Annotated in this window: 57 protein-coding genes and 1 other RNA gene (2 of these 58 only partly in view); 29 read left to right on the top strand and 29 right to left on the bottom strand. The window is 62.0% G+C overall.

Annotated elements, in window-relative coordinates:
* A protein-coding gene (truB, locus tag E7T06_RS00775) for a tRNA pseudouridine(55) synthase TruB (RefSeq protein WP_136363935.1) crosses the window boundary here: on the bottom strand, positions 1-918 show its 5' portion. Its footprint begins 15 nt before the window's first position; the window shows 918 of its 933 coding nt (coding positions 1-918); its start codon is at positions 916-918; its stop codon lies off the left edge, out of view.
* A gap of 136 nt (positions 919-1,054) precedes the next feature.
* Here truB and E7T06_RS00780 point away from each other — a divergent pair, with 136 nt between their 5' ends.
* From E7T06_RS00780 to rnpB, 3 genes are all read left to right on the top strand, one after another.
* Entirely contained in the window at positions 1,055-1,435 is a 381-nt protein-coding gene (locus E7T06_RS00780; RefSeq protein WP_168733309.1) for a hypothetical protein, read from the top strand.
* On the top strand, positions 1,432-2,250 hold the full coding sequence (locus tag E7T06_RS00785; RefSeq protein ID WP_136363937.1) for a pseudouridine synthase: 819 nt from the start codon (positions 1,432-1,434) through the stop codon (positions 2,248-2,250). The genes E7T06_RS00780 and E7T06_RS00785 overlap by 4 nt, the downstream gene beginning before the upstream one ends.
* A gap of 185 nt (positions 2,251-2,435) precedes the next feature.
* Positions 2,436-2,890: RNase P RNA component class A (rnpB, locus tag E7T06_RS00790), an RNA gene on the top strand.
* 278 nt (positions 2,891-3,168) lie between these two features.
* Here the strand turns inward: rnpB and E7T06_RS00795 are convergent.
* Positions 3,169-3,555 carry a DUF423 domain-containing protein gene (locus tag E7T06_RS00795; RefSeq protein ID WP_136363938.1) on the bottom strand — a complete coding sequence of 129 codons (387 nt, stop codon included), beginning with the start codon at positions 3,553-3,555 and terminating at the stop codon, positions 3,169-3,171.
* 336 nt (positions 3,556-3,891) lie between these two features.
* On the opposite strand from E7T06_RS00795, the gene mraZ reads away from it, so the two are divergent.
* The 4 genes from mraZ to E7T06_RS00815 are packed head-to-tail and all read left to right on the top strand — an operon-like array spanning position 3,892 to position 7,136.
* Positions 3,892-4,320, top strand: coding sequence for a division/cell wall cluster transcriptional repressor MraZ (gene mraZ, locus E7T06_RS00800; protein WP_136363939.1), 429 nt, complete (start codon positions 3,892-3,894; stop codon positions 4,318-4,320).
* Positions 4,321-4,354: 34 nt separating this feature from the next.
* Positions 4,355-5,380 carry a 16S rRNA (cytosine(1402)-N(4))-methyltransferase RsmH gene (gene rsmH / locus E7T06_RS00805; protein ID WP_240740776.1) on the top strand — a complete coding sequence of 342 codons (1,026 nt, stop codon included), beginning with the start codon at positions 4,355-4,357 and terminating at the stop codon, positions 5,378-5,380.
* Entirely contained in the window at positions 5,377-5,799 is a 423-nt protein-coding gene (locus E7T06_RS00810; RefSeq protein WP_136363940.1) for a hypothetical protein, read from the top strand. The genes rsmH and E7T06_RS00810 overlap by 4 nt, the downstream gene beginning before the upstream one ends.
* Entirely contained in the window at positions 5,790-7,136 is a 1,347-nt protein-coding gene (locus E7T06_RS00815) for a penicillin-binding protein 2 (RefSeq protein ID WP_136363941.1), read from the top strand. The genes E7T06_RS00810 and E7T06_RS00815 overlap by 10 nt, the downstream gene beginning before the upstream one ends.
* Before the next feature lie 362 nt (positions 7,137-7,498).
* Here E7T06_RS00815 and E7T06_RS00820 read toward each other — a convergent pair whose 3' ends face one another.
* Positions 7,499-7,792 (bottom strand): hypothetical protein, encoded by a 294-nt coding sequence (locus E7T06_RS00820; protein ID WP_136363942.1) that lies wholly within the window; start codon positions 7,790-7,792, stop codon positions 7,499-7,501.
* Between E7T06_RS00820 and E7T06_RS00825 the strand changes: the two genes are divergently transcribed.
* Positions 7,791-8,486 (top strand): 3D domain-containing protein, encoded by a 696-nt coding sequence (locus tag E7T06_RS00825; protein ID WP_136363943.1) that lies wholly within the window; start codon positions 7,791-7,793, stop codon positions 8,484-8,486. The two genes, E7T06_RS00820 and E7T06_RS00825, sit on opposite strands and share 2 nt — an antisense overlap.
* 116 nt (positions 8,487-8,602) lie before the next feature.
* The gene (locus E7T06_RS00830) at positions 8,603-10,102 is read left to right on the top strand and encodes an alpha-amylase family glycosyl hydrolase (protein WP_240740777.1); all 1,500 of its coding nucleotides are present in this window, start codon (positions 8,603-8,605) and stop codon (positions 10,100-10,102) included.
* A 390-nt stretch (positions 10,103-10,492) separates the two neighbouring features.
* Here E7T06_RS00830 and E7T06_RS00835 read toward each other — a convergent pair whose 3' ends face one another.
* The 8 genes from E7T06_RS00835 to E7T06_RS00870 form a co-directional block, all read right to left on the bottom strand.
* Positions 10,493-10,876, bottom strand: coding sequence for a hypothetical protein (locus E7T06_RS00835; protein ID WP_136363944.1), 384 nt, complete (start codon positions 10,874-10,876; stop codon positions 10,493-10,495).
* Between the two features lie 201 nt (positions 10,877-11,077).
* Positions 11,078-14,410: a chromosome segregation SMC family protein gene (locus E7T06_RS00840; RefSeq protein ID WP_240740778.1), complete on the bottom strand. Its 3,333-nt coding sequence runs from the start codon at positions 14,408-14,410 to the stop codon at positions 11,078-11,080.
* Positions 14,411-14,569: 159 nt separating this feature from the next.
* Complete coding sequence (locus E7T06_RS00845; RefSeq protein WP_168733314.1) at positions 14,570-15,112, bottom strand: GerMN domain-containing protein; 543 nt, start codon at positions 15,110-15,112, stop codon at positions 14,570-14,572.
* A 5-nt stretch (positions 15,113-15,117) separates the two neighbouring features.
* Positions 15,118-16,512 (bottom strand): N-acetylmuramoyl-L-alanine amidase, encoded by a 1,395-nt coding sequence (locus tag E7T06_RS00850; protein WP_136363946.1) that lies wholly within the window; start codon positions 16,510-16,512, stop codon positions 15,118-15,120.
* Positions 16,509-16,940 (bottom strand): SsrA-binding protein SmpB, encoded by a 432-nt coding sequence (gene smpB, locus E7T06_RS00855; RefSeq protein ID WP_136363947.1) that lies wholly within the window; start codon positions 16,938-16,940, stop codon positions 16,509-16,511. The genes E7T06_RS00850 and smpB overlap by 4 nt, the downstream gene beginning before the upstream one ends.
* A gap of 399 nt (positions 16,941-17,339) precedes the next feature.
* Positions 17,340-18,068: an SDR family oxidoreductase gene (locus tag E7T06_RS00860; RefSeq protein ID WP_136363948.1), complete on the bottom strand. Its 729-nt coding sequence runs from the start codon at positions 18,066-18,068 to the stop codon at positions 17,340-17,342.
* Positions 18,069-18,113: 45 nt separating this feature from the next.
* Positions 18,114-18,389, bottom strand: coding sequence for a hypothetical protein (locus E7T06_RS00865; RefSeq protein ID WP_136363949.1), 276 nt, complete (start codon positions 18,387-18,389; stop codon positions 18,114-18,116).
* Between the two features lie 170 nt (positions 18,390-18,559).
* A complete protein-coding gene (locus E7T06_RS00870) occupies positions 18,560-19,030 on the bottom strand; it encodes a hypothetical protein (RefSeq protein WP_136363950.1) in 471 nt (156 codons plus the stop codon).
* A 352-nt stretch (positions 19,031-19,382) separates the two neighbouring features.
* Between E7T06_RS00870 and E7T06_RS00875 the strand changes: the two genes are divergently transcribed.
* Both E7T06_RS00875 and E7T06_RS00880 read left to right on the top strand, forming a co-directional pair.
* A complete protein-coding gene (locus E7T06_RS00875) occupies positions 19,383-20,033 on the top strand; it encodes a MazG family protein (RefSeq protein ID WP_136363951.1) in 651 nt (216 codons plus the stop codon).
* Entirely contained in the window at positions 20,030-20,605 is a 576-nt protein-coding gene (locus E7T06_RS00880) for a CoA pyrophosphatase (RefSeq protein ID WP_136363952.1), read from the top strand. Before E7T06_RS00875 ends, E7T06_RS00880 begins: the two co-directional genes overlap by 4 nt.
* Before the next feature lie 306 nt (positions 20,606-20,911).
* Here the strand turns inward: E7T06_RS00880 and E7T06_RS00885 are convergent, their stop codons facing one another.
* Both E7T06_RS00885 and E7T06_RS00890 read right to left on the bottom strand, forming a co-directional pair.
* Positions 20,912-21,937 carry a PEGA domain-containing protein gene (locus E7T06_RS00885; RefSeq protein WP_136363953.1) on the bottom strand — a complete coding sequence of 342 codons (1,026 nt, stop codon included), beginning with the start codon at positions 21,935-21,937 and terminating at the stop codon, positions 20,912-20,914.
* A gap of 139 nt (positions 21,938-22,076) precedes the next feature.
* On the bottom strand, positions 22,077-23,288 hold the full coding sequence (locus E7T06_RS00890) for an ABC transporter permease (RefSeq protein WP_168733310.1): 1,212 nt from the start codon (positions 23,286-23,288) through the stop codon (positions 22,077-22,079).
* An 85-nt stretch (positions 23,289-23,373) separates the two neighbouring features.
* On the opposite strand from E7T06_RS00890, the gene E7T06_RS00895 reads away from it, so the two are divergent.
* Both E7T06_RS00895 and E7T06_RS00900 read left to right on the top strand, forming a co-directional pair.
* Positions 23,374-23,922 carry a hypothetical protein gene (locus E7T06_RS00895; RefSeq protein ID WP_136363954.1) on the top strand — a complete coding sequence of 183 codons (549 nt, stop codon included), beginning with the start codon at positions 23,374-23,376 and terminating at the stop codon, positions 23,920-23,922.
* A gap of 44 nt (positions 23,923-23,966) precedes the next feature.
* Positions 23,967-24,437, top strand: a complete 471-nt coding sequence (locus tag E7T06_RS00900) for an NUDIX domain-containing protein (protein ID WP_240740779.1) — start codon at positions 23,967-23,969, stop codon at positions 24,435-24,437.
* A 23-nt stretch (positions 24,438-24,460) separates the two neighbouring features.
* Here E7T06_RS00900 and E7T06_RS00905 read toward each other — a convergent pair whose 3' ends face one another.
* Both E7T06_RS00905 and E7T06_RS00910 read right to left on the bottom strand, forming a co-directional pair.
* Positions 24,461-26,986, bottom strand: a complete 2,526-nt coding sequence (locus tag E7T06_RS00905; RefSeq protein ID WP_136363955.1) for a phosphoenolpyruvate carboxylase — start codon at positions 26,984-26,986, stop codon at positions 24,461-24,463.
* Positions 26,970-27,818 (bottom strand): TIGR00282 family metallophosphoesterase, encoded by an 849-nt coding sequence (locus tag E7T06_RS00910; RefSeq protein ID WP_136363956.1) that lies wholly within the window; start codon positions 27,816-27,818, stop codon positions 26,970-26,972. Before E7T06_RS00910 ends, E7T06_RS00905 begins: the two co-directional genes overlap by 17 nt.
* A 280-nt stretch (positions 27,819-28,098) precedes the next feature.
* Here E7T06_RS00910 and E7T06_RS00915 point away from each other — a divergent pair, with 280 nt between their 5' ends.
* Positions 28,099-29,253, top strand: coding sequence for an HD domain-containing phosphohydrolase (locus E7T06_RS00915; RefSeq protein WP_240740780.1), 1,155 nt, complete (start codon positions 28,099-28,101; stop codon positions 29,251-29,253).
* A gap of 274 nt (positions 29,254-29,527) precedes the next feature.
* Here E7T06_RS00915 and E7T06_RS00920 read toward each other — a convergent pair whose 3' ends face one another.
* The 11 genes from E7T06_RS00920 to E7T06_RS00970 all read right to left on the bottom strand — a co-directional run bounded on the left by E7T06_RS00920 (position 29,528) and on the right by E7T06_RS00970 (position 38,399).
* A complete protein-coding gene (locus tag E7T06_RS00920) occupies positions 29,528-30,430 on the bottom strand; it encodes an ROK family protein (protein ID WP_136363957.1) in 903 nt (300 codons plus the stop codon).
* An 11-nt stretch (positions 30,431-30,441) separates the two neighbouring features.
* Positions 30,442-30,792, bottom strand: a complete 351-nt coding sequence (locus E7T06_RS00925) for a hypothetical protein (RefSeq protein WP_136363958.1) — start codon at positions 30,790-30,792, stop codon at positions 30,442-30,444.
* Complete coding sequence (locus E7T06_RS00930; RefSeq protein ID WP_136363959.1) at positions 30,789-32,348, bottom strand: DUF4127 family protein; 1,560 nt, start codon at positions 32,346-32,348, stop codon at positions 30,789-30,791. Before E7T06_RS00930 ends, E7T06_RS00925 begins: the two co-directional genes overlap by 4 nt.
* Positions 32,345-33,154: an alpha/beta fold hydrolase gene (locus E7T06_RS00935; RefSeq protein ID WP_136363960.1), complete on the bottom strand. Its 810-nt coding sequence runs from the start codon at positions 33,152-33,154 to the stop codon at positions 32,345-32,347. Before E7T06_RS00935 ends, E7T06_RS00930 begins: the two co-directional genes overlap by 4 nt.
* Positions 33,151-33,666 carry a histidine phosphatase family protein gene (locus tag E7T06_RS00940; protein ID WP_136363961.1) on the bottom strand — a complete coding sequence of 172 codons (516 nt, stop codon included), beginning with the start codon at positions 33,664-33,666 and terminating at the stop codon, positions 33,151-33,153. Before E7T06_RS00940 ends, E7T06_RS00935 begins: the two co-directional genes overlap by 4 nt.
* Positions 33,663-34,244 carry a DinB family protein gene (locus E7T06_RS00945; protein ID WP_136363962.1) on the bottom strand — a complete coding sequence of 194 codons (582 nt, stop codon included), beginning with the start codon at positions 34,242-34,244 and terminating at the stop codon, positions 33,663-33,665. The genes E7T06_RS00940 and E7T06_RS00945 overlap by 4 nt, the downstream gene beginning before the upstream one ends.
* Positions 34,245-34,365: 121 nt before the next feature.
* Complete coding sequence (locus E7T06_RS00950; protein ID WP_136363963.1) at positions 34,366-35,751, bottom strand: FAD-dependent oxidoreductase; 1,386 nt, start codon at positions 35,749-35,751, stop codon at positions 34,366-34,368.
* Positions 35,748-36,044, bottom strand: coding sequence for a hypothetical protein (locus tag E7T06_RS00955; protein ID WP_136363964.1), 297 nt, complete (start codon positions 36,042-36,044; stop codon positions 35,748-35,750). The genes E7T06_RS00950 and E7T06_RS00955 overlap by 4 nt, the downstream gene beginning before the upstream one ends.
* Positions 36,045-36,130: 86 nt before the next feature.
* The gene (locus E7T06_RS00960; protein WP_136363965.1) at positions 36,131-37,066 is read right to left on the bottom strand and encodes a carbohydrate ABC transporter permease; all 936 of its coding nucleotides are present in this window, start codon (positions 37,064-37,066) and stop codon (positions 36,131-36,133) included.
* A complete protein-coding gene (locus tag E7T06_RS00965; RefSeq protein WP_136363966.1) occupies positions 37,059-37,994 on the bottom strand; it encodes a sugar ABC transporter permease in 936 nt (311 codons plus the stop codon). The genes E7T06_RS00960 and E7T06_RS00965 overlap by 8 nt, the downstream gene beginning before the upstream one ends.
* A 156-nt stretch (positions 37,995-38,150) precedes the next feature.
* On the bottom strand, positions 38,151-38,399 hold the full coding sequence (locus E7T06_RS00970) for a hypothetical protein (protein WP_136363967.1): 249 nt from the start codon (positions 38,397-38,399) through the stop codon (positions 38,151-38,153).
* 431 nt (positions 38,400-38,830) lie between these two features.
* Here E7T06_RS00970 and icd point away from each other — a divergent pair, with 431 nt between their 5' ends.
* The 15 genes from icd (at position 38,831) to gnd (ending at position 53,831) form a co-directional block, all read left to right on the top strand.
* Complete coding sequence (icd, locus tag E7T06_RS00975) at positions 38,831-40,087, top strand: NADP-dependent isocitrate dehydrogenase (RefSeq protein ID WP_136363968.1); 1,257 nt, start codon at positions 38,831-38,833, stop codon at positions 40,085-40,087.
* 323 nt (positions 40,088-40,410) lie between these two features.
* Complete coding sequence (locus E7T06_RS21580) at positions 40,411-40,788, top strand: hypothetical protein (protein WP_240740781.1); 378 nt, start codon at positions 40,411-40,413, stop codon at positions 40,786-40,788.
* Between the two features lie 272 nt (positions 40,789-41,060).
* Entirely contained in the window at positions 41,061-42,539 is a 1,479-nt protein-coding gene (locus E7T06_RS00985; protein ID WP_064015952.1) for a radical SAM protein, read from the top strand.
* A 158-nt stretch (positions 42,540-42,697) separates the two neighbouring features.
* Positions 42,698-43,336, top strand: a complete 639-nt coding sequence (locus E7T06_RS00990) for an SDR family NAD(P)-dependent oxidoreductase (protein ID WP_240740782.1) — start codon at positions 42,698-42,700, stop codon at positions 43,334-43,336.
* The gene (locus tag E7T06_RS21585) at positions 43,333-43,557 is read left to right on the top strand and encodes a hypothetical protein (RefSeq protein ID WP_240740783.1); all 225 of its coding nucleotides are present in this window, start codon (positions 43,333-43,335) and stop codon (positions 43,555-43,557) included. The genes E7T06_RS00990 and E7T06_RS21585 overlap by 4 nt, the downstream gene beginning before the upstream one ends.
* Positions 43,554-45,128 carry an AMP-binding protein gene (locus tag E7T06_RS00995; RefSeq protein WP_136363969.1) on the top strand — a complete coding sequence of 525 codons (1,575 nt, stop codon included), beginning with the start codon at positions 43,554-43,556 and terminating at the stop codon, positions 45,126-45,128. Before E7T06_RS21585 ends, E7T06_RS00995 begins: the two co-directional genes overlap by 4 nt.
* A gap of 96 nt (positions 45,129-45,224) precedes the next feature.
* On the top strand, positions 45,225-46,508 hold the full coding sequence (locus E7T06_RS01000; protein ID WP_136363970.1) for a 3-isopropylmalate dehydratase large subunit: 1,284 nt from the start codon (positions 45,225-45,227) through the stop codon (positions 46,506-46,508).
* A 16-nt stretch (positions 46,509-46,524) separates the two neighbouring features.
* Complete coding sequence (locus E7T06_RS01005) at positions 46,525-47,094, top strand: Uma2 family endonuclease (protein WP_136363971.1); 570 nt, start codon at positions 46,525-46,527, stop codon at positions 47,092-47,094.
* A 30-nt stretch (positions 47,095-47,124) separates the two neighbouring features.
* Positions 47,125-47,655, top strand: a complete 531-nt coding sequence (locus tag E7T06_RS01010; RefSeq protein WP_136363972.1) for a homoaconitate hydratase — start codon at positions 47,125-47,127, stop codon at positions 47,653-47,655.
* A gap of 5 nt (positions 47,656-47,660) precedes the next feature.
* Positions 47,661-48,014 (top strand): hypothetical protein, encoded by a 354-nt coding sequence (locus E7T06_RS01015; protein WP_168733311.1) that lies wholly within the window; start codon positions 47,661-47,663, stop codon positions 48,012-48,014.
* Positions 48,015-48,080: 66 nt separating this feature from the next.
* A complete protein-coding gene (gene lysW / locus E7T06_RS01020; protein WP_064014909.1) occupies positions 48,081-48,254 on the top strand; it encodes a lysine biosynthesis protein LysW in 174 nt (57 codons plus the stop codon).
* Positions 48,255-48,461: 207 nt separating this feature from the next.
* A complete protein-coding gene (gene lysX / locus E7T06_RS01025) occupies positions 48,462-49,313 on the top strand; it encodes a lysine biosynthesis protein LysX (protein ID WP_136363973.1) in 852 nt (283 codons plus the stop codon).
* 309 nt (positions 49,314-49,622) lie between these two features.
* On the top strand, positions 49,623-50,240 hold the full coding sequence (locus E7T06_RS01030; RefSeq protein ID WP_136363974.1) for a MarR family transcriptional regulator: 618 nt from the start codon (positions 49,623-49,625) through the stop codon (positions 50,238-50,240).
* A complete protein-coding gene (locus E7T06_RS01035; protein ID WP_136363975.1) occupies positions 50,237-52,162 on the top strand; it encodes an MDR family MFS transporter in 1,926 nt (641 codons plus the stop codon). The genes E7T06_RS01030 and E7T06_RS01035 overlap by 4 nt, the downstream gene beginning before the upstream one ends.
* A 172-nt stretch (positions 52,163-52,334) precedes the next feature.
* Positions 52,335-53,831 carry a decarboxylating NADP(+)-dependent phosphogluconate dehydrogenase gene (gene gnd / locus E7T06_RS01040; RefSeq protein WP_136363976.1) on the top strand — a complete coding sequence of 499 codons (1,497 nt, stop codon included), beginning with the start codon at positions 52,335-52,337 and terminating at the stop codon, positions 53,829-53,831.
* A gap of 383 nt (positions 53,832-54,214) precedes the next feature.
* Here gnd and E7T06_RS01045 read toward each other — a convergent pair whose 3' ends face one another.
* The 3 genes in view from E7T06_RS01045 to E7T06_RS01055 are tightly spaced (each overlapping or abutting the next) and all read right to left on the bottom strand, a layout consistent with a single transcriptional unit that may run on beyond the window.
* Entirely contained in the window at positions 54,215-55,138 is a 924-nt protein-coding gene (locus E7T06_RS01045) for a helix-turn-helix domain-containing protein (RefSeq protein WP_136363977.1), read from the bottom strand.
* Positions 55,125-55,565 carry a hypothetical protein gene (locus E7T06_RS01050; RefSeq protein ID WP_205750764.1) on the bottom strand — a complete coding sequence of 147 codons (441 nt, stop codon included), beginning with the start codon at positions 55,563-55,565 and terminating at the stop codon, positions 55,125-55,127. The genes E7T06_RS01045 and E7T06_RS01050 overlap by 14 nt, the downstream gene beginning before the upstream one ends.
* Positions 55,523-55,867, bottom strand: the 3' portion of a protein-coding gene (locus tag E7T06_RS01055; protein ID WP_136363978.1) for a lipoprotein. It continues 162 nt past the right edge of the window; 345 of the gene's 507 nt are visible here — the last part of the coding sequence; its start codon lies beyond the right edge, outside the window — the gene reads right to left on this strand; it ends in the stop codon at positions 55,523-55,525. Before E7T06_RS01055 ends, E7T06_RS01050 begins: the two co-directional genes overlap by 43 nt.

The raw sequence follows: 55,867 nt of genomic DNA on the forward strand, positions 1-55,867 counted from the left end.
CACCACCCGCAATTCCGCCCCATCCCCGTCCACCACCGCCACCAATTCCCCATTCAGCGTGACCACTTGCCGCCCCTGTGTCGTGTGCTGGGGGCGTTTGCCTTGGCGCAGTTCGCGGGCAAGGCGTTCGTCGGCCTCTAGGCGCGGAAAATCGAGGGCGTCCAAATCGGGAATGCTTTTTGCTTCGGCCAAGTGTTCCAAATCGGCGGCGGCAGACAGGTCATAGCGGCCCACACGGGTTCTCACCAGCTCCGACAGGTGGGCAGGCACGCCCAGCGCCGCGCCCACATCCCGCGCCAACGAGCGCAAATAAGTGCCGCTGCCCACGCGGGCACGCACCAGCAAGGTGGGGAACTGGCCCAACGGGGCGGGAAACGGAAAGGTTTTGCCCTCCGCGTCGGGTATCCAGCCGTGCGGGGTAGGGGAGAAGGCGTGGGGCGCGGCCTCCACACTCTCGTAGATGCCCAACAGTTCCAGCGAATGAATGACCACGTTGCGGGCGGGCAAGTCCAGTGTTCCCCCGGCCCGCGCCACCGCATAAGCCCGCACGCCGCCCACCTGAATCGCGCTGTACTGCGGCGGCACCTGCGCCAGCGACCCCACGAAGTCGGCCAACACGGCCCGCACGCCGTCTTCGGTCAGGGGCGGCACATCGGCGGTGTCGTCTATCGGCCCTTCCGCGTCCAGCGTGCGTGTGCCTGCGCCGAGGCTGATCCACGCCAGATAGTCCTTGCTGTCGGCGTCCATGAACTGCACGACTTTGGTGCTGTCGTTCACGCACAGCACCAGCACTCCGGTTGCCAGCGGGTCAAGCGTTCCTGTATGGCCCACCCGTTTGGTACCCAGCGCCCGCCTCGCCCGGCCCACCACGTCATGAGAAGTCAGGTTCAGCGGCTTGTCTACGGCGATCACGGGCATATGGGGCAGAGGCTATCAGGCTGGGGCTATCAGGGCGGGGGCTATCAGGCCGGGGAGCCGTTGTTAGGCTGAGGGAAGGCTGGTTCTGTGCCCTACTGCGCCCCTTTGCCCCGCCGCCTCCCTTACACTGCCGGGTGTGTTACGTGCTTCTTTCTGGTTGACGGCTGTGGTGTTCTTGCCCCTTGGCCTCCTGTTGTACTTTCTTCCGGCTACCTTGGCGGGCGCGGTGGGCGTATCGCCGTTGTGGTTGGCCCGCGTGTGCGGGGGCATTTTGGCTGTGTGGGGCGTGTTCCTCATAGCGTCGGGGTCTACTTCCAGCCAGCCTCAGGGCACGGCGGTAGGCGGCCTCGTGGCTGGAAACCTGCTGAGCGCCGCCACCCTCGTTCCAGCGGTGATCCGGCAGGGAGAAGGCATGCCCCCCGCCCTCCGCGCCATTTTGCTAGGCAGCGCGGGCGTGCTGACCCTGCTGGCCGTCGCCGCCCTGATCGCCTTTCCTTCCCGCAGGAGCCGCTTATGAATTCAAATGACAATACTACCGAGAAGACCAATGCTGGTGGGAGCAATTCCGGCACCAACGCCGAACGCCTGCAAAAGCGCTTGGCCCGTGCTGGAGTGGCTTCTCGCCGCGCCGCCGAAGAACTGATTACCGCTGGCCGCGTCACAGTAAACGGTGAGGTTGCCACGCTGGGCCGCACCGTGACCCCCGTTGATGAAGTGCGCGTAGACGGCAGTTTGGTAGAAACGGCCACCTCCGAGCGCGTCACCTTCATTCTGCACAAGCCGACTGGCTACGTGACCACCGCCCACGACGAATTGGGGCGGCATACCGTGATGGAAGCCATGCCCAACGTTCCCGGCCTGCATCCGGTGGGGCGGCTGGATATGGACAGCGAAGGCCTGCTGCTCCTCACCACCGATGGCGACCTCACCCTCACGCTGACCCACCCACGCTACGGCCACGAAAAGGCCTACCGCGCTTGGACAGACGGCGAATATCCGCCTACCCAAGAAGAACTCGACGCCCTGATTGAAGGAATCGTGTTGGAAGACGGCGAAGCCAAAGCCATAGACGCCAGCCCTGCCCGTGTGGGCGCGTTCGTGACCATCGGTGAAGGCCGCAAACGGCAGGTGCGCCGCATGCTGGACGCCATCGGCCACCCGGTCATTCGCCTGATGCGCTACCGAATCGGCGGCCTGTGGCTGGGCGACCTCGAACCCGGCGAATACCGCGAACTCAGTGACCGCGAACTGTACAACCTTCAGAACCCAGACCGAGTGCCGCCGCATGTGCGCGAGCGGGATGAGCGGGAAACAATGGGGCGTTGGGGGTAAGGGCGCTTCGCGCTGGGAAGTGGATCGTGGATCGTGGCGATGTGAAATTAAGCTTTAAGGTTGTTGCCAAAGTTTAGACCTAGAAACCCTGATCTTCTTGCCCACCTGCGCTGTTCCCACGTTCTACGATCCACCCACCACGTTCCCGGCGCAAAGCGCCTGCCCTTCCTGCTACACTCGGCCACGCGGGGGAATGCGCGGTCGCGCTCCTCCCTTTCGGGGGCAACTCCTTGAGGGAAAGAGTGAGGAAAGTCCGGGCACCGCAGGGCAGGATGCCAGCTAACGGCTGGTCGGCGAGCAGAGCGCCTGCGCGAGCGCCCACAGCGTGCAGGAAGCGGCGAAGCTGAAGGACAGTGCCACAGAAACCAGACCGCCAGTGTTCTGCCGAAAAGGCAAGGTCAGGGCGAAGACCGAGCGTTGGTCAGGGTGAAACGGTGCGGTAAGAGCGCACCAGACTCTGCGGAGACGCAGGGTGCTGGTAAACCCCATCCGGTGCAAGACCCGACAGTACGCGAGGAGCGGCTCGCTCCATTGACCGTCAGGATGGTCGCACGAGGCGTCTGGCAACAGCCGTCCCAGAGAGATGACCGCTAAGCCCGCAAGGGCGACACAGAACCCGGCTTATAGTTCCCCCGTTCCACTTTGCATTTCCGCCGCCTCAGATCGTTTGGGGTGGCGGAAGTGTTTTTTCTGGGGTCTACAGCATTTGTCATAATAATGACCGAGCGAAGCGAGTGAATTTTACCGAGCAGGACGGAGAATGGAGCCACCGAAAGTCTCTTTTTTCGGTGGCGTAATTCGGAGAACTGCTCCAAGGGTGGCTTGTGAAACTTTGTTTTCGCTCCCTCTCCCTTGAGAGGGGAGGGCTGGGGAGGGGGTGAGTGAGCGAAGCGATTGCCATTCTTAGACCCTAAACCCTTAGACGCCCTTCCCCCTCGCCTCCACCGCAGCCACCACAAACCCGGCAATCAGGAGCGCCCCGCCAATTGGTGTGATGGCCCCCAGCCAACGCTGTCCAGTCAGGGCCAAGACGTACAACGTGCCGCTAAAGATGACGGCTCCGGCCAAAAGAAAGACTGGGGCACGCCGGATGTTGGTCTGCGAACTCAGCGCGATCAGGGCCAGTGCCGCGTACATCTGATAGCGCACGCCGGTTTCAAAGTTGGCGAGCATGGCGGGGTCTAGGCGGGCTTTTAGGGCGTGTGCGCCGAACGCGCCGAGGGCAATACCGAGCGCGGCCAGTAGCAGGCCAGACAAAAGAGCATCTACACGGGCAGAACGTGGGCCAGAAATAGGGGCAGACATGGCTCAAAACTAGCGGGAAAAAGTCCGGCAGAGTGTCCCGTTTCTGGCCCGAAGTGGGAATTGTGGGGGGATTGGGTGGGAAAACAGGGGAAAAGGTGGGAATCTGTGGAAATTCATGGAGATGCCTGTTACACTCCCGGCATCAGCTTGAAATTGCACTCCATGCACGTTTCTGGCTGCTTTATAGCCCAGACCGCCTGAAAGCCAAAATGCCCTCAGGTGGGAAAAGGCTCTGACGCACTCATTCTGACCGTATCTGCCCCCCAAAAAGTCACTCACCCGCCGTTTCAGTTGTGTTGCCCTGAACTGCGGGAAGCCGCGTAGGAAGGAGTTTTGGTGCCGTTTGGAGAATATCCATACACCATCGATGATAAAGGCCGTGTGGTGCTCCCGCCCACGTTCCGCGATTTCGTCGAAGACGGCATGATCCTGACGCGCGGCATGGAAGGCTGTTTGTACGTGTTTCCGCTGGCGAGTTGGCGGCGTGTAGAAGAACAACTGGAGAACCTGCCCCTCACCGACGCCGGATCACGCTCCTTCGTGCGCTTCTTTTATTCCGGCGCGAACAAAGCCCGTCTGGACAACCAATTCCGGGTTTCCGTGCCTCAAACGCTGCGGTCTTTTGCGGCCTTAGAAGACGACGTGATCGTGGCAGGCGCTCCCGGCAGGCTGGAACTTTGGAATCCGGCCCGCTGGGAAGCCGCCATTATCGCCGTGCAGGACAATCCCCCCAACCCCGAACTGCTCGCCAACTTTGTGGCGTAAGAACTGTGTCGCTTAAGAACTGTGTGGCGTAAGAATGCTTGACCCTCACCCTGTGTTTCACCTCAATCCTGCCCCCGTGACGTACTCCATGACTGAAGCTGACCTGACTCCCGACCTCCCCGAATCTGCCCCCTCTGATGCTGTTGACGTTGTTTCTACCGACGACCTACAAGACGATTTAGACCTTACTTTCTCCCATGTGCCTGTGTTGGCTGCCGAAGTGGTGGCGGCCCTTGCTCCCGCCCCCGGCAAAGTGTACATAGACGGCACGCTGGGCGGCGCGGGCCATACCCGGCTGCTGCTGGAGGCGGGCGCTTCGGTGTACGGCATAGACCAGGACCCCTTTGCGCTAGACCGGGCGCGTGAGGCTGGCTTGGCGGGCCTGACCGTGCTGGAAGGCAATTACCGCGATATGGCGGCGCTGCTGGCGGCTGCGGGCGTGTCGCAAGTCGACGGCGTGCTGCTGGATATCGGCGTCAGTTCGTTTCAGCTCGATGACGGCGGGCGCGGCTTTTCCTACCATACCGACGCGCCGCTCGATATGCGGATGAGCCAAGCCGGAGAAAGCGCCTACGATGTGGTCAACGGCTACGAAGAAGCGGAACTGGCCTCCATCATCTACGAATACGGCGAAGACCGCCTGTCGCGCCGGATTGCACGCGGCATCGTGTACGCCCGCGAGCAGTCTCCGATCAACAGCACCGTGCGCCTCGCTGAAATTATCAAGCGGGCCTATCCGGGCTTCAGCAAAGGCATTCACCCGGCGCGGCGCACGTTTCAGGCGCTCCGGATTCATGTCAACGATGAACTCGGTGCCCTCCGCGACGGCCTCAGCGCGGCTTCTTCGCTGCTGGCTCCCGGTGGGCGCTTGGCCGTCATCAGCTTTCATTCTCTAGAAGACCGGATCGTGAAGCGCTTTCTGTTGGGCGACGAGAGCCTGACTCCCCTCACCAAGCGCCCCGTGATTGCCGACGAAGCGGAGCAGGCCAGCAATCCCCGCGCCCGCAGCGCCAAACTCCGGGGCGCCGAGAAAAAGGCTGATTCCCAAGGAGCCGCGTGATTGCCCGCCTGACGATGGATACCAGCGCACCCACTTGGCGGGGCCGCGCTATGCGCTACGTCCTGATTTATATGGTACTGGCGTTGGTGTTGGTGGGCGTGCGCTACGCCACCCACGATGTCCGCGTGAATTTGCGGGCCGCCGCAGACCGCGAAAAAGTACTGATCGCCCAGCGCGACACCTTAGAGGTGCAGGTGCAGACGCTCACCACCCCACAGCGCATCCGCGAATGGGCTTTCACTCAGGGCATGCGCCGCTTTGCCGAAGCGGAACCCAAAATGAACGCCGACATTCCCACCATTCCTCTGCCCGCCAACCTGCCTGCATCGCCGCCTGAACCCAGCAGTGACGCTGGCGTTGGGCTGAAGTTGCCCCCCGTTTCCCAGTCCCGCTTGGAGGTGAGAACACAGTGGAAGTAAAGATTCACAACCGCTCCCGTGTGATGCAGGTGTTGGCGCTCGCCATGTTCACGCTGTTGGTATGGGCCTATGCCCAACTGGAATGGGGCTTGCCGCAGGGCATCCGGCGCACGGTGGTGCAGTCTCGCGGCTCCATCGTGGCTTCCGACGGGTCGGTGCTGGCCCGCAGCGTCAGCGGCAAACGGGTGTATCCGCAGGGCACGCTGGCGGGGCAAGTCGTGGGCATGATGGGCAGCACCGAGGGGCTGGAAGGGCTGGAAGTGGCCTACAACAACTCTTTGGCTGCCGGGGAAGACCTGAAGCTGACCCTCGATCCGCGCACGCAGGCCAATGCGGAGGCGGCTCTCGCCGAAGGGGTCAAGAAGCATCAAGGTGAATACGGCTCTGTGGTGGTCATCGAAACCCGCACAGGCCGGGTGCTGGCCGCCGCCAGTTATCCGCCCTTCAATCCCAACGAGTGGCGCACCTACAGCCCTGATGCCCGCCGCAACCGTCCCTTTTTGGATGTGTTCGAGCCGGGTTCCACTATTAAAGGACTGGTGGTAGGAGCCGCCCTGAACGAAGGCCACACCACGCCTACCACCGTATATGACACGCCTATGCGCCGCTATGTGGGTGGGCGCTGGGGCAGCACCATCGGCGACGCTGTAGATCACCCCAGCCAACTGACCACCAAACAGGTCTTGCGCTACAGCAGCAACGTGGGCATGAGCCACATCGTCGAGCATTTTCCGGCAGCCGACATGCGAAATTATCTGAGCCAGTACGGCTTCGGACAAGATGTGGCGCTTCCGGTGGTCTCCACGTCTACAGGCCGCTTGCAGGCCCTCCGCAAGTGGGACGATCTGGTGCGGGCCACCAACGCCTTTGGGCAAGGCATGAGCAGCACGACATTGCAACTGGCCGCCGCCTTCAATGTGCTGGCTAACGACGGTCTGTACGTGTCGCCCCGGCTCGTGGAAGGCTCTGGCGCAGGCGAGCGGCGTGAGGTCGTGCGCCCCGAAACGGCCAAAACCATGCGCGTTCTTCTTCAGGCCGTTATTGACGACGGAATTTTCCATGCCGCAGGCATCAAAGGGTATGCACTGGGAGGCAAAACGGGTACGGCTCAGGTCGTTGTAGATGGCAAATACTCCAACAGCCTCTACGACAGCGTCTTTGCCGGATTCTTCCCCGCCGACGCGCCCCGTGTGACGGTAGCCGTCATGGTTCACGGCGCAAAACTCGACTATCACGGTTCACAGTTGGCCGCCCCCATCTACCGCGAAGTGGCTTCTGGAATGTTATCTGAGTGGGGAGCGGCTCCCACAGTGGCCGACAAGAAACCAGAACAGTAAGGCGAGCATACGTCTAGCCCAGCCAGTCGCCTCGGCTTTTCTGATCCAAAAACATGCTGTCATCCTTAAACACAGTGTCACTCTCAAATAAAATGTGAGTCTTATGAGAACGCGGAGTGGCCCGAGCCTTGGGTCACTCCGTACCTCATGCCGGAACACTTCTGCTGCACCCGAATAGGGGGGACGAAGGCCGATTTCGGTCTATTGTCGAGCTTCAAACCCCCAAATAGGGGTCTGATGTCATCCTCATCTTATTTTATTATAAGAAAATGAATGAGTAAATTAGAATATATCTCATAAACATGTTCTCGTACCAGTCGCGCTCTATGACTGCCTATGAACAAAATGTCACAAAAATATTTTTATAAATATGAGTTTAGAAAACCCATAATCTCATAAGCCTGCCATTCTGTCCCATTAGGCTCATACAGGAAGAAAGCGGGTTGGCCCTGTGCTGTCTGTTCTGCACTGATCAGTGGGTTGACCCGTTCAAAAGTTGCCTGATCAACATGTATTTCCGGCAGAGTTGCCCCAAGCCCTCGCCAGATCAACTGTTTCGCCAGATCAAGACGCTCAACGACGCACTCACTCTGACTGACCCAGAAAGCCGAGAACCACCACGGACGCGCCCCGTGCCCGTCCGCAGGAGAATCCATGCTTAAAACGCTCAACCGCTTCATTCGGACTGTTGTTATCTTGACCCTCGGCGCTGCTAGCGCGGCCCCCGCTCTGCCCGCCGCGACGTTGGCCGCAGACGCCGTGAAGGACGTACTGACGAGCATGGCCCCTGCTCCAGTCGTCCCGGCCCCCGTGCAGGCCGCTGCCGCCCAACCGACTGCGGCCCAAACGACAGCCGCACAAACCACAGCCGCACAGAACCGGGCAGCCGCTATTGCTCAGGCAAGCCGCGCTGCACCTGCTCCGGCCCGCGCCGCTGTGCCTACGCCCGTTCGCGCCGCGACTCCTGCGCCTACCCGCAGCGTGCCCACCACCGCGCCGCTTGCACAGGCCCCTGTGCGTACAGGCCGCACCGCCATCGTGCGGGCCACCGCCTACAACAGCCTTGCCGGTCAGACCGACAGCTCGCCCTTTATTACGGCTACCGGAACCCGTACCCGGCCCGGCGTGGTGGCCCTCAGCCGCGACCTACTGCGTTCCTTCCCTTACGGCAGCAAAATCATGCTGGAAGACATGAGCGGACGCTACAACAACATGCTGAAAGGCCGCATTTTTGTTGTGGAAGACACGATGGCTGCCCGCAAAACCAACAGTCTCGACATTTGGATGGGCACCCGCAGCGAAGCCATCCGATTTGGCGCACGCACCCTGCGAATCACCGCCATCCGTTAACCCCTCCAACGTTTGAGTTGACCTGTCCTATTTGGGGCAGGTCATTTTTGTTGGCTATTCGTTGATCACTGTAAGGCTAAAGTTCTGGCTTTCCGGCGCAGGCGGTACCATGACCTATGCCCAAGCAGTTTCTATACTCGCGGCCTCTTGCGGGCCTCAGTTTTTCTGTGGCGCGGCGGACGCTGCTGGTATCAGCCCTCTTAAGTGCGCTGGCAACGGCCCAAACTGCTGCCCCCCAGCCCAGTTTCGAGGGCCAGATCATCTATCAGGTCATGCCTGACCGCTTTGCCGATGGCAACACCGCCAACAATGCTGGCGTAGACCGGGCCAATCCGCGTGCGTGGCACGGCGGCGACCTGCGCGGACTGACCGCCAAGCTGCCCTACATTCAGCAGTTGGGCGCGACGGCCCTCTGGATGACGCCCATTTACCGTCAGCAGTCCGGCAATTCCTTTGAAACGGCGGCCTATCACGGCTACTGGCCTGCCGACTTTCAGGACGTAGACCCGCATTTTGGGACGCTGAACGACTTCGATACCCTGATCGGGGCCACCCAGAAGGCCGGAATGCGCGTGGTACTCGATCAGGTCATCAACCATTACGGGTACGCTGCCGACGTGGTGAAACAACAGCCCGCATGGTTTAACGGAGAAGCCGAGTGCGCCGCGACGACCAACAAGGACGTGGACTGCGCGTTGGCGGGTCTGCCTGATCTCAAACAGTCCAGCCCAGAGGTTCAGGCAGTGTTGTTTGGCGCTGCCGATTTTTGGCGCAAGCGGGGCGTAGATGCCTTCCGGTACGACGCGATCAAGCATGTCGAGCGGCCATTTCTGAACACGCTACTGGCAAAAGACCGCGCCGCCGGAACATGGACATTGGGCGAGTGGTACGACGCCGATACGGGCACGGTGGCCGAGTGGCAGAAGGCCGGATTTGACAGCCTGTTCTTGTTCAGTCTTCAGGCCGCCATGCGCGACGCCATCATGAGCGGGCAGGGGCTTGACCGGGTGGCCGGGGTGCTGGCGCGGGCAGACGAACTCCAGCGGCCCGGCGAAGTGGCCCTGTTTTTGGACAACCATGACGTGCCGCGTTTTGCCAACGGCACTCTGTTTGAAGACGATGGACAGGCCCGCACCAAATACGGCCTGCGGGCGCTGATGACCCTGCGCGGCGTGCCTGTGATCTGGCAAGGCACCGAGATCGCCATGCGCGGCGGCACCGACCCAGACAACCGCCGCGACATGCGCTTCGAAGCCGATTGGACGCCCGCCGAACGCAGTGTCTTCGAGGTGGCCCGCGACGCCATCACTGCGCGTAAGGCCAGTCCATCTCTGAGCCGGGGGGCGCAAAAGCTGTTGCCCGTGCCTCTGAAGCTGGAGAGTGACTTGCTCTTGTTTACCCGAGAACTGAACGGCGAACCTGTGTTGGCCGCGTGGCACAACGGTAAAGCCCGTCAGTCGTATTCCATTCGACTCTCGGCGCTGGGGTTGACGGTGGGGAATTTGGCAGCCACCCGCAGCCTCTTCGCGGGGCAAGATGCCAAGGTCAGCGTCAGCGGGGGATTTTTGCACCTAAGTCTGCCGGGGCGGGATGCGGCGGCGTTTGCTTTGAAATAGGGCGTTGGATTGGGGGTTTTGGGGCTTGTCTCACGGTTTTGCCCCACCCCCCAGCCCCCTACCCCACCGGGTAGGGGGAGCGGCGCTCCGCTGAGGAGGATTGATCTTGTCGAATTTTGACTCGGCTAAATCCTTCACCTGAAGCGGAATTGCCAGTCGTCTTGACACTGGAATTGGCCCACCCGCGGCGCGGATGACGGCCTCACACGGACTTGGGCGGGAACGTTGTGGAGTGGAGGTGTCGTGGGTGTTAGCTCCTCACCTTTGAGGGGGGAGGCTGGGACTCGCAGAGCTGCGCCCGCAGAGGGGGTGAATGAGCAACGCGATTGCCCTGCCTTAGACCCTCAGACCTTAGACCCTTAGACCTGCCGCCACGCCGTCATCCAACTCTTACGCCCGCAAAGCAGGCGGATCGGGCAACAGATACGTGGCTTGCGGCTTCCAGCGGCCCTGCGCTTTGTTGCGCGGCACTGGATGTTCCCCCTTGCCAAAGTGCACCATGCGGAAGCGCCAGCGTTTGAAATGCAGTTCTCCCGCTTCGGCGTAGATCAGTTGCACATCTACGTTGGCAGCGGCTGGGTCGGTGTCGGCGGCGGCCAGCACCACAAAGGTCTGCAACGTTCGTACCCGGTACGTTTGGCGCACCTTGCCCACAGGTTGTTTTTTCAGCGGTGTGCCCTGCTTGGGCAGTAGGCGGGCCATTTCGTTATACGCCCCGGCCTGCCAGAGCGTCAGGAATTCGGTGACGGCTTGCTGGGGGGTGTGGGTGTTCATGGCGCAGGATGGCACATGGGTGGGGCCGCCGCCTTACTGCAAGTGGCTTAGGCCAAATGGGGTGGGTACAGCGAAGTGGCCCCACAAGGTCTTGATCTTGTAGAAATTCTTGTACTGCCTGAACGTGTGCATGACGCATCCAGCACGCCTGTCACACTGACCACTCACAAAGTTTAGTCTTGGCGGCCCTCAGCTCACGCTTCACCCCGCCCGTGCGTCCTCCGTCTGCTTGATACTCAGCACCCGGCTCGCCCCACTCGCGTCGGTGGTCACGCCCCAGAGCGCCTGCGCCACTTCCATCGTCGCCTTCTGGTGAGTGACCAGCAAAAACTGTGCGCCCCGCTCGGCAAACAGTTTCAGGAAGGCGGTGAAGCGGCGGATGTTGGCTTCGTCCAGTGGCGCGTCTACCTCGTCCAGCACGGCCAAAGGCAGGCCGCCCATGCCCGATTCGCCGCCCGCGTGGTTCAGCGCGAACAGGAATCCCAGCCCCGCCATCGTGCGTTCTCCGGCGCTGAGTAGGGTCATGGAGCGGGTGCGCTTGCCCTTGGGTTGCACCGCCAAGCGCAGGCCCACCAACCTTCCGGCCTCGTTGCGTTCGGGTTCCAGTTCGCCTATGCCGCCCAACAATTCGGTGGAGTACTCGCGGAAGGCGGCGTTTACTCGGTCAAAGGCGGCGCGGGTGGCGGTGTTTTCCAATTCTTCCAGTTCCGAGAGGTGGGCACGCAATTCGGCCCCTGCGTTCTCGGCGTCGTGCAACTCGGCCCGCAGGCGTTCCAGTTCTGCCGATTCTCCGGCGTGGTCAGCTTCGGCGCGGGCGTTGACTGGCCCCAGTCCGGTCAGGTCGGCTCGGGCGCGGGCCAACTCTGCTGCCCATTCGCGGGGCGTGCCGGGGGGCGTGCAGCCGTCAGGCAACGGTTCGAGGCTGCCCTCACGCCGCGCCATCAGCACGCGCAGGTCGTCTAGGCGGGTTCGCACCTTGTTCTGCTCGGCAATGATGTTGGCGTAGGCCAACGCTGCGGCTTCGCGGGAGGCGTCGGCGCGGGCCAATTCTCCTTCGTCCAGCGTGCCCAACGCGGCTTCGCGGCGGCCCACCTCAGCGGCGGCGGCCAGCAGGTGCGTTTCTTGGGTACGGGTGGCCTCGGCGTTGGCGTGCAGGCGGGCATTCAGTTCGGTGGCGCGGGTGGTAGCGGCGTGGTAGGCCCGCCACGCGGCGTCCAGTTCGCGGGCCAAGGCAAGGGCTTCCAGCGCCTCCCGTTCGGCGGCCCGGCCCGTTTCGGCAGCGTGGCGGGCGGCGTGCAGGTCAGCTTCCAGCGCGTCCGGGTCGGCGGTAGTGGGTGGGGGAGAGGTGGGCACAGGGGGCTGAGGCGCGAGTCGGCCCAGCAGTCGGTCACGGTGAGTGGCTAAGCTGCGAGTTTGGGCGTCCAGTTCGGTCACGCGGCGTTCGGCGTTCCGTTCTTCCTGCATGGCGGCTTCGCGGGCTTGCTGCAATTCGCTGTGCTGCGCGGCACTGGCCTCCAGTCCGGCCTTAACCCGCCCCAGTTCAGCCTCCAGCTTGCCCCCCACCCGGTCAGCGTCTTCCAATTCCGCGTCCAGCTCCTGAAACCGCCGCTGATCGGTCAACACGCCCGTCCCCGTATCGCGCAGACGGCCCCCGGTTATGGCCCCGCCGGGTTCCACCACCTCGCCCTCCAGCGTGACGAGGCGCGGGCGGTTTTGGTGCGTGCGGGCAATGCGGTTGGCGTCGCGCAGGGTGTCCATGATCAGGGTATCGGCCAGAATCGCCTCGCCCACCAGCGGCGGATCGGTGGGGCAGAGGTCGGCCAAGTTGCCGCGCACGCCCGTTTCCCTCAGCAGAGCGGCATCCCGGCGGGGGCGTGCGCGTATCAAGTCCAGCGGCAAAAAGGTCGCCCGCCCCCCGCTACGCTTCAGCTCCTCGATGATCTCGCGGGCATCCTCGCCCCGGTTCACCACGATCTGTTCCAGCCGCCGCCCCAGCGCTGCACCGAGGGCCACTTCGTATTCGGCGGGCACGGTCAGCAGGTCGGCCACCGATCCCACGATGCCGGGATGATCCAGCCGCAGGGCGTTGCGTGCGCCCTCACCGTAGCGGGCGTAGCTGTTCAGGGTGTGTTCCAGCCGCTCGCGCTCGCGGCGCAGGGGCGCGACACTGGCCTTCACGCGGCCCAGCTCGGCCTCTAAGTGGCGGGCATGGTTCTGGGCGTCGGCTCTCGTGGTTGCTAATTCTGAAAAGGCAGTTTCGGTGTGCTGGCGGGCAACTGTAGCGGCGCTGAGGCGTTCTGCTGCCGCCGCCAACGCTGCCTGTGCGGTTTCTAAATTGCCCTCGGCGCGTTCCAGTTCGGCCCGCAACGTTCCGGCACTCGCATCGGCGCGGGCAGCAGTTTCGGCGGCCTGTGCAGCGGCGGCGCGGGCGCGGGTCAGGTCGGTGTCCAGCATGCGGGCGCGGCGTTCGGCGGTTTCGGCCTCGGTACGGGCAGCGGCGGCTACAGCGGTCAAGGCGACCAAATTTGGGGCGGCTTCGGGGGGCGGCGCGGTGGGCAAACTGGCACGTTCGGCGGTCAGTGCCTCTGCCTCATTTTGCAAATGGGCGCGGTAACGTTCGGCCTGCGCGTGGGCGTCGCGGGCGGCCCGCAGAGCATCCAGCGCCCCAGCAAAAGCATCGCGGCGGGCGCGGGCGGCTTGGGCAGCGTCGCGGGCAGTTTCTACGGCTAGGGCGGCAGTCTGCACTTCGGTAGCTAGGGCGGTGCTGCGGGCTTCGGCGGCGGCGGCATCGGCGCTGGCCCCCGCAATCTCACGTCTCAGGGCGTCTTGCCGTTCACGTCTCACCGCGTCTTCCAGCGTCAGCACGCGCAGGCTCAGGGCGTGGTGCGTGCGGGCATCCTCGGCGGCGCGGCTCAGGCGCTTCAGGGCGGTTTCTCGTTCATTCAGCAGCAGGCGCAGGCGCTCCAAGTGCGTATCGGCTTCGCGCAATCGGCCTTCCGTTTCTTGCCGCGCCGTGACCGCCCGTGACAGGCCCGCCGCTTCCTGCACGTAGCCCAGCAGTGTTCGGCCCTCGGCTTGTACCACGCCGCTCACTTCGCCCTGCCCGATCACTGCCAGTCCTCCCGGCCCTAATCCTGTGCCCCGCAGCGCAGCTTGCACGTCGCGGGCACGCACCGGGCGGCCCTGTAAATCCTGCTCGCCCGTGCCGTCGCGGTAGACCCGGCGCAGCAAATTCACGCGGCCTTCCGGCGTGTGCAACTCCAGCCCCACTTCGGCCAGTCCCAGCGGAGCCTTGCCGCCGCTCCCGTGAAAGATCAGTTCGCTGCCCCGCCCCGCCCGCAATTCCCGCGCCCGCGCTCCGTGTGTGGCCCAGCGAATAGCCTCTACCACATTGCTTTTGCCGCTGCCGTTTGGCCCGATGACCGCCGACACGCCCGGCCCAAATTCCAGCCGCGTGCGGTCGGCAAACGACTTGAACCCCTGCAAAGTGATGGCTTGCAGGATGTGTGATTGGGCAGTAGGGGATAGGGTCATCAGTGAAGGGGGTTGGAGGCGTCAGTCTAAGGGGCGAGAGTCGAAGGGTCTAAGGAAGGTCAAGGGTGACTTCCTCTAGGGATCTGGCGGCGGAACAGGCTTATAGCCTAAGCATCAGAACTTATGCGCCACAGCCAATCTCTACTGATCGGCGCACTCTTATTGATCGGCGCAGTCTTGCCGCGTAAACGCCTCACGCAGATCAAGCTGACCTAGTGTCTCTACATCTTGACCATTCACCAAAAAGGTCACGTCCGCGCCCCGCGTTTCCAGCAAGGTGCGCGTGAGGGTACACAGCAACATCAGGTGGCCGCCGCTGCCATATTTCAGGTTTAGGTAAGCGCTGGGCAGGTCTACAAAGTAGTGAGCGCCGCGAATGTACACGCGGGGGGCGGCTGTGCCTTTGGGTACCACAGCCAGATTGCCCGCCGCGCTTGGCCCGCCCGCCCATGCGTTCAGCGCCGCCTGAGCCAACGCGCCGGGGTTTTCCTGCGTGACCTGCACGGTGCGGGTTTCGGCCTTCATGCTCTGGACTTGGGCGTCGCTGTAATACACCTTGACCTTCACGTCGCGCTGCTGGGCCAGTTGCAATTTGGGCGCGTCGGGCTTGGCGGGCGGTTTTTGCACCGTTTGGTAAGCCGTATAAGCGGCGATCAGCAGCAGCAGCGTGACCACATTGAACAAGGAAAACAGACGTTTGATGGCGTTCACTGCGTGGCTCCCTGCGCTGCTTGACCTGCCGCGCCCAACTGACTCGCGTTGTTGGCACGGGCCGTCAGGTAAGTGGCTACGCTGCGGGCCAGTGCTACGCCCATCGCCTGCAAGCGGGCTTCGGTGCCCAAGTTGGCGCGGTCGGCGGCGTTGCCTGTCCAGCCCAGTTCCAGCAGGAGAGCGGCTTGAGGAGCCTCACCCAGCGTCAGCAGGCGCGACACGCTGTCTTGTTTGGCGGTTACGCCGCCGCCGCGCAGTTCGCCGCGTAACAACTCGCTGAGGCGTCGGCTGCCGCCCGAACCGCCCACCACCAATGAGCCGTAAGGCGGCGTGGTTCCGGCCCGCAAGGTGTTCACGATTTGGGCGCTGGCCCGCCCGGTCTGCTCGTACACGGTGACGCCGCCGCGCCCCGTACCGGGAAAGCGTCCCAAATCGAGAGCTAAAAACACGTCGCTTTGGCGGGCCAGCGTCAGCTTTTCATTCAGGCCGAGGGCGCTGCCCGTTTCCCGCGTCAACTTGACTTGCCAGCCCGCCTTTGCCAGCAGTTCGGCGGCGCGGCGGGCCACGTCCAGCGTCACGTCGCGCCCCAATCCGTCTACGCGGGCGGGGTCTATCACGATCAGGGGCCGCGAAATCCGGTCAAGCAGGGCCACCGTATTCCGGGGAATGCCTGGCCCAGCGTCGATGACTACCCGCGCTCCACCCGGCCTGACCACCCGGTACACGCGGTAGCCGCTGCCGGGGGGCAAGGGAAAACTGAGCACCAAATCGTTGCCCTGCGCCTTCACTTCGGCGGCAGGCACGAACGCGCCCCGCGTGGTGTAGCGCCTCGCCTCGCCCTTTAGGCCGCTCAGCGTGACTTGCACGGTGGTGCCGCGCAGTTCGTCCTTAAAGGCTACGTCGCGTGTCAGGTCAAGCACCAAGCGATCTGAATCCTTCCCGGCGCGGCTGCTGACGCCCTGCAAATTGGGCGCGGCCACCCGGAAATTGCCGAGTTCGTAGCTGGCTCCCAGTCCCCTCGCCAGTGTATCCAGCGGCAAATACAGCGTTCCGTTGACAAAGGTAGCGGTGCGCCCCGTGACCCGCAAAGTATCGAGCTGAACGGTATTGAAGGCGGTGGTGGCCCGCTGATTGTCTTCGTCTATGGGCAGCAGCAGCGTGTGGCCGTAGCCTTCCACGCGCACCAAACTGCCGTCTTGGTTGATGGTCAGCAGGCGGCTCAGCACATCGCGGCTGGCATATTCGGCCCCGTACAGCCCGATGCTCTGCACCTGCGCCCCGGCCAGATTGAGGCGCGTGAGGGCCACCTGCGCCCCGGCAATGCCCGCACACAGCAGCGCCGCCGAGAGTAACAAGGGCCGCCAATGCTTGGGAGCAACAGAGAAACTCACAGGCTCCGCAGTTCCCGGCGCACCGTTTTCTCAGCTTCAGCACGGCGTTTGTCGTGCAGTTGTTTGCCGCGAGCCAGCGCCAGTTCTATCTTAAAAACCCGGCCTTTGGCATACAGGCGCGTAGGCACCAGCGTCAGGCCCTTTTGCTCCAGCTGCTTTTTCATTTTCATGATTTCTTGGCGGTGCAGCAGCAGGCGGCGGGTGCGGCGAGGTTCGTGGTTGTTGTAGGTGGCCTGCGTATACACCGGAATATACAGCCCTTCCAGTTCTACATTTCCATTGGTCAGGCGAGCAAAGGCGTCGCGGAAATCCACTCCGCCCGCCCTGATGCTCTTGACCTCGCTTCCGGTCAGACTGATGCCCGCCTCGAAGCGCTCTAGCAACTCGTACTCGTAATGAGCGCGGCGATTCGTGTACACGTGGGGCATTCTAGCAGGGCCGACATGAATTCCGGTTGGGGAGGAGAAACGGTGAGTGGTGAGGGGGCCGGGTTGAGTGGGAAAGGCGTGCTGGCCGCATAGTCTTGGGTCGGATTCGTGCAGACCCCCCAGTCTGCTGCGCAGCCAGCCCCCCTCCCTGCGGGCTCTACCAGTCAAGGGGAGCGCAAAAGCTGTTGTCCTCCCCTCTAAGGGGGGGCGTTGCGCCAGCAACGGGGGGGTTCACACGTAGCGCCAATTTGAGCCGCGTGTCAACCCCCCGGTCTGCTGCATCCCCCTTAGACGGGAGCAAGCAGTTCTGATCACCTCCAAGAACGCCGGATTCAAACTAAAAACCCGCCCCGTACCAGTCCAATCGGTTCCGGTACAGAGCGGGTGAAGTCGGGGAAATTACTTTTTAGGCGGGCGGCTGGGGCGCACTTCGACTTTGCTGGGCAGCGTGCGAGCAGGCATGTTCAGCAGGTCAACCGTGAGCTGTGCGATGTCTTCCGGCTGAATTTTCCAAGCGTCTTTCTGATCGTCGGGCGTGTGGCCTGCAAAGTGCGTGGCGACGCTGCCGGGCATGATCTGGGTCACTTTGATGCCGTGTTCGCGCAAGTCCAGCGTCAATACTTCCGACAGCCCGTTCAGGCCGAATTTGCTGGCGTTGTAGGCTCCGCCGCCTGCAAAGGGGTTTTTGCCTGCCAAGCTGGACAGCGTAAAAATGTACCCGCCGCGCTCCTTCAGCGCCGGAATCGCCGCCTTGATGGTATAAAACGCGCCGCTGAGGTTGGTGTCGATCACGTCTTGCCACTCTTCGATGCTCAGGTCAGCGATGTTGCCAAAGTGGCCCACGCCCGCATTTACGAACAGCACGTCAAGGCTGCCAAACGCCGCCGTATGCGCTTCGACTTCACGCACGAGGGCGGCGGGGTCTTTGACGTCACACACGACGCCGCGTGCGCCGGAGCCGACAGCAGCGGCGGCAGCTTCCACTTCATCGGCCTTGCGGCTCGTTAAGGTCACGCCGTAGCCCTGCGCGGCCAGAGCGTGCGCCACAGCCAAGCCGATGCCTTTGCTGGCTCCGGTGATAAAAGCGCTTTTGGACGGGGTGGTCTGAACAGGAGTCGGTTCGGTCATGGTTGGACGTTAACACGGCGGGCAGGAGGGCGTGGGGCAGGTCGCCTAAGAACGCTTTAAGAACGGGCTGGAGTTGTCGGTGCGGGCTTTCCAATCGGTGCGGTGGCGCAGTGCCGAATGGACGGCCACGAGTAAGGCCACCACAACCGCGCCCAGTCCCGCCGCCAGTAACCCGGTTGCCACCGACACGGCGAGGCCCAGCATCAATCCGACGAGGGCCGCCCCAGCAATCCAGCCCCAACGTTTGGTCAGACTGAGCCAAGCACAGCGCCGCAAATAGGTGTAATTGAGCGTACCGAATACGAAAGTCAAATCTTTCAATCGTGAGAATAAACCAAGCCGTGTTAAAAAAGTCATAAGATTGGCGTCATATTACGCAGAGTTTTTTATAGAAAAGGAATGCAGATCACGAAAATCTTACAATAAATCGGGTAGGGCTGGGCCAGATAGGAAACCGCTTCTCTATCTGGCCCAGCCCTACCCCCTGTCGTTTACGGCAGCTTTTTGGCTACCGTGTCGTACATATAATTCACGAACTCCGAGCGCTTTTGCAGCAAAATGCTGATGCCGAAGTCCTCGCGTGCCGACATCTTTTGGCCGCCTGGCAGCTCGAAGTCTAAGCGCCCGCCGAGTTTGGCCCAAGGCACGAGGCTTCTAGGGGCAATAAACGTAGGTGTGACCAGAATGGCTCCGGGGGTAGCCGCGTCGGTGACGATTTTGGCGGTGGGGTAGCGGCGAGTAATCGCACCTGCCGAGTCGCGCTTCATGGCTTCCAAAATGCTTTTGCGCTGATCGGCTCCCACCAGATTGATGTTGCCTTCCACGCGGGGTTCCAAAATGACGTAAGTGGCCGACGACAATCCGGCGTTCGTCCAACTGGGGGCGGTGACCGGGGTAACAGCGCTGGCCGTTCCCAACGTCAGGGCGGCCAAGAGGGTACAAGACAAAATCGGGTTCTTCATGCCCCTACTCCATCACAGCTTGCCTGACTCACCGTGAACTGGGCGTGAGGGTGAAGGTGGGCGCATCAGGCATGGGCGGGCGGCGAAGAGGTGAAGGGGCAGAAAGTGGCGTTCGATACAGGCAAAAGCAGTGACCTTGCTCTGTTAGGTTGCTCACGTTGCTTCTCACCTTTGACCGGAGCCGGAAGCGGGCGAGCCTAGAGCAGTTCTCCGAATGACGTCATCAGAAAAAAGCCTTCTGATCACTCCATTCTCTGCTTCACAGCTCTTCGAGTCCGTCCTGCTCGGTAAAATTTACTCGCTCCGCTCGGTCATTATCATGACAAATGCTCTCAGCAGGCTAAACTGGGCCATGCAGGAATTGCTGGACATTATGCGCCGCTTGCGTGCCCCAGACGGTTGCCCTTGGGACAAGGAGCAGACCCACGAAACGTTGCGGCCCTATTTGCTGGAAGAAGCCGCCGAAGCTGCCGATGCCGTGACTTCCGGCAACCGTTTAGAGCTGGCGGGAGAACTGGGCGACGTCCTGCTGCAAGTGGCTTTTCATTCTGTCATTGGCGAGGAAGAGGGCACGTTCGCTTATGCCGATGTAGAACGCAGCATCGTCGATAAGTTGGTGCGCCGCCATCCCCATGTCTTCGGGGACGTGACGGCAGAGACGAGCGCTGAAGTGCTGACCAACTGGCAGGCCATCAAGACCGCCGAGCAAGGCGGCAAACCACGCAGCGCCGCTGACCGCGTACCCGCCGCACTGGGAGCTTTGGCCCGCGAAACACAGGCACAAAAGCTGGCTGGACGCCCCAAGCTGCCTGACGACGCTGGACGCTTGGAAGCTCTGTCTGTCCTGCAAGCTGCGCCGCCCACCGAAGCAGGCGTGGCCGAAGCGTTGGCCGCAGTGGTGGCGTGGGCGCGTGGGCTGGGCATTGACCCGGAAGTGGCCCTGCGTGCCCGCACACACGCGGCGTTGGCGGCCTTGCCCGACTTGCTGCCCGACGCCCTATGACCCAACCTGATCCACTGGACGCGGCGCAACTCGACCCTTGGGCCGTGTGGCTGGGTGGGCGTACCCGGCGGCCCTTAGACCTGCCTCAGTACCGCCGCGCCGCCGTGCTGGTGGCCCTGACCCGCGAACCCGATCCCCGCGTACTGCTGACCGTCCGCTCTAGCGAGTTGCCGACCCACAAGGGCCAGATTGCCTTTCCCGGTGGCAGCCTCGAACCCGGTGAAACGCCCATACAGGCGGCCCTGCGCGAAGCCGACGAAGAAGTGGGCTTGGCCTCCCACCTTCCCGAAGTCTTGGGCGAACTCGACGACGTGTTTACGCCTATCGGGTTTCATGTGACCCCTGTGCTGGCGCGGGTGCCCGCCGTGCTTGACCTGACGCCCACTGAAGAAGTGGCCCAGATCATCTTGCCCACGTTGGCCGAACTCCGCGCCCTGCATGTGCTGCGCGAGATCCGGACGCTCCCCGACGGAACCCGCGTGACCCTCTACCGCTACCCTTGGCAAGGGCACGATATTTGGGGCATGACCGCCCGGATTTTGCACGATCTGCTGACGCAGGGGCCGGGATAGATGCTGGAATGTGGGTGTATGACGTGGGTAGGGCGTCTAAGGGTCTAAGGAGGGGCAATCGCGTTGCTCATTCACCCCCTCCCCGGCCCTCCCCCCTCAAGGGAGAGGGAGCAACACCCAGCTTCCTGCTTTTGCCCTTCGCCCTCGCCCCCTGTGGGAGAGGGGCGCTGTGAATACAGCGGGGTGAGGGGGGTGAGCGAAGCGATTGCCCTCCCTTAGACTGCCCCTCAACCTTACCGCCAACCACACCACAAAAAAACCCCCCACCCGAAGGCGAGGAGCTTCTTTTGTCCACCTAAACCGTGTTTAGCGGGTAGGGTTGATGGTGATCTGGCCGTTCTGCTGCACGTTGTAGGTGTTGACGAACGTGTCGTAGCCGGGGGCGATCAGAACGATTTCGTGGCTGCCACGAGCGACGCCTACGTTCAGCCCGCCGTTCTGAATGGTGCCTGCCTGACGGCCGTCCACGAACACTAGTGCGCCGCTGACGTTGCTACGGATGGCGATGGTGAACTGGTTGACGGGCGTGGGGGCGGGGGCGATGACCTGAGCAAATTCGACGTTCAGGTTGGTGGTGCTGCCTGCACGGATGGCGACGGTGGTGGTGTAGTCGCGGAAGCCGGGGGCCTGCACACGCACAGGGTAGCTGCCGGGGCGCAGGTTGCTGAAGGTGGTGTTGCCCGCGCCGAGGTTCTGGCCGTTCAGGACAACGGTGCTGCCGGAAACGTTGGTGCCTACGAACAGGCTGCCGGTCTGAATGGGCGTCTGGCCCACGACGTTAAAGAAGGCGGTGTCGCTGACCCAGCTGTTTTGGGGCAAGGGGTTCACGACGATGCTGAGGGCCTGAGCCAACTTGTCCTGACCGCGAGCGGCAACCGTCGCAAACTGGTCTTGCTGGGTCTTGAAGGAGCTGATCTGGTTCAGGTCGAGGGGCGTCAGGCTGGCGAGGGCCAACACCTTGTTCAGACCGATGGGGCCGTCGACGCTGAAGGTGAAGTTGTCGCCAGCAGCGGGGAAAACGCGGGTGGTGTTGGCTTTCACGAGGGCTTCGCTACCAGAAATGCGGTTGGGCAAAATCTGGGTCACTTCACCACTGGAGTCAAGGTTGAACAAGTACACGTAGGCGTCACGGTTGACGCTGGTGCTGATTTTGATCGGCTCGTTGACGCGGTAGTTGGGAGAAGCGTTGCCGCTCTGATCCTTGTCTACGCGCACGCTGACGCTGAGGTCAGGCTGGGTAGGGTTCACGATAATGCTTTGGGCGCTGATCTTGGGGGCGGCGGCGGCAGTACTCAGCAGCAACGCGGCGGGAATCATCAACAGTTTTTTCATGGGTGGTACCTCCGAGAAGCAGACTAGTGGCCCCCGGTTGACGCCCTATGAGCAACCCCGACCAGAACGTTAATAGTGCTTCAGGCCACCGTCAGGAAGATAACTGGAGCCTGACGCACAAGTCACTTTTGGGAGGGTTTCAGCGAATAATCCGCGCTGGCTCTACGTTGGCCGCCCGCCGCGCCGGAATCAGGGCCGCCAACATCGTCGTTCCCAGTCCTACCGCGTTCACCCACAGCAGGTCGGTCAGGCGCACCTCTACGGGCAGGGCCGTGATGAAATACAGGTCGCCGGGGAGCTGAAAAGGCCGCACCGTAAAGTAGGCGCTGATGGCGAGGCCCAGCAGGTTTCCCAGCAGGAGGCCGCTAAATCCCAGCACCAAGCCTTCTAGGACAAATACGCGGGTAATCAGGCTGCGGGTGGCTCCGATGGCTCGCAAAATGGCGATTTCCTGCGTTTTCTCGAATACGGCCAGCGTCAGCACATTGGCAATGCCGAACGCCGCCACGATGACGATCAGAAAGACCACGAAGGCGATGACCCGCTTTTGCAGCGCCAACTGATCCAGCAACGTGCCGTACAGGTTTTGCCAAGGCAGCGCCGAATAGGGCAGCGTGCGCGTGAGGGCCGACCCGACGGCAGGCGCGGTGGCCGGGTCGCGCAGCCGAAGCTGATAGCCCGTGATATTCCCGGTCTGCTGGAGGGCTTGCAACGTGCCCAGATTGGTAAACGCGTAGGCGCTGTCGATCAGGTAATTGCCCGTGCTGAACACGCCTTTCATCTTGAGGGTGGCGCGGCGCTGGGTGCTATTCAGCAGGCGCACTTCATCGCCCGCAAAGGCTCCCACGCTGCGGGCCAACGACGCGCCCAGCATCACCTCGCCGTCTTTTAGTCCAGCCAACACTTTGCCTTCTTCCGGCTGAAGTTGAAGCACCTCTGCCGCCGACGCCTGCACGCCGAACAGGGTGGCAAAATCTACGCCTGCGCTGCGGCCTCCGCTGGCCGGGCGGGTCAGCAACCCTTTATCGGCCAAAAAGGGCGTGAGGGCCGTCACTTCTGGGTTGGCGGCCATCGTCCTTTCCAGTGCCGGACTACGCGGCTGGGGCGTAAACGACGTGATGCTCAGGTGTGGACTGGCCCGCAACGTCGCGTCTATGAGCGAGCGCGTAAAGCCGTTGGTGAGGCTCAGCGCGGCAATCAGCACCATCACGCCCACTGCGATGCCCCCAATCGTCAGCACATTCTGGGTGCGCCGCCGCGACAGGTGCGCCCGTGCCAGCGTCCACGCCAGATCGGGCACGCGGGCGCGGGTGTTAGGAGCGGGGTTGGGCGTCGGATCGGCAGCGGGCATGAGGCTAGAGCTTACACGGGGCAGATGGGAAGAGTTGCCCCCACTCTGTAGGCGTTGCTGGATGTGCAGCCATACAATGTAAACTTTGCACGTAGAATTGAAGTCAGTTATGAAACTTAACCGACTGCTCTTGCTTGCGCCGTTCCTCACCGCCTGCGGTCTCATTCCCCTGCCAGAGCAGACTGGGAATGATTTTCATGTCATCAATGAGCTTGGCGCTCTGCAAGCGTCTCAAGTTGCCTATCTAAACTCGAATCAGTTGGAATATCTCAAGATTCCTAAATTGTCCTACCGGGATGTGACTTTTGAGGCCGCCGCCACTTACCTGGGCGAGTCGAAGCAGTTGCGGGTGCAGTTGTTCGCCCTGAATCACAGTCCCAACTGCCCGTTTGTAGAAGCAAAGCAGGAGGGATATGGCGGGGCGTATCTGTGTGATGGGACGGGAGGCGGTCAATACCTGACAGAACTGCTGCTCAATCCGGATAAGCCACTGCCTATCATCCTTAAAAACCCCATTCTGGATCAGGCTGTGCGGGATGGCACGCTGTATTTAGGAGCCAGAATTCTGGAAGGGCAACTCGGTTTTGGTGAACGGGTCGAGTTCACGAACATCCGTTTCCGGGGCCGTTTGTAACCAGCCCACGCGCCTCTTATGGCGGTGGGCTACTCTAACCGACTGTGACCCCTGACGCCGTGCAGGACTACATTCCCTACCTTCGCCGCATGATCGGCACCAACCCCGTGAATCTGATGGGAGCTGTCGGCATCATTCTGAATGACGATAGGGACTTGCTCCTGCAGCGGTTGGTGGGGCGTGATGTATGGGGCTTGCCCGGTGGCCTGTGCGAGTTGGGGGAGCCGCCGCAGCACACCATGACGCGGGAAGTGTGGGAGGAGACAGGGCTAGAAGTTCTGGAATCCAAGCTGCTTGAGTTGCTTGTCACGCCTCACCGTCGGTTGCCCAACGGAGACGAAGCCTATTTTTATACGGCGGTGTACCACGTGACCCACTGGCAGGGCGTCCCTGTTGCAGACGGCATAGAAGGAATAGAACTGGCTTTTTTCAGCCCGGACGACTTGCCCGCACTGCGCGGCCTGCCTGCACACTGGGCAGTCAAATGGTTGCTGGCCCGCTCCGGCACAAGTTGAGAGCGGGCCAGCAATCGCCGCTCTCACCCCGTGTTCCGTACCCCTGCCGCTACGCCTTGCAAGCTCAGCAGCAGGGGGCGTTCGTATTCGTCTAGGCCGTGCTCGGTGGCGCGGGCGCGGCGCAGCAGTTCTACCTGAATCCGGTGAATCGGGTCGATGTATGGATTGCGCAGGGCGATGCTTTCGCGCAGGCGGGGTTCGTTGCCCAGCAGTTCCGCGCCGATCACGCTCTGCACGGCTTCTACGGCGTCGCGGTAACTGGCCTTCAGGTGTTCGGCAAGGCGGGCGCTGCCTTCTGCCGTGCCTTCGCCGCTGTCCAGCAGAGTCAGGTACTCGCAAAAAATCAGCGGGTCACTCTTGGCAAGACTCATTTGGCTGTTGTCCAGCACGGTGCGGAAGAACGGCCAGTCGGCGTACATGGCGCGGGCCTGCTCCACTCCTATTTCGCGGATGCCTTCGGTCAGGCCGTACCAACCGGGTAAATTGGCGCGGTTTTGCGTCCAGCTCATGACCCACGGAATGGCCCGCAGGTTGCCCAGCGTGGGTGCACCGGGGCGGCGAACCGGGCGTGACGCGATATTCAGGCGCGAGATTTCGTGAATGGGCGTGACGCGCTCGAAGAAGGGAATGAAGTCGGCGTCGTCTACGAGGGAGCGGTAGGCGCGGGCACTCACGCGGGCGGCGCGGTCTAGGGCGTCCATCCACTCTTGCGGCGGGTCGAGGGCGGGTCGGGCGGCGGCCAGCATCAGGCCGTACAGGGCTTGCTCTAGGTTGCGGCGGGCCAAGACGGGGTGGCTGTATTTGTCGGCCAACGCCTCACCCTGCTCGGTGATGCGGATTCCGGCGTCGATGGTTCCGGCGGGTTGGCCCAAAATGGCCCGGCTGGCAGGCCCGCCCCCACGTCCGATGCTGGTGCCGCGCCCATGAAAAAAGCGCCAGCGCACGCCCGCTCGCCTGCACACGTCGCTGATTTTGCGCTGCGCCTCGTGCAAGGCCCAGTTGGCGGCCAAGAATCCCGCGTCTTTGTTGGAATCGCTGTAACCCAGCATGATTTCCTGCACGCTGTCGCCCAACACGGCGCGGTATTCGGGCAGGCTGAGAAGTTCCCAGACGACTTGCGGGGCGCGTTCCAGATCGGCCAACGTTTCAAACAACGGCACAGGCAAAATGCCGTAGCCGACTTCGCGGGCCAGCAGCAGCGGCTCCAGCACGTCCGACACGCTTTCCGACATGCTGATCACGTAATGCCCGAAGGCGCGGGGGCCAACCAAGCGGGTCGCCGCCTGCACCTCCCGAATAGGGCCGATGGCGGTTTCCAGCGTGTCGGTCAGGGCTTCTCCCGCAGGCCACAGCGGGCGGCGAGAGCGCAGTTCGCGGGTCAGCAGTTCCAGCTTGGCGTGTTCGGGCAGGGCCGAATAGTTGGCTTCTACGCCCGCCGCCTTCAGCAGTTCCGCCACCGCCGCTCCCGTTTGGGCGCTGTGTTCGCGGACATCCAAGCTCACCAGATGTTGCCCGAACACGCGGGCCACCGTCAGCAGAGGCGTCAGCAGTTGGTCGGCGCTGCGCTGCTGGCCCTCGGCGTGCAGGCGCTCGCGCAGGGCTTCTAGGCGCGGCAGCAACTCTACGGGCAAGCCGTCGCGCACGGCGTTGTGCAGGTCGCGCAATTCCTCGCGGTAGCTGTCCGCCGACTCATGCTCGGTTCCTTCTCCGGCTCCCTCCTGACTCAGGTCGGCATAGGCCTGTTTTATTGCGCCCAGCAGCACTTCCCGCGCCCGTTCCCGGTGGACTTCCAGTGCCTCACGGGTGGCCTGCGGCGTCACGAAGGGGTTGCCGTCACGGTCACCGCCCATCCAAGAACTGAAACTGAGGGGCACATGGGCCGCCGTTTCGCGCCCGTACACGGTACGGAAGGCCCGCTGAAGGTCGCGCTGTAGGGCCGGAAGCGCCTGTGCAATAGAGGTCACGTAATTCAGGCCGCCCTTGACCTCATCCAGCACGGTGGGTTTCAGACGGCGCAGTTCGGGGGTCGTCCACATGGCTTCCACGTGGGCGGCCACGCGCTCCACCGCCGATTCGTCCTGACTGTGCAAGTCGGGAATAGCGCGGGCCACCTCTACCAGATGGCTGCGAATGGTGCGGCGGCGCATTTCGGTGGGGTGGGCCGTAAACGTGAGGCCCAGATCGAGGCGGGCCAGCAAGCTCTCGGCGGCCTCGGCGCTCACACCCTGCGCCTTCAGCTCCACCAGTGCGCCCTCTATGCTTTGTGGGCGCGTGCCCTGCGATCCCGACAGCACCCGCACCCGCTCGTATTCCTCGGCCAGATTCACAAGTTGGAAGTACCACGTGAAGGCCCGCGTCAGGTTGCCCGCATCGGCCTCGTTCAGCCCACCGATCAGCGCCCGCAGTTCGGAGTCGTCGCCGCCGCCGCGTACCTCGCGCACCAGCGCCCGCGTGCGTTCCACCAGATCAAAAAAGGCCTCGCCCTCTTGTTCCTTCAGCACTTGCCCCAGCGTGCGCCCCAGCAGATTTACGTCATTGCGAATGCCCATAGTCGTCCTCCCGGTGGTCTGCTTCAAGGTAACGGTAACGTTCGATGCTTAGGGCGCGGTTGTCTTGCAACTCCAGCGCCACGCCGTTCAGTTCGGCCCGGCCCTCGGCCACGGCGTAGCGGTAAGAGCGCTCGGTCAAGAAGCGCTGAATGGGGCCTTCGGGCGCGGCCCCGATGATGCTGTCGTGCGGCCCGGTAAAGCCCGCATCGGTCTGAAACGCCGTGCCACCGGGCAAAATCCGGGTGTCGGCGGTGGGAACATGCGTATGCGTGCCGATCACGGCGGCCACTCGGCCGTCCAGGTACCATGCCAAAGCCGCCTTTTCGCTGGTGGCCTCGGCGTGAATATCCACAAATACGCTGCCCAAGTCGGGCCGTTCCAGCACTTCGTCTATGGCCCGGAAGGGGTTGGCGACGGCGTCCATAAACACCCGCCCCAGCACGTTGATGACCGTCAGGCGTTCGGTGGGGCCGGGCTTGCCGTCCACGCGGGTAGGCACATCAAAGGTACGCCAGCCCACGCCGGGGGTCGCAGGATCGGCGTAGTTCAGGGGCCGCACGATGGGGTAACTGTCGGCGTCTTGCATCAGCGCGTGAATATCGCGGTGATGCCAAGCGTGGTTGCCCAGCGTCATGCAGTCTGCACCCGCCCGTAGCGCGGATTCGGCAGCGTCGCGGTGCAGGCCGAAGCCGCCCGCCGCGTTTTCCATATTCACAATGATGAAATCAAAGTTTTTGAGGCCGTCCGGCCCCCGCAAGGTGGGGAGGTGCGCGGCCAGCACCCGGCGTCCGGGTTGACCGTAGACATCTCCCACAAACAACACACGAAGCATGTGGAGTACCTTAGCGCAGCCGCCCGCTTAGGCTGCCTCTTTGTGTAGGCCGGACACCAAGCGGGAGCGTTCTGACTGCCAGCTGGGGTCATGGGCCGAACCGAAACTCCGGCCAGTTATGCGCTCTGTTGCACAAAATTCACCGAGTCTTAATGCCCAAAACGCGGCAGTCATATCACAAATGTCCAGCAAGTCTCTAAGCTACTGCATTCCGGGTCAGACTCCCTCACGGGCTACTCACAGCACATGATTTAACCTCTAGATATGCCCACTGGACTTTTTGCGTTTGCCTCACCTGTCCGGTGGCGGCGTCCCCGTCAATCCCAGCGTCATGTTCAGCGTCGATTCCACTGCTCTCGTCAGGCGTTTCATGTTTGAAGACCTCGATTTCCCACCTTACCCCTCGCTCCGCAAGCCCCTTGCTCACGCCCCTGCGCTGTGTGCCGAAGACGCCGCTCTTCCGCAAGGGAGGCATGAAGTGCGTGCCACGGAAGCCAATCTGATGCAGGTGATGCTTGAAGCCCAGCCGCAAGCCTTGTTCTTGCTGGACGCGGCGGGCCTGATTTTGGAAGTGGGCGGCGCGTGGGAAACCCTGACGGGCCTCAAGGCCGAGGAGGCGCGGGGCCGTCCGCTGCTGGAGTGGCTGCGGTATGACCGCGCCCACTATCCGGCGGCGTTGCGGCGCGGGCAGGGTGTGCTGGAAGAAGCCGAACTGCTGACCCGCCGCGCCCAGCATGTGGTACGGGTCATTTGGGCCGAACGCGGCCCCATGATCGCGGGAAGCCTAGAACCGCTGAAGGTCAGTGCCCAGCGCACCTTTGATCTCAGTGAGCGCCTGAACCACACCGAACGCGCCCTTGACGAAGCTATTCACCTGCTGGGCGTGAGCCAAGATGCGTGGCAGGCCGAACACATTCGCCGGATCGTGGATTTTGCTCAGCGGTTGGCAGGCGCGGCGGGATTGGAGCCGCAAGACATCCGGGCCGTGCGCTGGGGAGCCGCCCTGCACGACATCGGCAAGGCGCGGGTGCCTCAAGAAATCTTGCATAAGCCCGGCCCCCTGAACGCGCTGGAGTACGAAGTGATTTTGCAGCATCCGCTGTGGGGCGTGCAGGTGTTGGCCGAACTGCCCTTTTTGCCTGCCCAGACCGTAGATGCCGTGCGCCACCATCACGAACGCTGGGACGGTCACGGCTACCCGCTGGGCCTGCGCGAAGGGGCGATTCCGCTGGTGGCCCGGATTATGGCGATTGTGGACGTGTTCGACGCCCTGACCAGCGTGCGCCCCTACAAACCCGCGTGGCCCTATCAGGACGCCGTAGAACACCTGATCCGCGAAAGTGGCCGCCAGTTCGACCCGGAATTGACTCAACTGTTCGTGTGCGAGGTGCTGGGCTTCAGCCACCTGCTGCCGCGTTTCGAAGCTGGACAGTGAAAGCGGTTACGGGGGCGGGAAAGTTGGGGATTCAGTCCCTCTTTCTGCCCTCTCCACTTGTGGTTGGGACAGTTTTTACCGAATGAAAGCAGGCTATTGAGAAACGTCGTCTAGGACGCCTTGCTTGTCCCCTCCCAGCCTCTCGCGGGCGAGCTGTCCCAGTCCCCCGCTAGGGGGGAGGAGCTAAAACACCATGTTATTGGGTAATGATGGGCAGAAGTTGGAAACTGTCCCAACCACTGATTAGCCCCTAGATCCTTGGACGCTGTCCTCCTTAACCTCGGCCAGCCCACAAAGCCGCCCCGATCAAGCCCGCATCGGCCCCTAGTTCGGCGTGAACCATTTCAGGCTGGTAACGGGCTGGAAAGAGGGCGAGGCTGGCCCGCACCCGCGCCAAGTAGCCGGGGCGCAGGCCCACGCTGCCGCCCAGTGCCACCCGCGTGATGCCCAATAACGCCGCACTATCCGCAATTTTCCATGCCATCAAGGCTGCCGAACGGGAGTAGACGGCTTCGGCTTCGGCGTTGCCCGCTTCGGCAGCGTCGCATAGGGCGCGGGCATCGGCAAAGCCCAAGCGGAGGGCTTGCCCACCCAGAGCCGTACCGCTGCTTTCAAATTCTAGCGGCCCCAACTGGCCCAGTTGCGGAATCTCTGTTCCCGGTTGCCACGCTGCGGGCACGCTCACGAAGCCGAGTTCAGCGTCTAGGCCATTGCCCGCCAGATGCAGCCGCCCGCCCAGCACCAGCCCCGCGCCCACGCCTGTGCTGACTGTAATGAACATGAATTCCTGTGTGCCCCGGCCCGCGCCCGCCGCCCATTCGCCCCACGCGGCGGCGCGGGCGTCGTTCAGGGCGGCACAGGGCAGACCCAAGCCCGCGCCCAAGCGTTCGGCAAGGGCCACATCTGTCCAACCGGGAAAAGTGTGGACGGCGGTGGCGGTCACTCTGCCGCCCGCGACGGCACCGGCACAGGCCACGCCAAGCGCGGCGGCGCGGGCGGAAAGTGGCGCGGCCAACGCGAGGGCAGCGGCAATCACGGTGTCGGGTGTGCTGGGTTTGGGCGTGGGCGCTTCCCGGCGCTCGGTGATCTGGCCGTTGTGAATCAGGGCCGCCCGCATGGACGTTCCGCCAATGTCGAGGGCTAAAAGTGGAGGAGAAGTGATCACAGCGTCGGTCATCCCTGCCATTGTCACTGCTTTTGCTCCACTCGGCCACCGGGGAGAATCAGCCAATGCACACCTAGACCTCGGGTGATGTAGGTGCTTGAACGTTGCGCCGAAGTTTGCTGGTCAAACTCCAGAATGGCCCCACCGTCACCCTCAATCTTGAGAGACACCCGCCAAGCCTTGTTGTTCCGTAAGTCGTCTCGCTGAACACACTTTCCCATATAGAAGCAAACGCGTAAACCCGTCACCGCCGCGCCACTTTGGTTGATCACGCGCAAATCGGTGACTGACCCGTAGGTAGAGATTGCCCACGCGCCCGCTTGAAGCAGGAGCAGCAGGGTAAAAGCTGTGAGCCAGATGCGCCGGGGGATCATTTGGGCAGTGTGTCAGTTGATGTGCCTCCTAGTGTCCCCCATTGGGTAGAGTTTGGCGCAACACGCACCGATAGCGGAAACACGCCCGTAAACAGCCTCGGCCAACTCAGGTGCGCCTGCCCAAGCTCCAACTTCAGACCCGACTTGCCCCAATGCCTGTCCCACACGGCCTGAATTTGCGGCGTGATCAGTTCTTGCAGCTTGGCTTCGGCGTCGGCTCTGGCCTCGCCCAAGTCGTAGGGGCTGGGACTGCCCAAGTGGGCGCGAACCTCGGCGCGGGCATACGCCTGATACAGCACGTCATCCACCACGCGGGAAAACACGGCTTCGGCGTGGGCCGCTTTATTGCTGACTTGCGCCGCCAGCGCCCCGAACGCCACCGCGCTGCCCAGCGTATTCCCCGCCGTATTCCACGCGCTAAAGCCCGCCAGTTGTGCCAGCGAGAGCGGCTGCATCAGCGTCCACAGCCGCCGCTCGGCTCCGTTGGGATAGGCGATGTCGGCCAGCGACACGGCCCGCCCCGCCTCCAAGTCGGCTTGAATGGTGTCTACAAAAGCAGGCAAGTGGCGGTGCGGCGTGTCTACGGTGGCCCAGTCGGGTTGAAGGTTGGCTTGCCGCAGCCCCGGCGTATTCACGGCCAACACAAAATCGGCGTCCTGCACACTGTCGGCCAGCACGCAGCCCGCGCCCCGCAAGTGCGCCCGCACCAGTTCTCCCGCCGGACGGTCTTCGTAAATGAGGCCCGCGCCCGCGCCGAGTGTGCCGCTGTAGCGCACCCACGCCCGCGCCGGGGGCAGGCCGCGCCGCAGCGCCCGTGAGAGGAGCGCGCACGGCACCTCGTCGGCTCCGGGATAGCAGTCGAACCGCGCCCACACGCCCAGTTCATCGGCGCGGGCTTCCAGCATCCGGCGGTCTAGGGCAGCCAATCCGTACTCGCTGGTATCGTCCAACGTCACGCTCAGATGGGTCAGCACGCCCGCTGCCAAGAGGGCGAGCGCGTGCAGATGCAGCGTGCGGTTGCGCTCCCGCGTGCCTAACCAGTCGGCCAGAATGTGCGGTGGCAGGCCAGCACGAGCAGCATTCAGGGCGTCCCGTTCGCCCTCACCATGCCGCGCGTGCCGATCTGCCGCCACCGAGTAAGCCCGCAGTCCCGGCCCCCACTCGCCGTAATACTCCTTTTCTTCGTGTGGGTCGTTGTCATGCGCTACCCGTACAACCACGCCGTGTGCGTAGATGTGCAAGTCCGGATTCAGCGCCCGTGCTTCCCGCAGCACGTTCAGCCGTTCCAGCGCCACGTCCAACCCGTCCGACACGCGCCGCGCCGGGATCATGCCACCCAAACACAAGGTTTCTAGGCACACGATCAGGGCGTCGGCCTGCGCCGCGTGGTCTAGCAGCCAAGTCCGCAGCGTGGCCGTGTTGCCGGGGGTGAAGAAGTTCGGCAAAGCTTCGGCGGGTGGCACCTGCACGGCAGCCCCGGTCATACGGGCCAGTTGCAGCGGGTGCGCCAGCGTGGGCGGGCGGGTATCGGGCGGGATCAGCAGCAGGCGGGTCACGCGTCCGATTCTGCCGGAAAGTGTGTCAAAAAGTTTGGGTCTGCCAGAAAGAACTGCAAGACTTGATTGCGCATCTTGACGCTGGTGTAGTGGCTCACACCCGCAAAAGTCGCCTCGTACAGCAGCTCTGTGGCTCCGGCCTGTGCATAGGCTGCGCGGTAGGCGGCGGCGGTGGCCGCGTGGTGGACGGCAAGGGGAAACGTCAGGTCGGCCTCGCCACTTGCCAGCAGCAGGGGAATTAGTGGAGCTTTGGGGGCGTGCGTCAGGGGGCGGTGGGCGTCCAGAAACGCCTGCAATTCAGGTTGCCTCACGTCTGGCTCAGCCCACACACCCGATGTAATCAGGGCCGCCACGCGCACAATACGCCGCTCGGTCTGCATCAGCGTTTGCGCTACGTAGCCGCCCATGCTGCTGCCCACAAGCCATAGAGGACGCGGGCCGAGCAACGCTTGCAGCGCATCTATCAGTGCTGGAGCTTCGGCCACCGTGCGGCGCACACTCTCCCAGACGTATTCGCGGGCATTAAGTTCGGGTGGGGTGTCCTCTTGCCGCTCCCCGTGCAGGGCCGCATCTGGAATAACCACCGCCACGCCCCGCGCTGTCAGGGCCGAATACACGCCCAATTTGCCTTCTTTGGCCGCCCACGCGCCGTGATAGACGAGGCAGATGGCCCGGATCGCTTGCCCCTCTACCGGGCGTTCGATCAGACACGGCACGCCCGCCAGCACGCGGCGCTCTATCTGGTAGGGCGTGTGGCCGTAGAGGGGCGCGGCGTGCGGGTCAGTGGGGGAGAAATTGCGGGTCATGCGGGTTCCCAGCGTGCGGAGGCTTTGGCAGTCCACACCCACACATCCGGATTCCGCAGGCCCGCCCAGCCGTCATAATCCAGCCCTAACGCGAGCGCCAGCAAATTGCCGTGCGACACGACGGCGGTCATTCCAACCGGATCGCGGGCATCCTCCAGCGCGGCCAAAATGCGGGTGCGGGCAGTGTGGCCCGATTCGCCACCGGGCAGGGTGAGTCGGTCATCGCTGAAGCTTTCGCGCAGGCGTTCCGGCCAATCGGTGCTTTCTGTGCCACTCAACACCCGTTCGGTCAAGCGCTCATCGGTCTGCACGGGCAGGCCCAGCCGCTCTGCCAGTGGTTGCGCTGTGTCTACCCCTCGCACCCAAGGGCTGCTGACAATGCGGGTGATGCCCAGTCCAGCCAACGTTTCCGCCAGTTGCGCGGCCTGATCTCTGCCTTCCGGCGTCAGCGGTGCGTCCGGCGCTTGCCCAGCGGCTTTGGCATGGCGAATGAGCAGCAGTGTACCCGTCAAGTTTGTTCCACATTCGCGGCCTTCGCCTTAGGCGCAACGATGTTCAGAATCAGCCGAATCTGACCCCGGTGATTCACTTCGTCTTCCATCACATGAAACCAAGCCCAGTGGTGGTTCATCTGAACAGTGCCGCCCATTACTAGATCGGACGCCAGCCACGCATCGTCCCGCGCCGCCAAGCCTTCCAAAGTCAGAGCCGAAGCCGCTTCCAGTTCGGCCAAATAGTGGCTTAGCTCGCGGCCCCGGATGTGTTCACGGGCAGCCTCTCCCAAATCCAGCCCCAAGCGGTAGAGCGCAAAAGACTCATCCTCAAACACGTCGCGGCCCTCAAAAGACAGCCCGTGATAAATGCGGTGTACAGCGGCGATATGCGCCAGCAACATGCCCACAGAGTTGCCGAAGCCTGCGGGGATGGCATCCAATTGCTCGACTGTTAGGTTAGCCACCTCTTGCAGGGTGGTGAGGCGGGCGTAGTGCAGCATCTCCACGAGTGCCCCGATGTGCGGCGTAAATCGGGCGTCGTCCTGCGGCAAAATCTGGTAGGCCCGTTGAGTTTTCAGGTCTGTTGCTCTGCTCATATGGACTTGTTCCGATTCCCGATCACCCAGAACAGCACTGGCTGCTCGTCCATCTCTGCAAGTCCATACTTTTTGCCACTCACTTCGTTCGGATGCGTCTGCGACTCATCGCAATTTTTTTTCACACCAACCCCCCTCGCGCCCGCATTTCGGCCTGAAGCGCCGCCACGTCTACCGCCCGTACATCGCCCCCAAACTCCCTCGCCGCCCAAGCCGCCGCGATGCCCGCCGCCTCGCCCATCGTGTGGCAATTTTGCTGCACCCGGATGGCCGACTGTGCCTCGAAACTGCTGCTGGCCGCCCGTCCCGGCACCAGCACATTCCGCACGCCTTGCGGCACGATGGCCCGGTAAGGAATCTCGTGAAAGGCGTCGGGCGCGAAATACGGGGCGCTGCCTTCGCGCTCATGGATCAGTTTTGCGCCGCGTGGGCTGTGAATATCCACCGGGTAGTGGTTGCGGCAGATGGAATCAGGGAAAGTGCGGCAATCCAGAATGTCTTCCAGCGTGAGGGTGTAATCGCCCACGATGCGGCGAGTTTCTCGCACGCCCACCATTGGCGCGTAGGTGCCCACGAACGCCGATTCGCAGCCGGGAAGGAAGGCACGGCAGAAGGCGGTCAGGCGGTCTACGGCTTCCCGCCCGTCGATCTGTGCGCCCGTGAGGTGCCACGGATTCGCGCCGTCGTTGTATTCGGCCCGGATGCGCGGGCAATTGAAACTGATTTCGCCCGGACGCCCCGGCACGCTGAAGCCCTGAAAATAGTCGCCGTCGCGCTCTAGCAGCAGCCCCGCGTCTACCCCCTGCCGAAACAGCCCTTCCAGCGTGCTGCCTTTCCCCCACACCATCCAAAAGTGCATGAAGTCGGGCGATTCTTGCCCCTGCCCCTGCGCCCGCAAGAAGGCGCACAGCCGCGCCGTGTCTATTCCGGCCAGCGTAAACCGCAGACTCATAGCCTGATGAATGCCGTCCGCGTCGCCGCCGTGAAACCCTGCACCAGCGGCCACCGCCACGTCGGCGTCTCCAGTGGAATCGATGATCACGCGGGCGGGCAGGGCTTGCAGGCCGCCCTTGTTGTGAATCACCAGAGACTGAATGTTCTGGCCGTCCATCACCGGGGCCACCACATGCGTGTGATACAGCGCCTCGCCGCCCGCTTCCAGCAACATCTGTTCCAACACCACTTTCATGCCTTCTGGGTTGAACCAGTTGTCGTTGCCACCCTTGTCTATGCCGCCGTCACCGCGTGCGATCAAGCGGGCTTTCAGCTCATCGGTCAGCCCCCGGTTCAGGTTGCGCCCACTCGATACGTTCCGCATCAGCGGCGTGACCCAAGCGTTGGTGCCCGTGCCGCCCAAACTGCCAAACGCTTCGATGACCAGCACCCGCGCCCCGCTGCGTGCGGCGGCAATTCCGGCCATCGCGCCCGCCGTGCCGCCGCCTGCGACGAGTACATCCCAGTCGCGGTCTAGGGTGCGGTAGGGGAGAGTGTGTTCAGAGCGAGTCACTGAACCGTCACCGTCCCGTAAGGCTGAGAATTCACCACGATTTTAAGCGTTCCATTGAACATAAATTCTGCGGGTACAGAAATGCTCAGTGGAGTCCATCTGTCAGGAATGGTGGGGCAGGCTTGGTCTTTGCCTGCTTTCCAGCCCCAAACGTTCAGGTCTACTGTTTCCTTTCCCCGCACCATTTCCAGCTTAGAAAAACCTTTGCAGCCGCCAATTCTGATTTGCATGTCTTTTGGTAGAGGCAGGTCCGCCGAAAACTGTTTGGGAAACTTGACGGCCTGAACATCCATGCTCAAGAGTTCATTTGCTCCGGCAGAACGATTTGGAGCACAGGCACACAGGCTGAGGGCTAAGAGTGCAGTCACCCCGCTGCTCCTCACCCCTTCACCGCGCCTTCAATCCCCTTCATAAAGTATTTTTGCCCGAAGGCGAACACGATCAGGATGGGAATGATGGTCAGTACCGCGCCTGCCATGACAGCGCGGCTGTTGGTGCTGAACGTGCCGCTGAGTTCCAGCAATCCCGCCGACAGCGGCAACAATTCCTTGTCGCGCAGCACGATCCTTGCCCAGAGGAAGGAATTCCAGTAAGCCACGAATTCCAGAATAGAGAAGGCGACGATGGTGGGCAGGGCCAGCGGCAGCATCACGCGCCGCCAGATGGTCAACTCTTTTGCGCCGTCTATGCGGGCGGCTTCGATCAATTCCATCGGGATGCCCAAGTAGGCTTGCCGGATGAGGAACAGGCCCACGATGGAGGCCATGCCCGGCAACACCACAGCGGCGTACTGCGCCAGCACGTTCAGCACGGGGTTGTCTTGGCGCAGCAAGCCCAAGTTCACGGTGGTGGAATAGTTGACGATCAGGCCCGCTTCGTTGGGCAGCACCATCAGGGTCAGGATGGCGTAAAAAATGAGGTCGCGGCCCGGAAAACGCATTTTAGCCAGCGGGTAGGCGGCAAGTGCGGCAAAACCCACCGTGAACGTGACGCCCAGCGTGCAGATAACGACGCTGTTCAGCACCATGCGCCAAAACGGAACGGTGGTGCCCCGGAACACTTCCACATAGTTTTTGATGCTCCAGCCGGAAGGCCACAGCTTGGCCTGATAGATGTTGCCGGTGGGTTCAAAGCTGGTGATCAGTGTCCAGTAGAAGGGATACAGCATGATCAGCGCGATGAGGCCCAGCACGAGGTAGGCGAACGAGTTGATCAGCAGGTTCTTACGCTTGCGGCGGGCGCGGAGGCCCGAGGCGACGTGTGCCGTTTCCTGCGCGGTGGCGGCCCGACGCTGAAGAGGTTGCGGCTCAAGCATCGGCTTTGCCTCCCCGTGTAATGCGGAAATTGACGAGGCCAAACAGAATGCTGATGACAGCGATAATCAGGCCACCGGCGGCGGCTTGCCCGAACTTGAAGTCCACGAAGGCCCGCGAATAGGTGTAAAACAGCGCCGTATACGTGCTGCCCGCAGGCCCGCCGCTGGTCATCACGTAGATTTCCTCGAACACCTTGATGGCGCTGATGGTAGACAGCAGGCTGCACACCAAAATGGTAGGCCGCAGCCCCGGCAGCGTAACGTTCCAGAACACTTGCAGCCGCGTTGCGCCGTCGATGACTGCCGCTTCTTCCAGTTCCGGCGCAATGGCTTGCAGGCCCGCCAAATACAGCACCATGTAATAGCCGATGCCCTTCCAGAGCGTCACGAACATCACCGCGTACAGCGCCGTAAACGGATTGTTCAGCAGGCTGTGCGGCTCTTTCATCAGCCCCAGCGCTTGCAGCACAAAGTTCACCGGGCCTTCTTGCTGGTACATCCAAGTCCAGATCAGGCCCACCACCGCAAAACTGGTGACCACTGGCACGTAATAGGCGGTGCGAAAAAACCCGATGCCCTTCATGGGGCGGTTGACCAGCATGGCAACGGCAATGCTGAGCACCTGAATGACCGGAACCACCAAGATGTATTTCAGGCTGTTGCGGAGGCCCGACCAGAATTGCTCGTCTTGCGCCAGTTCCCGGAAATTGTCTAGGCCCACCCACTGCGGCGGGCTAATGACGTTGTATTTGGTGAACGCGAGGTAGGTACCGAAAAACACCGGCCAGGTGTGGTACACGACCAGCAAGATCAGGAACGGCAGCATGAAAGCGTAGGCGATCAGGGTGTTCCTTAGGGTGACTTTGGCCCCGGAACTGCCCTTCTTGTGCTGCTCACGGCGCGATTCACGCCGGGTAGGGATGGTCATGCTCGGCAGTGTACGGGGGTGGGCGTGCTTCGGGATGAAAAAGTGTGGCCTGCGGATGTACGGGCCAGCAAAAAAGCAGGCGCTCAGGAGCTTTTCCGGCTCCGAACGCCTGCGGTCAGGGGTGGCTAGGGAATGGTTTGTGCCAACGGCTGGGACTTAGCGCCCGTCGCCGTCTTTCGCTTCGCTTTTGCCCTCATTGAACTCGGCATTCGCTTCGCGGTTATGAACTTCGGCCTTCACGCGGTCTTCTGCGGCCTGCGCCTTGTCCATAGCATTCTCGGTGGTGCTGCCACCCACGTGGCTCGCTAGATCGTGTCCTGCGGCGCGGGCGCGGTCTGCACCCTCGTTGATCTTGGCCTTGGCGGCGTCCACCATATTCCCTAGCGTACTTTTGTCTTCACTCATTGCGTGAACCTCCTGTGGTTTGGATTCCCAGTTGGTGCATTCGGGTGTATTCAGCTTGCGCTCAAGCTTGTGGGGTCAGGTGAGGAGATTCCCAGTGGGCCGTTATGTTCGGTGGGGGGTGGGGGAGAAGGTCTAAGGGTCTAGGGTCTGAGGGTCTAAGAAGGGTAGGAAGGCAATCGCTTTGCTCATTCACCCCCTCCCAGCCTCCCCCCTCAAGGGTGAGGAGCTAACAGCCCACGCTTCCAGCTCTTTCTTCTCGCCCTCGCCCCCTGTCGGAGAGGGGCGCTGCACCGGAGCGGGGTGAGGGGGCCACGCAGAACGCGCCCCTGCCCTTCACAACCCCCCCCAGAATTTTGAACTGCGTCTAAACCTATACGGTAACAGGCCCATTTCAGCGGCACTCATCCCCGGCACGCTACATTGCACCTGAAATGGAAACTCATATCAAGGTGCCCGCGCAGGGCGAAAAAATCACCATGCAGGGCGGCAAACTTAGCGTGCCCAATCATCCGGTCATTCCGTTCGTGGAAGGCGACGGCACGGGCGCAGACATCTGGAAGGCCAGCGTGCGCGTGCTGGACGCTGCCGTAGAAGTCGCTTACAGCGGCGAAAAGAAGATCGAATGGATGGAAGTCTACGCGGGCGAGAAGTCCACGCAGGTCTACGGCGCTGGCGAGTGGCTGCCCGCTGAAACGATCAAGGCGTTCGACGAATACCTGTTCGGCATCAAGGGGCCGCTGACCACGCCCGTCGGCACGGGCATCCGCTCTATCAACGTGGCGCTCCGTCAGGAACTCGACTTGTACGCTTGCGTGCGTCCTGTGCAGTACTTCGCAGGCGTGCCCAGCCCAGTCAAGCGCCCGCAAGACGTGGATATGGTCATCTTCCGCGAGAACACCGAAGACATTTACGCCGGAATCGAGTACAAGGCCGGAACGCCCGAAGCCGACAAGATGCGCGACTTCTTGATGAACGAAATGGGCGTGACCAAAATCCGCTTCCCCAATACGTCCAGCTTCGGCATCAAGCCCGTGTCTCAGGAAGGCACCGAGCGTCTGGTGCGGGCTGCCATCCAGTTTGCCCTCGACAACGGGCGCAAGAGTGTTGCCATCGTGCATAAGGGCAACATCATGAAGTTCACGGAAGGCGGCTTTCGCGACTGGGCCTATGACCTCGCCAAGCGTGAATTCGGCGGCGTAGAAATTGACGGCGGCCCTTGGCTCCAGCTTCCCGGCGGCATCGTCATCAAAGACGTGATCGCTGACAACTTCCTCCAGCAAATCCTGCTGCGGCCCACCGAGTACGACGTGATCGCTACCCTGAACCTCAACGGCGACTACGTGTCCGACGCCCTCGCCGCGCAAGTGGGCGGCATCGGCATCGCGCCCGGAGCCAACATCAACTACGTGTCGGGCCACGCCATTTTCGAGGCCACGCACGGCACGGCCCCCAAGTACGCGGGCAAAGACGTCATCAACCCCAGCAGCGTCATCCTGTCGGGCGAAATGATGCTGCGCTATATGGGCTGGACGGAAGCCGCCGACCTGATTCTGAAGGGCCTCGACCAGACCATTCAGCAGCGCGTCGTGACCTACGATTTCGCCCGCAACATGGAAGGCGCAACCGAAGTCAAGACCAGCCAGTTTGCCGACAAGATCATTGAAAATATGCGTGGTGCAGGCGCTTAAGCTGTAACACAAGCAGAGTGAAGGGAGGGCCGGGGCCGGGTGCTTCGGCTCTCTTTTTTGGGTTGGCGTGGGGGTGGTCTAAGGGTCTAAAGGTCGAGGGTCTAAGGTGGTGGGGCGGGAACGATTGCCCGGTGGCCCCCTCACCCCGCTGTTTCACAGCGCCCCTCTCCCGCAAGGGGCGAGGGAAACAGATAAGGGCAGAGAGCTTGGTTTAGCTCCTCACCCTTGAGGGGGGAGGCTGGGAGGGGGTGAGTGAGCGCCAGCGATTGCCCCTCCCTCAGACCGCCCTTCGCCCCTTCCGACCAAAACCCTATACTCCCCCCATGACCCGCCTTCTCTTTGCCCTCCTCGGCATTATCTTGCTGGCGGTCACAGCGCTGGCGCTGGTGTGGCTGGCCGGACAGGTGCTGGTGGGCCTCGGCGTATTCGTGGTGGGCGCGGCGGGTGTGCTGGGGCGCTTGCTGTGGTATCTGGCCTTCACGGGCGTGCTGGCGGGCATCGTGTTCTTCGTGGCGAGTGCTTGGCGGCCTGCCTCGCGGGTGGCCCCGGTACAGGCGCAGGTGTCGGCCAAAGCCAAAGCTGTCAAGACCAGCCCTCTGAAAGATAGACCCGTCAAGACCGCTGGCTTCAAATTTAGGCCCGCCCCATCTGGCAAAGTTTCGCCAGCAGAGGCTCAGCCTACCGAGTCGTCGCAGGAATAAAGCGCCCCACCCTGCCGCCCCTAATCCAATTCACGTTCTTAAGCCGTAACCCCCGCTTCAGTTGGGGCAACAAAACCGGGTAGAATACTTGATTGTGACGCGCTGCCGCCCGACTGCTCTCTAGGCCCAACCTAGCGGCGACAGGTTTTCCGGCGCGTACTCCCGGAGGACTTTTGAGTTCAGTCAGCAGCAATACCGCCAACCCTATTACCTACGGTTCCGATTACTGGCGCACCGGCATCAAGCCTTTGCTGGACGCCGAAACGGGCACCATGTTCAAACACGCTCCGATCCGGGTCACGCTGGCTTTTCCCAACCGCTACAGCGTGGGCATGGCGTCGCTGGGCTATCAGGTCATCTACCGCATGTTCAACCAAGAAGAGGGAGTGGCCTGCGAGCGTGCCTTCCTCCCCGACGATGTAGAGGCTTTCGAGAAGGGCGGCCAACCGCTGCCCACCGTCGAAACGGGCCGGGCGGCGGGCAACTGCGAACTGTTTGCCATCAGCGTCAGCTTCGAGCTTGATCTGACCAACATTATTCGGCTGTTGGACATCGCCGGAATGCACCCCCTGCGCGAAAAGCGCGACGATTCCGATCCCGTGGTGATGGTGGGCGGCCCGCTGACCAGTTCCAACCCCTACCCGCTCACGCCTTTTGCCGACGTGATCATCATTGGCGACGGAGAGCAGATCGTGCCGGTGGTGTCGGAAGCCCTGCGTGAAGCCACCTCCCGCGAAGATTTTTATGACCTGATTGACGGGATGCCGGGTGTATTCCTGCCTGCCCGCCACACCCATGAACCCAAATGGGCCACCGCGCCCAAGGAACTGCTGCCCGCCTACAGCCAGATCGTGACGCCGCACAGCGAACTGAGCAATATGTTCCTCGTGGAAGCCCAGCGCGGCTGCCCCCGCCCCTGCACTTTTTGCCTCGCCCGCACCATGTACGGCCCCAACCGCAACAATCAGGCGCAGGAACTCTTAGACGTGATTCCCGATTGGGTGCAGAAGGTGGGCTTGGTGGGCGCGGCCCTCAGCGACTTTCCGCACACCAAATATGTGGGCCGCACCCTCACTGACCGGGGTATCAAGTTGGGCGTGTCGTCCATCCGCGCCGACACCGTAGATGCAGAACTGGCCGAAATCTTGAAGGCGGGCGGCCTGCGTACCTTCACCGTCGCTTCTGACGCTCCGTCCGAACGCCTGCGCCGCTGGCTGAAGAAGGGTATTACCACCGAAGACCTGACCAAAACCGCGCAGATCAGCCGCGATTTGGGCTTCAAGGGCATCAAGGTCTACATGATGATCGGCCTCGGCCCCGAAAACGACGACGATATTTCGGAATTGATCTCGTTTACCAAAGACCTCGCCAAGATCAACCGGATTGCGCTGGGCATCAGTCCGTTTGTTCCCAAGCGCCATACGCCGCACTTTGCCGACGCTTTTGCAGGCGTGCAGGTCATCGAAAAGCGCATGAAACGCATTCAGAAGGAACTGCGAACCACCGCCGAACTCCGCAACGTGTCGGCCAAATGGGCGTGGGTGGAAAGCGTCGTGGCACGCGGCGGCCCCGAAGTCGGCATGGCGGCCTATTCCATCTACCGCAACGAGAGCATCGGCGCATGGAAAAAGGCGCTGGAAGAAGTGGGCTGGAGCGACGAATTTGAAACCAACGCCGCCGCCATTGACCTGCCACCCGGCCAATACGCCCCCGGAGAAGTCAGCGCCCACGCGCAGGGCCTGGCGGTTTAGGGTTTAAGTTTACGGCAAACCCCCCAGTCTGCTTCGCAGCCAGCCCCCCTTAAGGGGAGCGCAACTGCTTTTAGTCCCCACCTCTAAGGGGGGGCGTTGCGCAGCAACGGGGGGTTCACCTTCCACCTCAACCCAACTCCCCGTGCTAAAGATGGGCCGTGTACCTAGCTCGCCTCCTCCTCTCGCCCCCCAGTTGCCGTAGCCGCGAGCATCTTCGGCAAGCAGTGGCGGGCAAAACCATTCTCATCACAGGCGCGTCGTTCGGCATTGGCAGAGCGGCGGCTTTGCTGTTGGCCGAAGCGGGGGCCGAAGTCTTGTTGCTGGCCCGCAGCGGCGACCAGTTGGCTGAACTGGCCGATACCATTCGGGCCAACGGTGGACAGGCGAGCGCCTACACACTCGATCTCTCCAAGCCTGCCGAATTTGCCCCAGTTGCCGCGCAGATTCAGGCGGCGCATCCTCAAATACACATCATCATCAGCAATGCGGGCAAGTCTATTCGGCGGCCTGTGCTGCAGTCGAGCGAGAAACAAGATTTAGAGCGCTTGCTGGCCGTCAACTTTTCTGGCCCGGCGGCACTGTTGCTGGCGTTGCTGCCGCGCATGTTGGCGCAGGGCGGCGGGCAGATCGTCAATGTGTCCAGCGTGTCGGCTGGGCCACCGCCTTTGCCGCGCTGGGCGGCGTATCAGGGCAGCAAGGCAGGCTTTGATCTGTGGTTTAGAAGTCTGGGGCCGAGCTGCGGGGCCGGGGCGTGCGCGTGTGCAGCGTGTATCTGCCGCTGGTGCGTACCCGCATGATCGCCCCCACACCTGCCTACCGCTTCGCCCCCGCCCTCACGCCGCGCGAAGCCGCCGAAGCTGTGGCTTACGCGCTGGTGCATCCCAATATTCAGAGAGTCGCGCCGTGGTGGATGAAGTCGCTGGAACTGGCCGCCCTGCTGCTGCCGGGGCCACTCGGACGCCTGCTGAACGGGCTGGAAACACTGGAAGTCAGGCTATCGGGGCGGCAGAAACGATGATATTGGCCGACATGCGGGCGGCAGTGTCAGCTCTCTCGCAGACGGGACTGTTGGGTGTCCGGCCTGCTCAAGCGTTGGCCCAACTCGGTGCGGCACTCGCGCAATACGGCCCCTCGTTGTATACGCTGGCAGTCTGGGCGGCGCAGAGGCAACCGGATGCAGTGGCGCTGGTAAACGATGACGGCCCCACCACTTACCGGGCGCTGGTGGCGCGGGCCGATGCTCTAGCCGCGCAGCCTCTCAGTCGGGATCAGTTTCCGGGTCAGTCTCAGCGGGTGGGCCTATTGTGCCGCAACCACCTGACTTTTGTGGCAACCCTGCTGGCCTGTGGCCGCCTCGGACGGGACGTGGTGTTGCTCAATACCACCTTCAGCCCCGAAGAAGTGGCCGCCGTCTGCGCGTCTCAGCGACTGGATTTGCTGATATGCGACGATGCTTTTGCCGAGGGCTTGACCTTGGAAAGTGTGCCGATCTTGCCCGTTTCGGCTCTCATCGACAACCTCATGACACAGAAGTCGCAATTTTGTCCTCTACCCTTGTGGGAGAGGGGCGCTGTGAAACAGCGGGGTGAGGGGGCAGTTCAGCGGCATATCTTTACAACTGGCAGCATCTCTATCCTCACCTCCGGCAGCACTGGGCCGCCCAAAGCCGTGCAGCGTCAGGCAGGCGGCTTGGCCTTGCTGCCCACCGTCACCGCGCTGCTTCAGCTATTGCCGTTGCGTGCGGGTGCGCCCACGCTGCTCACGTTGCCGCTGTTTCACGGGCATGGTCTGGCAACCCTGTGTGTCAGCTTGTTGATGGGTGCACCGCTTTACATATCGGCACGGGGCACGCCCAAAGCCTATTGGCGCTGTCTGGAACAGGAAGAAATAGAAGTTCTGGTCTTGGTTCCAACGGTTTTACACCGCCTGCTGAACCTGCCTGACATTTCCAAGCTGCCCGCACTAAAAGCCATTATCTGTGGCTCTGCACCCTTGCCGGAAGTGTTGGCCGAACGCACTCGACGGGTATTCGGCCCCGTTCTGTACAACCTTTACGGCTCCAGCGAGGCAGGCCTGATTTCCTTGGCGACGCCTCAGCATTTGCTAGCGGCTCCGGGCACGGTGGGGCGGGTGCTGCCGGGGGTGACGGTGCAAGTCGTTGGGGGGCAATTGCGGGTGCGCTCTGGCCTCACGCCTGCGCGGGATTGGTTTGGTACAGGCGACTTGGGAACAATCGGCGCGGCGGGCCTGCTTTTCCTCTCAGGCCGCAGCGACGATCTGCTGATCTGCGGCGGCGAAAACGTCTCCCCAGAGCAGATCGAAGCCCGAATGGCGCGGCTGCCAGATGTGCTGGAATGTGCGGTGATCGGCGTACCGGACGCGGAACACGGCCAGTGTCTTCATGTCTTCATCGTGCCGAGTTCGGACGCTGTGCGACTTGCTGACCTAGAGCGCGACTTGGCCCAGTTGCTGCCGCGCACGCTGCGGCCCAAGCAAATCACGTTGCTTCCGGCCTTGCCCAGAAACGCCGTTGGCAAGCTGACGCGGGCGCGGTTGACAGCAGATGAGACTTTTCAAACGCCAACCTGACCTGCCCAATTCCAGTCAAGCTCACGCCGCCCGCCGCCATTTGCGCGAAACTGCAGCCATGCCTTTGTCGTCCCGTGTCCTTGCAGAGATTCAACCATGACCGTTCCAGCCCCCCAGCCCCAAACGATGGCCGAGCGCATCCTGTCGGTACGCGGCGGCAAGCCCGTGTACGCCGGAGATTTGGCGGTTGTCGAAGTCGATCAGGTGATGGTGGTGGATTCTATCGCCCAGAGTTTTATCGAGCGGATGCAGCGTGACCTAGACGCTCTGCCGAAGTACCCGGAGCGCGTGTCTATCGTGATTGACCATGTGGCCCCGGCCTCTACCGTCAGCGTGGCGCAGGCCCAGAAGGAAGCCCGTGAGTACGCCGCCGCGACGGGGGTGCGGCTCTTTGACGTGGGGCGCGGCATTTGCCATCAAGTTCTGATGGAAGAAGGCCTAGCTCGCCCCGGCTGGATCGTGCTGGGGTCTGACAGCCACTCCACGACTTACGGCGCGGTGGCGGCTTTTGGCACCGGCATGGGCGCAACCGACATTGCACTGGCCGCCGCGAGTGGCAAGACGTGGCTGCGCGTGCCCGAAAGCGTGAAGGTGACATTTACGGGAGAATTAAAGCCTGGTGTGAGTGCAAAAGACGCCGCACTGGAGATGATTCGTGTGCTGGGCGCAGATGGAGCCACCTATCAGAGTGTGGAAATGCACGCCGGAGACCGCTTCTCACGCGGCGAACGCATGACGCTGGCGAACCTGTGCGTAGAAGCGGGTGCAAAAGCTGGATTGGTGGTACCGGGGGGCGAAATCCTGACCGACTACGGCTACGACATCCCCGAGTGGGTGTATCCGCAACCGGGAGCCAACTACGTGCGCGAAGTGGTGCTGCACTTGGACGCCCTGCGCCCCCGCATGAGTGCGCCCAACGAGGTGGACAACGTGCATGACGTGGCCGCCCTCAGCGCCGAACTGCGCGGCATGCACGTCGATCAGGTCTTTATCGGCACCTGCACCAATGGCCGAATAGAAGACCTGCGCGAAGCCGCCGCTGTCCTGAAGGGCCGCAAGGTTGCCCCCGGCACGCGCCTGCTGATTATTCCGGCCAGCAGTCAGGTGATGGAACAGGCGATGGAAGACGGCACCTTGCTGACCCTGCAACGGGCGGGCGCGGCGCTGGGCACCCCCGGCTGTGGCCCGTGCATGGGCCGTCATCAGGGCGTGCTGGCTCCCGGCGAAGTCTGCGTATCTACCAGCAACCGCAACTTCATCGGGCGCATGGGCGACAAAGATGCGCGGGTGTATTTGGCTAGTCCGGCAGTGGCAGCGGCGACGGCGGTGATGGGGAGGATTGCGTTGCCGGAAGACGTAGTGGCAGTGGTGGGCGCTTGAAGCGGATACTGAACCCATGAGCGATCCAGCCTTCAGCCGAATGAGCGTGGCGGAGTACTTGCAGACCGAGGAAACTAGCCCGGTCAAACGCGAGTACGTGGACGGGTTCGTGTATCCGCTGCACGCTCAGGCGGGAGCCAGCAAAGCCCATGCTCGCATCAGTGCAAATCTGACCGCCGCTCTGCACGCGGCATCGTTGCGAATGGGCTGCCGCCTCTATCAGTCAGATATGAAGCTGAGACTCAAGGAAAGCACCGTGTTTTTCTATCCAGACATTTTGCTTGCTTGTGGCCCCGATAATCCTAATGAACAGTTTGAGACGGAGCCTTGCATACTAATAGAAGTCCTATCACCCAGCACGGCGGCCAATGACCGATTAGGCAAATTCAACATTTATACGGCGCTGCCTAGCTTGCAAACTTACCTGATGGTGGAACAGGCCGAACGCCGGGTTTATGCCTACTCCAGAAGCTCAGATGGTGGGGATTGGCTTCTCACTGAACTCTCCGGCAATGACATTGTTCATTTGCCTTGTCTGAATCACAACTTGTCTCTGGACGAAATCTATATCGGCCTGCTCGCCTGAACGGTGCGGGCAGCTTTCAAAGGAACTATCATGCCTAGAATCTGGAAATTTGGCGACAGTGTGAACACCGATGACATCTTGCCCGGAAAGTTCGCGCCCTTTATGGCAGGCGAGGATGTCTTTCAAACATTTGCCTTTCATTACATTCGGCCAGAGTTTGCCGCCGAAGTACAACCGGGCGACCTGCTGATCGGAGGCAAAAACTGGGGCCTCGGCAGTAGCCGCGAATATGCCCCCGCCGCCCTGAAAAAGTTGCAGGTGGGCGGCATCATCGCCCCCAGTTTTGCCCGGATTCATTACCGCAACCTGCTGAACTTGGGCATTCCTGCCTTTGAGGCCGACCTGACGGGCAGCCTGAACGACGGTGATGAAGTAACGCTAGACATGGCGACTGGCCGCCTGACACGCGGCGCAGATGTATTTCAATTGCCGCCTGCCCCCGAATTTTTGCGCGAAGCGTTGGCAGAGGGCAGCATCTTGGCCTTCTTCAAAAAGCATGGGCGCTTTCCGGGGGAACAGAGTCCGGGGGAGCAAGCAGAGCGGGATCACCCCGTAAACTAGGCATCATGGCAACATTGGAAGTGGAATGCCCCGTCTGCGAAGAAATTTTGGAACTCACCGATCAAGACCGCGCTGAACTGGAAGTGGGGGACGTGATCGTCTGCGATTCGTGCAATGCGGAAATGGAAGTGACGCGTAACGGGGAAGGCGAGGACTTTGAACTGGAGCTGTTGGGTGTGCTGACCACTTGCCCCAATTGCGGCGAAGAATTTGACGTGACCGAGGACATGTTGGCCGCCGCGCCTGTGGTAGAGGGCGTAGACGGCGAAGTGGTGAGCATCGTGGACTGCCCACATTGCCGCGCCCGCATAGAACTGGCCTTCGAGGACGAGGAGCCGGAAGACGCCCCATCCCTCTAATTGGTCTAGGCAACATCGTTTGCAAAGCTTAAGCTGCGCTAACCTAGCATCCGTAAGGAGATAGCCATGACTACCATTCAATTTGAAAACCCCGAAACGGGTGCAACGATAGAACTGACCAACCCAGAATTGGGTGAACTCGTGATAGACGACGAAACGGGTGTGGAATACGAAGTGGTTTCCGTCGACCCGCCCCGGCTGGCACAGGCCCCGCAGGAAGCCGAGGACTGGGGCGAGTGAATCAGGGCGTCGGCGTCGGCTGTGATTAAGCCGACGCCGACGCTTGAACCGCCTTTGTTCTCTGGAACGGTCACGCGCAGGTTGGAGGGAATGCCCGCTGTGGGTGTCCTGAACCGAATGCAGCGTGGCCGCCCTTTTTTGTGCTGAAGAGCCGATTGTTCTGTTCGGTTGTTTTGATCGTGATTGTTCTCAAGCTGGAGGTTCCTTATGGCTGACCTTGCCATTATTTATGACCGCATTCGCCCCGACGAAAAAATGTTGTTTGAGGCACTGGACGCCATTGGCGTAGCGTATGACAAGGTGTACGCACCGCAACTGACGGTCACGTTCGATGACGCAGGCCGCGCCGCCGTGCCGTGGAAAGTGGCGCTGGAACGCTGCGTGTCTCAGTCGCGTGGGCATGCCGTGACGCGGGCGCTGGAAGGCTTGGGCGTGCGCGTGGTGAACCCCAGCCACGTCATAGAACTGTGCGGCGACAAACTGGCTACCAATGCGCGGTTGGCGGCGGCAGGCCTACCCACTCCCCGTACCGCCGTCGCCTTCGATGGAGAAGCGGCGTTGGCCCTGATCGAGCAGATGGGCTATCCGGTGGTCATCAAACCCACTGTCGGTTCTTGGGGCCGCATGGTCAGCCGGGTCAATGACCGCGACGCCGCCGAAGCCATCATCGAGCATAAGGAAGTGCTGGGCGGGCCGCAACATCAGGTCTTCTATATTCAGGAACTGATCCGCAAGCCGGAGCGCGATATTCGGGCCTTCGTGGTGGGCGGCGTATGCATCGGCGCGATCTACCGCACCAGCGAACATTGGATTACCAACACGGCACGCGGCGCAAAGGCCAGCAATTGCCCAGTTACACCCGAAATAGAAACGCTGGCGCTTCAGGCGGCTGCCGCCGTACACGGCGAAATCGTGGCGATTGATCTGGTAGAAGACCCGCAGCGCGGCCTGTTGGTCATCGAGATCAACCACACGATGGAATTTAAGAATTCGGTGTCCACTACAGGCGTCAACATTCCGCGCCTGATGGGTGAATACGCGCTGGGATTGATCGGCTGAGGCTGTCGGAATAAAGCTGAATCTAAACAGTGTGGGCGGCGGTTTCCTGTGATGGGAAGCTGCCGCCGTTGCGTTTGGCTGGTGTGATGGAGTCCGGCAGTGGGGGAGGACGAAGCAAGTTACAGGTAGTGGTCTAGATTTCTCTAGCTTGCTAAGAGCGTAAAGAACTCGTCCAGCACGCCTTTCCTACGATCCACACCCCACAATCCACCTACCGCCACACTAAGCCATCTGGCGGACACTTGACGAAACAAGACCATCGGGTTCAAGATACCTTCTTATGGATGAGACAGTTGCAAGCTTGAAACTATGACGGATACCGAACCGCTCGCCAACGCCCCCAACCCAGCCGCCCAAGATTCGGCAGCCCAAGATTCGGTAGCACAGGAGGTTTCGGAAGAAAACCGCGCCGCCGCCGTGCAACTCGGTCAGGCCATGAAGCGGCTGCACCGCCACATCAGCAGCCGGGTCATGACCGGAATGCAGGACGAACTACAGGAACGTGACCTGAGCTTTACGCAAATGGCCGCGCTGCATCAACTCCGGGCGCTCAGTCCCCTCACGGTCACGCAGCTTTCGGAACGTGCCCGCCTGAGTGTGCCAGCAGCCAGCCACCTCGTCGAACGCCTCGTGCAGCGCGGGTTGGCCGGGCGGCAGGAGAACCCCGAAAACCGCCGAGAAAAGTTGGTGGCCCTGACCCCCGATGGCCGCGACGTACTGACCCGTATGGACGCCGGATTCGTGGACGCCTACATTTCCGTGTTTGCCACGTTGTCTGCCGAATCCATCCATACCGCAGACCGGGCCATTCGCACCCTGCTCGATCAGCTTGATCTGAATGATCCGGCCCTGTGCTCTGTCCACTCCCCCCAGTCATCTGCATCGCCACTCGCCCCAGTATCACAGCCATCCCCGGAGACCCCATGACCGCACCCGCACAACCCGGCGCACCCGAAGGCCGCATCGATTACGCCGAGACGCTCGATTTTCCGACCAAGCGCCTCATTCTGATCGGTACACTGCTGGGCCTGTTCTTGGCCGCGCTTGACCAGACCATCGTGGCTACCGCCATGCCGCGCATCGCCAAAGACCTTGACGGCCTGAATTTGTACGCTTGGGTCACGACCATCTACTTGCTCGCCAGCACTGCGATGGTGCCGATCTACGGCAAGCTCTCCGACATTTACGGCCGCAAACGCATTCTGATGTTCGGCATCGTGGTCTTCCTGATCGGCTCGGCCCTGTGCGGGATGGCAGGCGAACCCTTCTTCGGCAACATGTTCGGCGGCGGCATGATGCAGCTGATCGTCTTCCGTGGCCTTCAAGGCTTCGGCGGCGCGGCGCTCACCTCGGTGGCCTTCTCGATCATCGCCGACATTTTCGCGCCCGCTGACCGGGGCCGCTATCAGGGTCTGTTCGGCGCGGTCTTCGGCATCGCCAGTGTCATCGGGCCATTGCTGGGCGGCTTCCTGACCGACAGCGTCTCGTGGCGCTGGGTGTTCTACGTCAATCTGCCCATCGGCCTCATCGCCATGTACTTTATCGCCACCAAAATGCCGCGCCTTGCCAGCGGCCTGAAGCCCAAGATCGACTACATCGGGGCCATTCTGGTCATCGTCTTCAGTGTGCCGCTGCTGCTGGGCCTGACCTTCGGCTCCGACGGCAACTACGGCTGGACAAGTCCTCGGGTGCTGGGGTTGTTTGCCACCTCGATTGTCGCGCTGATCGCCTTCCTGTTCGTCGAGTCGCGCCATGAAAGTCCGATTCTGCCGCTGAGCCTGTTCAAAAACCCCACCTTCGCTTGGGGCGTGCTGGCCCGCTTCTTCATCGGCGCGGCCTTCCTCGGTGCCATTCTGTTCCTGAGTCTGTACCTCGTGAATGTGCAGGGCGTCTCGGCCACCAAAGCCGGAACCGCCACCATTCCCCTCACGATGGGCCTGATCTTCGGCGCGATCATGAGCGGCCAGCTCGCCTCGCGTCTGGGCTACTACAAGGTGCTGATCATGGTCGGCCTGTGCCTGATGATGGGCGGCTTCTTCCTGCTCTCGACCCTCAACGCCGACACGCCCTACGCCCGCGTCATCCTCTACATGATCGTGTTGGGCTTGGGCATCGGCCCCGCGTTGCCGCTGTTCAACCTCGCCATCCAGAACGCCGTCAAGCCTTGGGAAATCGGCGTGGCGACCAGTTCGGGCCAGTTCTTTCAACAGATGGGCAGCACCATCGGCACCGCCGTGTTCGGGGCCATCCTGACGGGCAGCCTCGCGCCCAGCATCGCCACCAACCTCAAAGCAGCAGAAGTCGGGCAACCCGCCGCCATCGTGGCGCAGCTCGAAACCACCCGCCAGAACATCGCCAATACTTCGAGAAATTCGGCCAATAACGCCAGTCCGACCTTCGAGCAGGTGTCGAGCCAGATCAAGACCGGCATAGACAAGCAGTTCTCGGCGATTGCTACTATCGTCAAGTCGGGCAACCCAGCCACCTTCAGCGCCGCCATCAATAACCCTGATCTGCCCGCGCCGATGCGTGAGGGCCTCAGCCGCATTCCCGCGCAGGCCATTCAGAGTCCTCAGGGCCAGCAAGAAGTGCTGACGACGCTCAAGACCTTCCAGACCAGCGCCACCACTGCCGCCCTAGCAACCGCCAAAACCACCTTCGACCTCACCACCCGCGCCACCAAAGTCGCGTTTGCCAGCACAATCAGCCGCATTTACCTGATCAGCATTTTCGTGGCGCTGCTGGCATTCCTAGCCGTCTTGCCCATGCCCAACCTGCGGATGCCCCGCAAAGGTGAAGGCGGCGGCGGTGGCGAGCGCCCCGGTGCGCTGGCCTCGCTGGAAGGCTAAGTTCAGAGTCGTGAGCAACCCGTAGAGACAAGGCAATTAAGCTCTAAGTGAATCAAACAGGGTCTGGACTTCGGTTCAGGCCCGCTTTTTTTTGCTGCTTACACCCCGTAACCCACCACCTCACCTAGAGCAACCCCCCGCCCCCGCCTTTGCGTCCCGCGTACACTAGGGCATGACGCAACCCTCTGCCGATGCCCCCGCCGCCTCCGCTGTTCCCCCAATCGCCGATATCGGTGTGATCGGCCTCGCGGTGATGGGCGAGAACCTGATCCTGAACATGGCGAGCAAGGGCTTTACGGTGGCGGCCTTCAACCGCACGGTCAGCAAGGTCACGGCCTTTACGGGCGGGCGGGCCAAAGGGTTGACCATCGTGGGCGCAGATTCGCTGGAAGGCTTCGTGGCGCTGCTCAAGCGGCCCCGCAAGGTCATGCTGATGGTGAAAGCAGGCGCGGCAGTCGATGAATTCATCAATCACGTCAAGCCGTTCCTCGAACCCGGCGACATCATCATCGACGGCGGCAACAGCCACCCCGCCGACTCCACACGGCGTACCAAAGAACTGTCTACCGAGGGGCTGCTGTTCATCGGTACAGGTGTGAGCGGCGGCGAGGAAGGCGCATTGACCGGCCCCAGCATCATGCCGGGCGGCAATCCTCTGGCGTGGGAAGCGGTCAAGCCTATTTTTCAGGGCATCGCGGCGCGGGTAGAAGACGGTACGCCCTGCTGCGACTGGGTGGGCGAGGAAGGCGCGGGCCACTTCGTGAAGATGGTTCACAACGGCATCGAGTACGCCGACATGCAGATGATTGCCGAGAGTTACCATCTGCTGCGTGACGTGGCAGGCCTCAGCGCCCCTCAGATTGCCGAGGTGTTTGCCGAATGGAACCGGGGCGAACTGAACTCCTACCTGATCGAAATTACCGCCGACATTCTGACCAAAATTGACCCCAAAACGGGTGAGCCGCTGGTGGACGTGATTCTGGACGCCGCCGGACAAAAAGGCACGGGCAAATGGACGAGCGTGGCCGCGCTGGACGCAGGTAGCCCCGCCGCCACCATTACCGAAGCTGTGTATGCCCGCGCCATGAGCGCCCTGAAAGAAGAGCGCATGGCGGCCAGCCACTTCCTGAAAGGCCCCGAAATTACGCCGCCCGCCGATCAAGCCGCGTTTATCGAAGGCGTGCGTCAAGCTCTGTACGCCTCCAAAATTGCGGCCTATGCACAGGGCTTTCAGCTTCTGCGGTTGTCGGCACAGGACGCAGGCTGGACACTGGATTTCGGCGCGATTGCCCTGATGTGGCGCGGCGGCTGCATCATCCGTGCTCAGTTCCTAGACCGCATTAAGGAAGCCTACGACGCCCAGCGCGACTTGCCGAACCTGCTGCTGGCCCCTTACTTTCAGGAAGCCATTCAGGGCGTACAGACCGCGTGGCGTCAGACGATTGCGGCTGCTGCCCTAAGTGGCATTCCTACCCCCGCTTTTGCTAGTGCTTTGGCCTACTACGACGGCTACCGCACCGCCAAGTTGCCCGCCAATATCCTTCAGGCTCAGCGGGATTACTTTGGGGCGCACACCTACGAGCGCACCGATGGCCCACGCGGAGAGTTTCACCACACCAACTGGACGGGGCGCGGTGGGGAAACGGCGAGCAGCACGTATAACGTTTAAAAACCGTGAGTGGTCAGTGGTAAGTGGGTAGGGGAGAAAGCGCGAGAGTAGAGGGTGGATCGTAAATCGTGGAGAAGGCCGAACCACGTTTTGCGATCCATCTTCTGTTCGGTGAGCACGGGATGCAACCGAGTCCGGTACATCTGCTGTTGCCCTCTCCACCTGTAGCGGCGGGGTGATGGGGCGTGCAAGCGGCGTATCTGCCCCAGCTCAAGGACTCAATTCAAGTCTGTATGACCAATGGTTCGGACAGTTTTGGTTCCAAAACACAGAGCATGTAAAAATGTTGTCTGGGACGCCTTTCCCGTTCCCCCCTCCCAGCCTCCCCCGCAAGGGTGGAGGAGCTAAAAACACCGTGTTCTTGGGCAACTCGTAGAGCAAGTTTAGACACTGTCCGAACCATTGATAACATCCATGTCAGGCGGCAGCGTGGGCAGAGCAAGCAGGATGTCTTGGGTCTGGCTTGGCGACCCGTTCGAGAACCCGCTTGACAACCACCTTGAAGACTCATCCTGCGCTCTGGACGGCAGAGTGAGTGTACTTTGCACCATGTGGGCAAACGCACCGGGCGTCATTTGGGTCATGGCGCGGAAGTCGCGGCTGAGGTGAGCCTGATCGGCAAAACCCAACTCGTAAGACAGTTGCGCCAACGAAGCTTTAGGCGTGCGCCACAAGCGGTTATGGACTTCCTCGAAGCGGATCAGGCGGGCCAGCGTTTTGGCGTTTACTCCGACATCCTGAAGAAACAGCCGTTCCAGTTGCCGCTGACTGACCTCGTATTCTTCGGCCAAGCGGCCCAAACGGCTTTGACCGAGGCTTTGGTACAGTTGGCCCGCTGCCTTCACGCTCCAACTCGGCTCCCGGCCCCGCTCGGTCCACAGCTTCAGCAGCCAGTCTTCCACTATGTGGCGGGCTTCATCCCACGCCCCAAGTTCCAGCAGGGCGCACACCGTCCGGGTCAGGATGGGCCAGTCTAGACTCAGATCAAGCTGCTCTGAGGCGAGCTTCCAGCCAAACAGTTGCCGCGCTCCCCACGGATACAGTTCTACGCCCAGCGCCAGCCCCCGCGACACCATCCGCTGAGGGGCGAGGGTCAGGCCAGACAACGTGGCTTCCGGGAGGCGCTCCAATGTCCCCAGCAGCGACGATCTTTGCCAACTGGAACCCGCGTAAAAGATCAGCCGCAGCAGGCCTTCGGGCATCATGCGGTGCTCTTCTTCCTCTACCGTATGAAACTCGGCCACCTGCCAGTAGGCCCGCACCAAGGGGCGCAGGCGGGCGTCGGGCAGGATTTCACGGTAAACCACGCCCTACTCTGGCAGAAGTCGCTGCTGCAAATGTTGCCTCATCCGGCGGCAGGGCCTCCAAGTACCGTACCCGTTTGCCCTGCTGCTGGGCATACTCGATCTCAGCGCGGGTGCTTTGGCCTATGTACCCGCCCACGTTGATGACCAAGATTTCATCGGCCAGATCAATTTTATGGCGGTGCAGGGTGGCGAGGCGGGCCAGCAGTTCCGCTTGCTCCTCTGCCGACAAGTGCGCCAACGCCTCGGCATCGGGCGTGCGGTGGCTACCAATACTCAGAACTATCTTGCCCGCCAACGTTTCGGCCAAGCTTGCCGCGTCGAACTGGGCCAAAAAGCGGGTGCTTCCGCAGAGGCATACGATGGTGGTGGGCTGTGCGGAAGACCTCAGAACTGGAGAGCGTACCGCACGCCGCTGCTGTCGGTGCATTCGCCGTAGCCGTGTTCCTGTACATCTACGGTGAGGGTACAGGTCAGGGTGCGCGGCGCGTTGCCATCGGTGCGGGCAATCAGGTTGCCGGTGCGCGACACGAGGCGCGGGGCGGGCGTGCGGGCCGTGCCGTTTACGCCAAAGTAGGGATCACGGCTGCCCATGTTGTCCCACGGGTTGCCGAAATTAAAGCCGATCCCGAAATCTAGTGGAGACGGCGCAGGGCTGGCCGTATCGATGATGACGCTGCGGCCCACATAGGTCTGCTCGCCAATCTGAATGGTTACGTTATTGTCGAGCCG

Source organism: Deinococcus sp. Arct2-2 (assembly GCF_004801315.1).
In the GTDB taxonomy this organism is placed as follows: Bacteria; Deinococcota; Deinococci; order Deinococcales; family Deinococcaceae; genus Deinococcus.

What these genes read in the sequence shown, in the direction of transcription:
- E7T06_RS00785 (WP_136363937.1), top strand. Translation starts at nt 1,432, where the DNA reads ATGAATTCAAATGACAATACTACCGAGAAGACCAATGCTGGTGGGAGC.
- E7T06_RS00795 (WP_136363938.1), bottom strand. Translation starts at nt 3,555, where the DNA reads ATGTCTGCCCCTATTTCTGGCCCACGTTCTGCCCGTGTAGATGCTCTT.
- rsmH (WP_240740776.1), top strand. Translation starts at nt 4,355, where the DNA reads ATGCTTGACCCTCACCCTGTGTTTCACCTCAATCCTGCCCCCGTGACG.
- E7T06_RS00825 (WP_136363943.1), top strand. Translation starts at nt 7,791, where the DNA reads ATGCTTAAAACGCTCAACCGCTTCATTCGGACTGTTGTTATCTTGACC.
- E7T06_RS00820 (WP_136363942.1), bottom strand. Translation starts at nt 7,792, where the DNA reads ATGGATTCTCCTGCGGACGGGCACGGGGCGCGTCCGTGGTGGTTCTCG.
- E7T06_RS00830 (WP_240740777.1), top strand. Translation starts at nt 8,603, where the DNA reads ATGCCCAAGCAGTTTCTATACTCGCGGCCTCTTGCGGGCCTCAGTTTT.
- E7T06_RS00835 (WP_136363944.1), bottom strand. Translation starts at nt 10,876, where the DNA reads ATGAACACCCACACCCCCCAGCAAGCCGTCACCGAATTCCTGACGCTC.
- E7T06_RS00840 (WP_240740778.1), bottom strand. Translation starts at nt 14,410, where the DNA reads ATGACCCTATCCCCTACTGCCCAATCACACATCCTGCAAGCCATCACT.
- smpB (WP_136363947.1), bottom strand. Translation starts at nt 16,940, where the DNA reads ATGCCCCACGTGTACACGAATCGCCGCGCTCATTACGAGTACGAGTTG.
- E7T06_RS00860 (WP_136363948.1), bottom strand. Translation starts at nt 18,068, where the DNA reads ATGACCGAACCGACTCCTGTTCAGACCACCCCGTCCAAAAGCGCTTTT.
- E7T06_RS00870 (WP_136363950.1), bottom strand. Translation starts at nt 19,030, where the DNA reads ATGAAGAACCCGATTTTGTCTTGTACCCTCTTGGCCGCCCTGACGTTG.
- E7T06_RS00875 (WP_136363951.1), top strand. Translation starts at nt 19,383, where the DNA reads ATGCAGGAATTGCTGGACATTATGCGCCGCTTGCGTGCCCCAGACGGT.
- E7T06_RS00880 (WP_136363952.1), top strand. Translation starts at nt 20,030, where the DNA reads ATGACCCAACCTGATCCACTGGACGCGGCGCAACTCGACCCTTGGGCC.
- E7T06_RS00885 (WP_136363953.1), bottom strand. Translation starts at nt 21,937, where the DNA reads ATGAAAAAACTGTTGATGATTCCCGCCGCGTTGCTGCTGAGTACTGCC.
- E7T06_RS00890 (WP_168733310.1), bottom strand. Translation starts at nt 23,288, where the DNA reads ATGCCCGCTGCCGATCCGACGCCCAACCCCGCTCCTAACACCCGCGCC.
- E7T06_RS00905 (WP_136363955.1), bottom strand. Translation starts at nt 26,986, where the DNA reads ATGGGCATTCGCAATGACGTAAATCTGCTGGGGCGCACGCTGGGGCAA.
- E7T06_RS00910 (WP_136363956.1), bottom strand. Translation starts at nt 27,818, where the DNA reads ATGCTTCGTGTGTTGTTTGTGGGAGATGTCTACGGTCAACCCGGACGC.
- E7T06_RS00920 (WP_136363957.1), bottom strand. Translation starts at nt 30,430, where the DNA reads ATGACCGACGCTGTGATCACTTCTCCTCCACTTTTAGCCCTCGACATT.
- E7T06_RS00925 (WP_136363958.1), bottom strand. Translation starts at nt 30,792, where the DNA reads ATGATCCCCCGGCGCATCTGGCTCACAGCTTTTACCCTGCTGCTCCTG.
- E7T06_RS00935 (WP_136363960.1), bottom strand. Translation starts at nt 33,154, where the DNA reads ATGACCCGCAATTTCTCCCCCACTGACCCGCACGCCGCGCCCCTCTAC.
- E7T06_RS00945 (WP_136363962.1), bottom strand. Translation starts at nt 34,244, where the DNA reads ATGAGCAGAGCAACAGACCTGAAAACTCAACGGGCCTACCAGATTTTG.
- E7T06_RS00955 (WP_136363964.1), bottom strand. Translation starts at nt 36,044, where the DNA reads ATGGATGTTCAGGCCGTCAAGTTTCCCAAACAGTTTTCGGCGGACCTG.
- E7T06_RS00960 (WP_136363965.1), bottom strand. Translation starts at nt 37,066, where the DNA reads ATGCTTGAGCCGCAACCTCTTCAGCGTCGGGCCGCCACCGCGCAGGAA.
- E7T06_RS00965 (WP_136363966.1), bottom strand. Translation starts at nt 37,994, where the DNA reads ATGACCATCCCTACCCGGCGTGAATCGCGCCGTGAGCAGCACAAGAAG.
- E7T06_RS00970 (WP_136363967.1), bottom strand. Translation starts at nt 38,399, where the DNA reads ATGAGTGAAGACAAAAGTACGCTAGGGAATATGGTGGACGCCGCCAAG.
- icd (WP_136363968.1), top strand. Translation starts at nt 38,831, where the DNA reads ATGGAAACTCATATCAAGGTGCCCGCGCAGGGCGAAAAAATCACCATG.
- E7T06_RS21580 (WP_240740781.1), top strand. Translation starts at nt 40,411, where the DNA reads ATGACCCGCCTTCTCTTTGCCCTCCTCGGCATTATCTTGCTGGCGGTC.
- E7T06_RS00985 (WP_064015952.1), top strand. Translation starts at nt 41,061, where the DNA reads ATGTTCAAACACGCTCCGATCCGGGTCACGCTGGCTTTTCCCAACCGC.
- E7T06_RS21585 (WP_240740783.1), top strand. Translation starts at nt 43,333, where the DNA reads ATGATCGCCCCCACACCTGCCTACCGCTTCGCCCCCGCCCTCACGCCG.
- E7T06_RS00995 (WP_136363969.1), top strand. Translation starts at nt 43,554, where the DNA reads ATGATATTGGCCGACATGCGGGCGGCAGTGTCAGCTCTCTCGCAGACG.
- E7T06_RS01000 (WP_136363970.1), top strand. Translation starts at nt 45,225, where the DNA reads ATGACCGTTCCAGCCCCCCAGCCCCAAACGATGGCCGAGCGCATCCTG.
- E7T06_RS01005 (WP_136363971.1), top strand. Translation starts at nt 46,525, where the DNA reads ATGAGCGATCCAGCCTTCAGCCGAATGAGCGTGGCGGAGTACTTGCAG.
- E7T06_RS01010 (WP_136363972.1), top strand. Translation starts at nt 47,125, where the DNA reads ATGCCTAGAATCTGGAAATTTGGCGACAGTGTGAACACCGATGACATC.
- E7T06_RS01015 (WP_168733311.1), top strand. Translation starts at nt 47,661, where the DNA reads ATGGCAACATTGGAAGTGGAATGCCCCGTCTGCGAAGAAATTTTGGAA.
- lysW (WP_064014909.1), top strand. Translation starts at nt 48,081, where the DNA reads ATGACTACCATTCAATTTGAAAACCCCGAAACGGGTGCAACGATAGAA.
- lysX (WP_136363973.1), top strand. Translation starts at nt 48,462, where the DNA reads ATGGCTGACCTTGCCATTATTTATGACCGCATTCGCCCCGACGAAAAA.
- E7T06_RS01030 (WP_136363974.1), top strand. Translation starts at nt 49,623, where the DNA reads ATGACGGATACCGAACCGCTCGCCAACGCCCCCAACCCAGCCGCCCAA.
- E7T06_RS01035 (WP_136363975.1), top strand. Translation starts at nt 50,237, where the DNA reads ATGACCGCACCCGCACAACCCGGCGCACCCGAAGGCCGCATCGATTAC.
- gnd (WP_136363976.1), top strand. Translation starts at nt 52,335, where the DNA reads ATGACGCAACCCTCTGCCGATGCCCCCGCCGCCTCCGCTGTTCCCCCA.
- E7T06_RS01050 (WP_205750764.1), bottom strand. Translation starts at nt 55,565, where the DNA reads ATGCACCGACAGCAGCGGCGTGCGGTACGCTCTCCAGTTCTGAGGTCT.